The 54578-nt window shown below is 61.9% G+C and carries 58 protein-coding genes and 1 tRNA gene (2 of these 59 cut by a window edge); 26 read left to right on the top strand and 33 right to left on the bottom strand.

The features are described from left to right. Positions 1-175, top strand: partial view of a group III truncated hemoglobin gene (locus ACQ7C1_RS09935; RefSeq protein ID WP_097599541.1) — the 3' portion only. Its footprint begins 293 nt before the window's first position; 175 of the gene's 468 nt are visible here — the last part of the coding sequence; the start codon falls outside the window, past its left edge; the stop codon is at positions 173-175. Here the strand turns inward: ACQ7C1_RS09935 and ACQ7C1_RS09930 are convergent, their stop codons facing one another. From ACQ7C1_RS09930 to ACQ7C1_RS09920, 3 genes are all read right to left on the bottom strand, one after another. Beyond that, on the bottom strand, positions 176-1069 hold the full coding sequence (locus tag ACQ7C1_RS09930; protein WP_430958157.1) for an EamA family transporter: 894 nt from the start codon (positions 1067-1069) through the stop codon (positions 176-178). A gap of 98 nt (positions 1070-1167) precedes the next feature. After that, positions 1168-1719 carry a recombination regulator RecX gene (recX, locus tag ACQ7C1_RS09925; protein WP_430958275.1) on the bottom strand — a complete coding sequence of 184 codons (552 nt, stop codon included), beginning with the start codon at positions 1717-1719 and terminating at the stop codon, positions 1168-1170. Positions 1720-1728: 9 nt separating this feature from the next. Further along, positions 1729-2754, bottom strand: coding sequence for a histone deacetylase family protein (locus tag ACQ7C1_RS09920; protein WP_430958156.1), 1026 nt, complete (start codon positions 2752-2754; stop codon positions 1729-1731). A gap of 134 nt (positions 2755-2888) precedes the next feature. Here ACQ7C1_RS09920 and ACQ7C1_RS09915 point away from each other — a divergent pair, with 134 nt between their 5' ends. Continuing rightward, positions 2889-3500, top strand: a complete 612-nt coding sequence (locus ACQ7C1_RS09915) for an HAD-IA family hydrolase (protein ID WP_430958155.1) — start codon at positions 2889-2891, stop codon at positions 3498-3500. Between the two features lie 15 nt (positions 3501-3515). Here ACQ7C1_RS09915 and ACQ7C1_RS09910 read toward each other — a convergent pair whose 3' ends face one another. Both ACQ7C1_RS09910 and ACQ7C1_RS09905 read right to left on the bottom strand, forming a co-directional pair. Then, positions 3516-4034, bottom strand: a complete 519-nt coding sequence (locus ACQ7C1_RS09910) for a GNAT family N-acetyltransferase (protein WP_430958154.1) — start codon at positions 4032-4034, stop codon at positions 3516-3518. Positions 4035-4058: 24 nt separating this feature from the next. Next, positions 4059-4628 (bottom strand): helix-turn-helix domain-containing protein, encoded by a 570-nt coding sequence (locus ACQ7C1_RS09905; RefSeq protein WP_085776616.1) that lies wholly within the window; start codon positions 4626-4628, stop codon positions 4059-4061. Between the two features lie 138 nt (positions 4629-4766). On the opposite strand from ACQ7C1_RS09905, the gene tenA reads away from it, so the two are divergent. The 3 genes from tenA to ACQ7C1_RS09890 all read left to right on the top strand — a co-directional run bounded on the left by tenA (position 4767) and on the right by ACQ7C1_RS09890 (position 7664). Beyond that, positions 4767-5465 carry a thiaminase II gene (gene tenA, locus ACQ7C1_RS09900; RefSeq protein ID WP_430958153.1) on the top strand — a complete coding sequence of 233 codons (699 nt, stop codon included), beginning with the start codon at positions 4767-4769 and terminating at the stop codon, positions 5463-5465. A gap of 77 nt (positions 5466-5542) precedes the next feature. Further along, a complete protein-coding gene (lepA, locus tag ACQ7C1_RS09895; protein WP_085776615.1) occupies positions 5543-7375 on the top strand; it encodes a translation elongation factor 4 in 1833 nt (610 codons plus the stop codon). 58 nt (positions 7376-7433) lie between these two features. After that, a complete protein-coding gene (locus ACQ7C1_RS09890; RefSeq protein WP_430958152.1) occupies positions 7434-7664 on the top strand; it encodes a type II toxin-antitoxin system CcdA family antitoxin in 231 nt (76 codons plus the stop codon). Between the two features lie 136 nt (positions 7665-7800). Here ACQ7C1_RS09890 and ACQ7C1_RS09885 read toward each other — a convergent pair whose 3' ends face one another. The 3 genes from ACQ7C1_RS09885 to ACQ7C1_RS09875 form a co-directional block, all read right to left on the bottom strand. After that, the gene (locus tag ACQ7C1_RS09885; protein WP_221113150.1) at positions 7801-8253 is read right to left on the bottom strand and encodes a GFA family protein; all 453 of its coding nucleotides are present in this window, start codon (positions 8251-8253) and stop codon (positions 7801-7803) included. Between the two features lie 73 nt (positions 8254-8326). After that, on the bottom strand, positions 8327-8884 hold the full coding sequence (locus ACQ7C1_RS09880; protein WP_430958151.1) for a sugar O-acetyltransferase: 558 nt from the start codon (positions 8882-8884) through the stop codon (positions 8327-8329). 11 nt (positions 8885-8895) lie between these two features. Next, complete coding sequence (locus ACQ7C1_RS09875; RefSeq protein WP_097599550.1) at positions 8896-9633, bottom strand: type 1 glutamine amidotransferase; 738 nt, start codon at positions 9631-9633, stop codon at positions 8896-8898. 125 nt (positions 9634-9758) lie between these two features. On the opposite strand from ACQ7C1_RS09875, the gene ACQ7C1_RS09870 reads away from it, so the two are divergent. Continuing rightward, a complete protein-coding gene (locus ACQ7C1_RS09870) occupies positions 9759-10052 on the top strand; it encodes a SelT/SelW/SelH family protein (protein WP_011423629.1) in 294 nt (97 codons plus the stop codon). 10 nt (positions 10053-10062) lie between these two features. Here ACQ7C1_RS09870 and ACQ7C1_RS09865 read toward each other — a convergent pair whose 3' ends face one another. Beyond that, positions 10063-10470 carry a BA14K family protein gene (locus ACQ7C1_RS09865; protein WP_430958150.1) on the bottom strand — a complete coding sequence of 136 codons (408 nt, stop codon included), beginning with the start codon at positions 10468-10470 and terminating at the stop codon, positions 10063-10065. Positions 10471-10638: 168 nt separating this feature from the next. Between ACQ7C1_RS09865 and ACQ7C1_RS09860 the strand changes: the two genes are divergently transcribed. Then, a tRNA-Leu gene (locus tag ACQ7C1_RS09860) sits at positions 10639-10723 on the top strand. Between the two features lie 131 nt (positions 10724-10854). On the opposite strand, the gene ACQ7C1_RS09855 is transcribed toward ACQ7C1_RS09860, so the two are convergent. The 3 genes from ACQ7C1_RS09855 to ACQ7C1_RS09845 form a co-directional block, all read right to left on the bottom strand. Then, positions 10855-11145 (bottom strand): DUF982 domain-containing protein, encoded by a 291-nt coding sequence (locus tag ACQ7C1_RS09855; RefSeq protein ID WP_097599552.1) that lies wholly within the window; start codon positions 11143-11145, stop codon positions 10855-10857. A gap of 260 nt (positions 11146-11405) precedes the next feature. Next, complete coding sequence (locus ACQ7C1_RS09850; protein WP_221114642.1) at positions 11406-11738, bottom strand: hypothetical protein; 333 nt, start codon at positions 11736-11738, stop codon at positions 11406-11408. A gap of 61 nt (positions 11739-11799) precedes the next feature. Continuing rightward, the gene (locus ACQ7C1_RS09845; RefSeq protein ID WP_430958149.1) at positions 11800-13446 is read right to left on the bottom strand and encodes a GumC family protein; all 1647 of its coding nucleotides are present in this window, start codon (positions 13444-13446) and stop codon (positions 11800-11802) included. Between the two features lie 135 nt (positions 13447-13581). Here ACQ7C1_RS09845 and ACQ7C1_RS09840 point away from each other — a divergent pair, with 135 nt between their 5' ends. The 11 genes from ACQ7C1_RS09840 (at position 13582) to ACQ7C1_RS09790 (ending at position 28313) form a co-directional block, all read left to right on the top strand. After that, on the top strand, positions 13582-14631 hold the full coding sequence (locus tag ACQ7C1_RS09840; RefSeq protein ID WP_221127886.1) for a glycoside hydrolase family 5 protein: 1050 nt from the start codon (positions 13582-13584) through the stop codon (positions 14629-14631). 2 nt (positions 14632-14633) lie between these two features. After that, a complete protein-coding gene (locus tag ACQ7C1_RS09835; RefSeq protein ID WP_221127885.1) occupies positions 14634-15914 on the top strand; it encodes a hypothetical protein in 1281 nt (426 codons plus the stop codon). Between the two features lie 55 nt (positions 15915-15969). Beyond that, entirely contained in the window at positions 15970-16986 is a 1017-nt protein-coding gene (locus ACQ7C1_RS09830; RefSeq protein ID WP_430958148.1) for an acyltransferase family protein, read from the top strand. Positions 16987-17294: 308 nt separating this feature from the next. Beyond that, on the top strand, positions 17295-18179 hold the full coding sequence (purU, locus tag ACQ7C1_RS09825) for a formyltetrahydrofolate deformylase (protein WP_183700708.1): 885 nt from the start codon (positions 17295-17297) through the stop codon (positions 18177-18179). Positions 18180-18298: 119 nt separating this feature from the next. After that, the gene (locus tag ACQ7C1_RS09820) at positions 18299-21238 is read left to right on the top strand and encodes an aminotransferase (protein ID WP_430958147.1); all 2940 of its coding nucleotides are present in this window, start codon (positions 18299-18301) and stop codon (positions 21236-21238) included. A gap of 522 nt (positions 21239-21760) precedes the next feature. Further along, positions 21761-21955 (top strand): hypothetical protein, encoded by a 195-nt coding sequence (locus ACQ7C1_RS09815; RefSeq protein WP_003544544.1) that lies wholly within the window; start codon positions 21761-21763, stop codon positions 21953-21955. Between the two features lie 126 nt (positions 21956-22081). Further along, positions 22082-23077, top strand: coding sequence for a P1 family peptidase (locus ACQ7C1_RS09810; RefSeq protein WP_430958146.1), 996 nt, complete (start codon positions 22082-22084; stop codon positions 23075-23077). Positions 23078-23187: 110 nt separating this feature from the next. After that, positions 23188-24717 (top strand): ABC transporter substrate-binding protein, encoded by a 1530-nt coding sequence (locus ACQ7C1_RS09805; RefSeq protein WP_430958145.1) that lies wholly within the window; start codon positions 23188-23190, stop codon positions 24715-24717. A 390-nt stretch (positions 24718-25107) separates the two neighbouring features. After that, positions 25108-26055, top strand: a complete 948-nt coding sequence (locus ACQ7C1_RS09800; RefSeq protein WP_430958144.1) for an ABC transporter permease — start codon at positions 25108-25110, stop codon at positions 26053-26055. 3 nt (positions 26056-26058) lie between these two features. Continuing rightward, on the top strand, positions 26059-26922 hold the full coding sequence (locus ACQ7C1_RS09795) for an ABC transporter permease (RefSeq protein WP_430958143.1): 864 nt from the start codon (positions 26059-26061) through the stop codon (positions 26920-26922). Continuing rightward, the gene (locus ACQ7C1_RS09790; protein ID WP_430958142.1) at positions 26922-28313 is read left to right on the top strand and encodes an amidase; all 1392 of its coding nucleotides are present in this window, start codon (positions 26922-26924) and stop codon (positions 28311-28313) included. The genes ACQ7C1_RS09795 and ACQ7C1_RS09790 overlap by 1 nt, the downstream gene beginning before the upstream one ends. Here ACQ7C1_RS09790 and ACQ7C1_RS09785 read toward each other — a convergent pair. The 3 genes from ACQ7C1_RS09785 to ACQ7C1_RS09775 form a co-directional block, all read right to left on the bottom strand. After that, positions 28310-29167: an NlpC/P60 family protein gene (locus ACQ7C1_RS09785; RefSeq protein WP_430958141.1), complete on the bottom strand. Its 858-nt coding sequence runs from the start codon at positions 29165-29167 to the stop codon at positions 28310-28312. The two genes, ACQ7C1_RS09790 and ACQ7C1_RS09785, sit on opposite strands and share 4 nt — an antisense overlap. A gap of 23 nt (positions 29168-29190) precedes the next feature. Then, complete coding sequence (locus ACQ7C1_RS09780; RefSeq protein ID WP_011423607.1) at positions 29191-29541, bottom strand: MarR family transcriptional regulator; 351 nt, start codon at positions 29539-29541, stop codon at positions 29191-29193. 172 nt (positions 29542-29713) lie between these two features. Further along, positions 29714-31105 carry a leucyl aminopeptidase family protein gene (locus tag ACQ7C1_RS09775; RefSeq protein ID WP_430958139.1) on the bottom strand — a complete coding sequence of 464 codons (1392 nt, stop codon included), beginning with the start codon at positions 31103-31105 and terminating at the stop codon, positions 29714-29716. A 141-nt stretch (positions 31106-31246) separates the two neighbouring features. Here ACQ7C1_RS09775 and ACQ7C1_RS09770 point away from each other — a divergent pair, with 141 nt between their 5' ends. Then, positions 31247-32086, top strand: coding sequence for a tetratricopeptide repeat protein (locus tag ACQ7C1_RS09770; RefSeq protein ID WP_430958138.1), 840 nt, complete (start codon positions 31247-31249; stop codon positions 32084-32086). Positions 32087-32127: 41 nt separating this feature from the next. Here ACQ7C1_RS09770 and ACQ7C1_RS09765 read toward each other — a convergent pair whose 3' ends face one another. From ACQ7C1_RS09765 to ACQ7C1_RS09720, 10 genes are all read right to left on the bottom strand, one after another. Further along, positions 32128-32760, bottom strand: a complete 633-nt coding sequence (locus ACQ7C1_RS09765) for a LysE family translocator (RefSeq protein WP_430958137.1) — start codon at positions 32758-32760, stop codon at positions 32128-32130. 117 nt (positions 32761-32877) lie between these two features. Next, entirely contained in the window at positions 32878-33864 is a 987-nt protein-coding gene (locus tag ACQ7C1_RS09760; RefSeq protein WP_430958136.1) for a type II secretion system F family protein, read from the bottom strand. A gap of 15 nt (positions 33865-33879) precedes the next feature. Then, positions 33880-34887, bottom strand: a complete 1008-nt coding sequence (locus tag ACQ7C1_RS09755; RefSeq protein ID WP_430958135.1) for a type II secretion system F family protein — start codon at positions 34885-34887, stop codon at positions 33880-33882. 4 nt (positions 34888-34891) lie between these two features. Then, on the bottom strand, positions 34892-36370 hold the full coding sequence (locus tag ACQ7C1_RS09750; RefSeq protein ID WP_430958134.1) for a CpaF family protein: 1479 nt from the start codon (positions 36368-36370) through the stop codon (positions 34892-34894). A gap of 30 nt (positions 36371-36400) precedes the next feature. Beyond that, the gene (locus ACQ7C1_RS09745; protein WP_430958133.1) at positions 36401-37678 is read right to left on the bottom strand and encodes an AAA family ATPase; all 1278 of its coding nucleotides are present in this window, start codon (positions 37676-37678) and stop codon (positions 36401-36403) included. Positions 37679-37692: 14 nt separating this feature from the next. Then, positions 37693-38451: a CpaD family pilus assembly protein gene (locus ACQ7C1_RS09740; protein ID WP_430958132.1), complete on the bottom strand. Its 759-nt coding sequence runs from the start codon at positions 38449-38451 to the stop codon at positions 37693-37695. Further along, complete coding sequence (locus ACQ7C1_RS09735) at positions 38448-39944, bottom strand: type II and III secretion system protein family protein (RefSeq protein ID WP_430958131.1); 1497 nt, start codon at positions 39942-39944, stop codon at positions 38448-38450. The genes ACQ7C1_RS09740 and ACQ7C1_RS09735 overlap by 4 nt, the downstream gene beginning before the upstream one ends. A 12-nt stretch (positions 39945-39956) precedes the next feature. Next, on the bottom strand, positions 39957-40772 hold the full coding sequence (gene cpaB, locus ACQ7C1_RS09730) for a Flp pilus assembly protein CpaB (RefSeq protein WP_430958130.1): 816 nt from the start codon (positions 40770-40772) through the stop codon (positions 39957-39959). Positions 40773-40882: 110 nt separating this feature from the next. Continuing rightward, positions 40883-41395: an A24 family peptidase gene (locus ACQ7C1_RS09725; protein ID WP_430958129.1), complete on the bottom strand. Its 513-nt coding sequence runs from the start codon at positions 41393-41395 to the stop codon at positions 40883-40885. Positions 41396-41518: 123 nt separating this feature from the next. After that, on the bottom strand, positions 41519-41704 hold the full coding sequence (locus tag ACQ7C1_RS09720; RefSeq protein ID WP_085857806.1) for a Flp family type IVb pilin: 186 nt from the start codon (positions 41702-41704) through the stop codon (positions 41519-41521). Between the two features lie 378 nt (positions 41705-42082). Between ACQ7C1_RS09720 and ACQ7C1_RS09715 the strand changes: the two genes are divergently transcribed. The 7 genes from ACQ7C1_RS09715 to ACQ7C1_RS09685 all read left to right on the top strand — a co-directional run bounded on the left by ACQ7C1_RS09715 (position 42083) and on the right by ACQ7C1_RS09685 (position 47541). Next, positions 42083-42493, top strand: a complete 411-nt coding sequence (locus ACQ7C1_RS09715; protein ID WP_020920118.1) for a pilus assembly protein N-terminal domain-containing protein — start codon at positions 42083-42085, stop codon at positions 42491-42493. A 113-nt stretch (positions 42494-42606) separates the two neighbouring features. Further along, the gene (locus tag ACQ7C1_RS09710; protein ID WP_430958128.1) at positions 42607-43242 is read left to right on the top strand and encodes a TadE/TadG family type IV pilus assembly protein; all 636 of its coding nucleotides are present in this window, start codon (positions 42607-42609) and stop codon (positions 43240-43242) included. After that, on the top strand, positions 43242-43823 hold the full coding sequence (locus tag ACQ7C1_RS09705; RefSeq protein ID WP_430958127.1) for a TadE/TadG family type IV pilus assembly protein: 582 nt from the start codon (positions 43242-43244) through the stop codon (positions 43821-43823). Before ACQ7C1_RS09710 ends, ACQ7C1_RS09705 begins: the two co-directional genes overlap by 1 nt. A 103-nt stretch (positions 43824-43926) precedes the next feature. Continuing rightward, positions 43927-45147: a phosphopentomutase gene (locus ACQ7C1_RS09700; protein WP_430958126.1), complete on the top strand. Its 1221-nt coding sequence runs from the start codon at positions 43927-43929 to the stop codon at positions 45145-45147. Further along, positions 45144-46112 carry an adenosine deaminase gene (locus ACQ7C1_RS09695; RefSeq protein ID WP_430958125.1) on the top strand — a complete coding sequence of 323 codons (969 nt, stop codon included), beginning with the start codon at positions 45144-45146 and terminating at the stop codon, positions 46110-46112. Before ACQ7C1_RS09700 ends, ACQ7C1_RS09695 begins: the two co-directional genes overlap by 4 nt. Positions 46113-46214: 102 nt before the next feature. After that, positions 46215-46844 (top strand): uracil phosphoribosyltransferase, encoded by a 630-nt coding sequence (gene upp / locus ACQ7C1_RS09690; RefSeq protein WP_020920114.1) that lies wholly within the window; start codon positions 46215-46217, stop codon positions 46842-46844. A 127-nt stretch (positions 46845-46971) separates the two neighbouring features. Continuing rightward, positions 46972-47541 carry a TIGR02281 family clan AA aspartic protease gene (locus ACQ7C1_RS09685; protein WP_430958124.1) on the top strand — a complete coding sequence of 190 codons (570 nt, stop codon included), beginning with the start codon at positions 46972-46974 and terminating at the stop codon, positions 47539-47541. Between the two features lie 6 nt (positions 47542-47547). Here the strand turns inward: ACQ7C1_RS09685 and deoA are convergent, their stop codons facing one another. The 8 genes from deoA to ACQ7C1_RS09645 form a co-directional block, all read right to left on the bottom strand. After that, a complete protein-coding gene (gene deoA, locus ACQ7C1_RS09680; RefSeq protein ID WP_430958123.1) occupies positions 47548-48855 on the bottom strand; it encodes a thymidine phosphorylase in 1308 nt (435 codons plus the stop codon). Position 48856: 1 nt separating this feature from the next. Then, on the bottom strand, positions 48857-49633 hold the full coding sequence (deoC, locus tag ACQ7C1_RS09675; RefSeq protein WP_221114621.1) for a deoxyribose-phosphate aldolase: 777 nt from the start codon (positions 49631-49633) through the stop codon (positions 48857-48859). Beyond that, positions 49626-50432 carry a purine-nucleoside phosphorylase gene (locus ACQ7C1_RS09670; protein WP_221114620.1) on the bottom strand — a complete coding sequence of 269 codons (807 nt, stop codon included), beginning with the start codon at positions 50430-50432 and terminating at the stop codon, positions 49626-49628. The genes deoC and ACQ7C1_RS09670 overlap by 8 nt, the downstream gene beginning before the upstream one ends. Then, complete coding sequence (locus ACQ7C1_RS09665) at positions 50429-50818, bottom strand: cytidine deaminase (protein ID WP_064800281.1); 390 nt, start codon at positions 50816-50818, stop codon at positions 50429-50431. The genes ACQ7C1_RS09670 and ACQ7C1_RS09665 overlap by 4 nt, the downstream gene beginning before the upstream one ends. 2 nt (positions 50819-50820) lie before the next feature. Beyond that, entirely contained in the window at positions 50821-51792 is a 972-nt protein-coding gene (locus ACQ7C1_RS09660; protein WP_183700761.1) for an ABC transporter permease, read from the bottom strand. Between the two features lie 10 nt (positions 51793-51802). Further along, complete coding sequence (locus ACQ7C1_RS09655; protein ID WP_085776576.1) at positions 51803-52906, bottom strand: ABC transporter permease; 1104 nt, start codon at positions 52904-52906, stop codon at positions 51803-51805. A gap of 7 nt (positions 52907-52913) precedes the next feature. Next, positions 52914-54425, bottom strand: a complete 1512-nt coding sequence (locus tag ACQ7C1_RS09650) for an ABC transporter ATP-binding protein (RefSeq protein WP_183700763.1) — start codon at positions 54423-54425, stop codon at positions 52914-52916. A gap of 83 nt (positions 54426-54508) precedes the next feature. Continuing rightward, positions 54509-54578, bottom strand: the 3' end of a protein-coding gene (locus ACQ7C1_RS09645) for a BMP family lipoprotein (protein WP_088390641.1). 923 nt of this gene lie beyond the right edge of the window; 70 of the gene's 993 nt are visible here — the last part of the coding sequence; its start codon lies beyond the right edge, outside the window; it ends in the stop codon at positions 54509-54511.

Genomic DNA, 54578 nt, shown 5'->3' with positions numbered 1-54578 from the left:
GCCCGATCTTTTTCCGAAGTGGCTGTCGCTGTTCGCCGCAACGCTTGACGAGATCGCCCCCTCGTCGGAAGCCAAGGTCTGGTTCATGGCGACCGCCGAGCGGATTGCCAAAAGCCTGACGCTGTCGCTGTTCTACAATCCCGCTCTCGACGATCCGGCGAAAAAGGCGGGCTGATCACTGCCGAGCGGAAAAGGTCGCGCCGGCACTTGCGGCGACCACCAAGGCAGTTCCGGCCATCTGCAGCAGCGTCATCGGCTGGGCCAGAATGACGAAACCGGCGAGTGCCGCGATGGCCGGCTCGAGGCTCATGAGAATGCCGAAAGATGCCGTCGGCATGCGCCGCAAGGCGATCAACTCCAGCGTGTAGGGAAGCAGCGGCACGAGAACGGCAAGGCCGACCATTTCAACAAGGCCGTAAGCATCGAGCTTCGGGATGGCGCCGGCGATGCCGAAGGGTGTCGCGACAAGAGCGGCGGCCATCAGCGATATGGAAAGCCCCTCCAGCCCCTTGAAGCTCGCGCCGATCCTTTTTGTCAGGACGATATAGATCGCCCACCCGGTTCCGGCGCCGAGTGCAAAAAGAATGCCCTCGATATTGCCGACCCAGCCCTCACCGTCATGAGCAAGCGCCAGAACGCCAAATGCTGCAATGAGAGGCCAGAGGAGACGCCGGCTGAGGCCATAGCCGATGGTCGCAACGGAAAGCGGGCCGAGAAAATCGATCGCTACGGCAAGACCGAGAGGAATGCGCTCGATCGCCGCGAAGAAGCTCATGGTCATCAGCGCTGTCGCCGCGCCGAGGACCAGAGCGCTCGTCCATTGCGCCCTTGTGTAGCTGAAGACGCGCGGCCGCACGACAAGGGCGAGAATGATGGCCGCAAAAGCCAGGCGCAGCCAAGAGGCGCCGGCCGGCCCATAGGTTGAGATGGCTGAGGATGAGAGTGCGGCGCCGAACTGGATCGACGACATGGATAGGAGACACATTAGCCCGCCAGTCGCCACCCCGCCAAATGCTGTTGACGCCTCTGCGGTCAGCGTGCCCGCGCCGGCATTTGCTCTTTCTTCCATACCCGTCCCCTCGCCGATTGTGCGCTGTTCTTACGAAGACGGTCTGCGAGCGACAAATTCAAACTTCTGATCCGGCCAGTAAAAGGCCTTATGCACGATCAGAGACGGCAGGCCAGGATGACCTCTTCGGCATCCTCCAAACTCATGTCGAACACCTTCCTGCCGATGTCGAAGCTGAAGCCGTTGCGGGCGAAGGCCGAAAGCTCTTTGGCCTTTCGCTTTTCGTCAAGCTCGACGCGGCGGAAGGGGCCGAAGGCGCGTTTGCGGGCAAATATCGCAGCAGCATAGAGATCGTCAGCCTCCTCAAGGGCGGCCTCCACCTTATCACCAGCGACGCCCTTGGCCGCAGGTTTCCGGGCGATGGCGCGCTTCGATTTGCCGCCGCGTAGCTGGGAACGCGTGCTGATCTCGGCATAGGCGCCATCATCGAGCGCCTTGTTGTCATAGGCGAACCTGACGGCGAAATCGGCAAGGGCCTTGAGTTGCGCCGCACCGATATCCTCGAACTTCTCTTTCGCCTTGCGGGTAATCGCGTCAAACAGCTGCTTTTCGGTCATCATCCGCCGCTCCAAGCGATAGATGGCGGAGTTGCGGGCCCAGCTCAGCATGCGAGGCGTCGGAATGTCGGATGGAACGATCTCGTCGGTCATATCAAGCAATCAGGCTTCCAGGCCCTTGAGGACATTGGCGACGTTGAGGCCAATTTCCGGCACGCCGTAACCGCCCTCCATGCAGGTGACGACAGGCAGGCCGGCGGCGGAGATCATCTCTCCCATGCGAATGAAGTCTTCCGACCTCAGCTGGAAAAAGGAGATCGGGTCGCGCTCGAAGGTATCGACGCCGAGCGCCACAACGATCGCCTCGGCGCCGAAAGCCTTGATGCGGGCGAGCGCATCGGCAAGGGCCGAAGACCAGACCTGCCAGGGCGTGTGCGGCGGCATCGGATAGTTGCGGTTGCTGCCCGTACCCTGCCCTTCTCCTTCCTCGTCGGCATGGCCGAGGAAATAGGGAAAGGCAAACATCGGATCGCCATGCAGCGAGGCGGTGAAGACATCGCCTCTGTGATAGAAGAGGTCCTGCGTGCCGTTGCCGTGATGGAAATCGACATCGAGCACGGCGACCTTCTTCGCGCCGTGATCGATGAGCCGCTGGGCCGCGACGCCTGAGTTGTTGATGAAGCAATAGCCGCCGAAAAGGTCGATGCCGGCATGATGGCCGGGCGGACGGCAAAGCGCAAAGGCGAACCGGTTGCCGGCATTCAGCCAATCCGCTCCGGTGATGGCGCAACGCATGGAGGCGATCGCCGCTTCATAAGAGCCCTTGGTGATGGAGGTGTCGGCGGCATTGGCATAATGGCCGATCGCGCCGACGATATTGTCGGGCACGCGATGGCTGGTGCGGCGGACCGGGAAGGAATTGGCGATCGCTTCGCCATCGAAACCGGCCGCCACCCAGCGATCCCAGACGGTGGCGAGAAAATCGAGATAGGCGGGGTCATGCACCTTTCGGGCCGCTTCCAGCCCATGCGTGTCCGGCGCTGCGACATCGGCAAAACCCGCTTCCTTGACCGCCGCCAGGATCCACTCGGCCCGAAACGGCGCCTCGAAAGGCGTCACCAGCTGGCCGGCATAGAGCTCGGTCCTGGCGTCACGCAGCTTATGGTCTTCGGAATAGATGACGCGCATTTCGGATCCGTCCTTGATTGGAATTCGAGATTTACATGGGTCGGCCGCGACAAAAAAGCCGGCGCGGCGCCCTTGATCGCCAAAGTGAATGACTTCACCCTTCGCGATGTTTTGAGTCCGAAGGAAACTGCCGCATGAAAGTGCTGATGGTCGATGTCGACGGCGTGCTCATCCATGGCCGCCCGGCCGACGGACTGCCCCACTTCACCTATCTCGAGCGCGATCTCGGCCTGCGACCCGATCTGCTGCAGCAGGAGTTTTTCCAGGTTCACTGGGGCGCCATCATCATCGGCCGCGAAGCACTGGAGCCAACGCTCGCCGGCGTGCTCGCAAAGATCGCGCCCCATCTCAGCGCCGCGGCGCTGATCGACTACTGGTTCGAAAATGATTCCCGGCTCGACCGCAATCTGCTGGCGGATCTCGCCGCTCTCAGGCGAAGCGGTATCACTCTCTTCCTGGCGACCAACCAGGAGCACAGGCGGGCGCATTATCTGATGGGAGAGCTGGGCCTTTGCGCCCACTTCGACGACATCATCTATTCGGCAGCACTCGGACACAGCAAGCCTTCGCCCGACTTCTTCCGAATGGCGACCGAACGTGCCGGGGTCATGGCCGCGGAGATCGCCTTCATCGATGATATCGCGGCGAATGTCGAAACGGCGCGGCAGTTTGGCTGGAACGCGGCGCAATGGACGGCGGGGACGACATTGGCCGGGGCGCTTCCCATGTTTGCAAGGTGGGCATGAGCGGCACTGGTGCAATCAGGCGAGCCGCTTGTAGAACAAGGTGGTGTCGCAAAAGCCGCCTTCCGGCCACAGAGCATAATCGGGGATGACGCCGACCCGCTGCCAGCCCAGGCGGGGATAGATCGCCTCGGCATCGCTGCCGGTTGCCGTGTCGAGCACGAGCAGGGTTTTACCGCGAGCGGCCGCTTCGCGTTCGGCAGCTTCCATCAACAGGCGTGCGAGACCCTTGCCGCGAGCGGAGCGATGCACCAGGAGCTTTTTCAGGTCGCCGCGATGCGGCTGGTTCGGCATCTGCGCGGCACCCACCTGCACCGTGCCGACGATCCGGCCATCGAGTTTGGCGACCAGCAGTAGACTGCTGCCGGCGGCGACTGCATCTGCAACGTCCAGCCAATATGGCTCGGCATCTTCCGGTCCATAGGGCTGCATGAAGCCGACGGAAGCGCCGTCCGTGACGCAATCGGCCAGTACCTCCGAGAGGGCCGGAATTGCAGCGCGGGCCTCCTCGGCAGAAAGGATGCGAATGTCAGGCATGGTCTTCTCCTGAAATGAAGGTCTTCATCGGCCGCCGCGATCGAGCACGACGCAATAGCGCGCCGGGGCATTGCCGGGATTATGGAAGGAATGGCCCTCGCCGACGGGCATGAACAGGCAGTCGCCTGGACGCAGCCGGTAGACCGTCTCACCCGCAGTCATCTCCAGCTCGCCATCGAAGAGCCAGACATGCTGCGTCATGTCATGGGATGCCGCATGCGGTGGGAAGCTGACGCGGGCGCCGGGTGGAAATTCGACTTCGACGATATCGACGGCGGAGCCGGTGCCGGGCGCCGATACCGCGCGCCTGAGATAACCGGTTTCCGGATCGCGCCAGACCTGCTGTTCCTGCCGCCGCGCCAGCGGCGAGGCTTGCTGCCCCTCCTCTGCAAAGAAGGCTGAGAGCGACAGGCCGAGCGCGGCGCAAACCCTTGCCAGCAGCGAGGCGGTCGGGCTCGCCTCCGCCCGCTCTATGCGCGAAATCATCGCGCGGCTGACGCCAGACGCCTCGGAAAGCTCATCCAGCGTCAGGCCCTTTTCCAGCCGCAAGGTGCGAATGCGGCTGCCGATCGCCTGTTCGAGTTCCTGTTCCATCGCCGATCCAAGATTCTACTATAAGAGAAATACCTTATCTCATCATGGAATCAAGCGTCTTTTTGATGCGTCGTCGCGCTTGCCTTCACCGCCGTGCCGCCGATATATGGCAGCGGCGCTTGGAGAGAGGAGGACATCATGGACGGCAGCTTGCAGAACATCGAAATCACAGGAAACTTCACGGCCGCCGCCTGGGACCGGATCAAGCCTCTCATGGCCGAGATCGAGCGATTGCCGCTCCTGGAACGGCTTTCGGACGGCACGCTGCCGCCGGAGGTTTTCCGTCACTACATCCTGCAGGACGCAATCTATCTGAAGCATTATGCCCGGTGCCTCGCCATCGTCGCGGCAAAGGCGCCCGACAATGCGCAGGTGCTGCGCTTCCTCGGTTCGGCGCAGAAGGCGATCACCGTCGAGCAGGGCCTGCATGCAGGCTTCCTCTCGCAATTCGGCATTTCGAGCTCAGATGTGACGGCCGCAGAGCCCTCGCCTTCCTGCTTCGCCTATACGAATTTCCTTCTGGCGACCGCCTATCATAGGTCCTATGCTGTTGCGCTTTCGGCCATCCTGCCCTGCTTCTGGATCTATATGCATGTCGGCGAAGGCATCAAAGGCAGACCCGCGATCGAAGGCAATGTTTATCAGGCCTGGATCAACACCTATGGCGATCCGCAATTCGCCGCCGGCGCCCGCGAAGTGATCGCACTGACCGATATCGCCGCCCGCGCCGCATCGGAGACGGAGCGCGCCGAAATGATGGACGTTTTCGTGCGCGCCTCCCAATATGAATGGATGTTCTGGGATTCGGCCTGGCGACTGGAGAGCTGGCCGGTCTGAGGCACGCCGGGCAGACCCGCAAAATAGCGTAAACTCCCGATTAATTACCGCTTTGCGGCAGGGGGCGGCGCTGCTATATGGCGCGCATGAGCACCAATTCGACCACTCCGCTGTCCCATATCCGCAACTTCTCGATCGTGGCCCATATCGACCACGGCAAATCGACGCTGGCCGACCGCCTGATCCAGACGACGGGCGGACTTGCCGAGCGCGAAATGTCCGAGCAGGTGCTCGACAATATGGAGATCGAGCGCGAACGCGGCATCACCATCAAGGCCCAGACCGTGCGCCTGCACTATCAGGCAAACAATGGCGAGAAATACATTCTCAACCTGATCGACACGCCCGGCCACGTCGATTTCGCCTATGAAGTCTCGCGGTCGCTGTCGGCCTGTGAGGGCTCGCTGCTGGTCGTCGACGCCAGCCAGGGCGTGGAAGCGCAGACGCTCGCCAATGTCTACCAGGCGATCGACAACAACCACGAGCTCGTGACCGTGCTCAACAAGATCGACCTGCCGGCCGCAGAGCCCGACCGCATCAAGGAACAGATCGAGGAAGTGATCGGCATCGACGCTTCCGAGGCCGTGCTGATTTCGGCCAAGACCGGCCTCGGCATTCCCGACGTGCTGGAAGCGATCGTCCACAAGCTGCCGGCGCCGAAGAGCCCGGGCGGCGAGAAGGCGCCGCTGAAGGCGCTGCTGGTCGACAGCTGGTACGACACCTATCTCGGCGTCATGGTTCTCGTGCGCGTCATCGACGGCGTGCTGACCAAGGGCCAGACGATCCGCATGATGGGCACCGACGCGAAATACCAGGTTGAACGGGTCGGCGTGCTGACGCCGAAGATGGTCAATGTCGACAGCCTCGGCCCCGGCGAGATCGGCTTCATCACCGCCTCGATCAAGGAAGTGGCCGATACACGCGTCGGCGATACGATCACCGAAGACAAGCGCCCGACGGCGGAAGCCCTGCCGGGCTTCAAGCCGGCGCAGCCGGTCGTCTTCTGCGGCCTCTTCCCTGTCGATGCCGCCGATTTCGAAGACTTGCGCGCGGCCATGGGCAAGCTTCGCCTCAACGACGCGTCCTTCTCCTTCGAAATGGAATCGTCGGCAGCCCTCGGCTTCGGCTTCCGCTGCGGCTTCCTCGGCCTGCTGCATCTCGAAATCATCCAGGAGCGCCTGGAGCGCGAGTTCGACCTCGACCTCATCGCAACAGCGCCTTCCGTCGTCTATCAGCTGACGATGACCGACGGCAGCGAGCGCGAACTGCACAATCCGGCCGACATGCCCGATGTCGTCAAGATTGCCGAAATCCGCGAGCCGTGGATCAAGGCGACAATCATGACGCCGGACGATTATCTCGGCGGCATCCTGAAACTCTGCCAGGACCGCCGCGGCATCCAGACCGAGCTGACCTATGTCGGCACCCGGGCGATGGTGACCTATGAACTGCCGCTGAACGAAGTCGTCTTCGACTTCTACGACCGGCTGAAATCGATCTCCAAGGGCTATGCATCCTTCGATTATCACCTCGAAGGCTACCGTGCAGGCAACCTCGTGAAGATGTCGATCCTCGTCAATGGCGAGCCGGTCGATGCACTCTCGATGCTTGTGCATCGCATGGCAGCTGAAAAGCGCGGCCGCGACATGTGCGAGCGGCTGAAGGAGCTTATTCCGAAGCACATGTTCAAGATCCCAATCCAGGCGGCGATCGGCGGCAACGTGATTGCCCGCGAAACCATCTCGGCGCTGCGCAAGGACGTGACGGCCAAGTGCTATGGCGGCGACGCCACTCGCAAGCGCAAACTGCTCGACAAGCAGAAGGAAGGCAAGAAGCGCATGCGCCAGTTCGGCAAGGTGGAGATTCCGCAAGAAGCCTTCATCGCCGCGCTGAAGATGGGCGACGAATAACGCTTCTCAATCATATCTTATGCGCATATGATTTGCGCATAAGACCGAGGAGAGCGTTATGACTCAGCAGGCGAGAAAAGCAGCGAACCTGTCTCTGAATGAAGGCCTAGTCGCTCAGGCTCGCGAGCTCAAGATCAACATATCCAGGGCGGCGGAAGAAGGTATCGCGAAAGCGATAAAGGCGGAACGCGAGCGGCTGTGGCGGATCGAGAACGCCGAGGCGATCCGGCTCGAAAACGAATATGTCGAAAAACACGGCCTGCCGCTCGCCGAGTACCGTCAGTTTTAGAGCGGTTCAGTTTTTGATTGAAGCGCAGAACCGCTCTGTCCCGACCTCGGAAATTGGAGAAGCCGTCACAGATCTATCGGGCAAAAGCGATGTCATCATCGGCGCCATGGACTTTCTCTTCCAAGGCTTCTGAGCCTTATCCCCTGCTCATATACTCCTTCACCAACCCCTCATAGGCGTCCATCTCGGGTAGCGCTTCGTAACTATACACCGCGCCGGTCTCGGCAAACGACAGCTTCTCGCTCGTCCATGTCTCGATGAATGGCGTGAACCAGCTCGGGTCGTCGAGCATGGTGACGCGCAGATTGACGAACCAGTCCATGCCTTCCGGCCGGGTGAACATCCAGCTCATGCAGTGCGGGCAGAAATAATGCCTGGTGGCGCCGTGCAGGCCGCCGATAACAGGCTCGCCCTTGGTAACCTCGAAACCTTCGCTGGGGATGGCGGCACTCAGCGAATAGGCGCTCGCCGTCATCTTCTGGCAGCCTGTGCAATGGCAGGCCATGGCCAGCAGCGGCGGAGCGCTGATCTTCAAGCGCACCCGGCCGCAGCGGCAGCCGCCTTGCATGGGCAAATTCGGTGATGTCATGATATTTCTCCCCTTCCGTCCTCTGATCTAGAGGAGGCGGCGTCATTGTCGAGGGAGCGCACCGGTGCAAATCTCAAAAGCGGTTTATCGGACGCGCGGGATTGCCGACCACCGTTGCGCCCGCCGGCACATCCTTGGTGACGACGGCGCCCGCACCCACGATCGCACCATCGCCGATCGTCACGCCGCCGAGGATGATGGCGCCGCCGCCGACCCAAACATCGCTGCCGATTGCGACCGGTCGGGCGATCTCGATTCCCCTACTGCGAAGTGCCGAATCCTTGTGATGCTCGGCGCAATAGATCTGCACGCCCGGTCCGAACATGGTGCGGTCGCCGATCGTCACGCTGCCGGAATCGAGGATCGCGCAGCCGGCGTTGACATAGACGCGCTCGCCGAGAGTGATATTGATGCCGTAGGAACAGTGAAACGGCACTTCGATAAAGATATCGGGGGCGGCTCGTGCAAAAAGCGCCCTGAGGGCGGGGGCTGCGGCGCCGCGCTCGTCCGGCGGCAGCGTATTGTGGGCGTGGACGGCGAGCCGCGCCTGCCGGCGAAGGTGATCGAGTTCGTCATCCAGGCAGCAATACCACTCACCCGCCGCCATCTTCTCGCGTTCGCTTGCCGTCATCGCATCGCTCTTCAAGCCGGGACCTGCGACCGCATCTCGACCTCTTGCCGTTCGATCTGCCCGACCCAGGCGCGGGCGATGGCAAGGCCGGCGGCATCGGCGCCACCAGCATGCCGCGCAGCCAGTTCGGCATAGCTTTGCAGCCAACCAGGCGCGATGCGTTCTATCGTGTCAGGGAATTCCGCCTTCCACTGCTCGACCACCCTTCTGTCGGCCTCGAAATGAAACTGCGTGCCGTAGACGGCGCGGCCGATACGGAAGGCCTGGTTCTCGGCGACAAGGCTGGTCGCGAGACGAACGGCGCCTTTCGGCAGGGAAAAGGTATCGGCATGCCACTCGAAGATGGTGAATTCGCCGCCAAGCGCCGAGAGCAGCGGATCGGAGCGGCCTTCATCAGTGACGCCGATGCTGTGCCAGCCGAATTCGCGGGCGGCTCCGAGATGGTTGTCGGCGCCATAGGCGCGGGCAAGAATCTGGCTGCCGAGGCAGATGCCGAGCACGGCCTTGCCGGCGTCGCCGAAGCGGCGCGCGAGCCGGGCGAGCTCCGGCAGATAAGGATGCGTCTCGTCATCCAGCGCGCTCTGCTCGCCGCCGAGAACCACCAGCGCGTCATGACCGGATATGTCCGGCGGTAGGATGCCATCCCGCCAGACCCGGAACCACTCGATCTCAGCACCCGCCTCGTCGAGCGCCGTGGCAAGCGCGCCGAGGCCGGTGTTGCGCATATTTTCGACGACTGCGACTCGCATAGGTTCTCCCCGGTGGTCGGCAGTTAGAAACCATGCCGAAGAACGGCGCGCAAGATGCTTGCGCCTGCGCGATTGCGTCTGCACGCCGCAAGCGCTTAAATCACGCCAAACGAAAGGAAAACGCCATGACCGAAAAAGCCCGCGTCTCGATCCTCTACTGCACCCAGTGCAACTGGCTGCTGCGCGCCGCCTGGATGGCGCAGGAGCTGCTGAGCACCTTTTCCGACAGTCTCGGCGAGGTGGCGCTGATCCCCGGCACCGGCGGCAATTTCGAAATCCGCGTCAATGGGGATCTCATCTGGGAGCGTAAGCGCGACGGCGGCTTTCCCGGGCCGAAGGAGCTGAAGCAACGCGTCCGCGACATCATCGAGCCCGGCCGCGATCTCGGCCATGTCGACCGCGTCTCGCACGAAAGCTGACCAAGCACGCTCAGCGATAGGGCGAGCGGCAGACCCTGTAGACGCCTTCATAGGTGAGGAAGTGATCCGTCCTCGGATTGTAGGAACGGTATTCATTGGTACACCAAGCGATGTGCTTGTTCAGATCCCGTGCCGGCTGCACCTGGCGTACCGGCGGCGGCTCATAGGTCAGCTGCGGCCGTCCCGCCGCGCCCGGCAGGTAATAGGTCGGCCCCGCGCCGCGCGGACGGTAATTCGGCTGGACATAAGCCGGGCGATGCCATTGCTGCGGCCCAAAACCGAAGCAGCCGCGAAAATCGCAGAGCGTCGATCCCGTATTGACCGGCCCGAGACCCGGCTTCGGCGAATCAGCGCCGGCTATGAGAGGCGCGAAAACGGCAAAAAGGCCGGCGAGCAGAAGCGTGCGAGCAGCAGGCATGAGGCATTCCTTTCGAGACTCCCTTTATATAGGGCGCCCGGACCGGAGCGCTATGGCTCCCCTCCGGCCGCTCCCTCGCATGTGATCGGTTGTTTTTTGCAGACTGTCAGGAAAACTTCAAAAACCCAGTTGACAGTCACGAGCCACCCCCTTACATCGCTCTCCGTCGCCCAGATGGCGGAATTGGTAGACGCGCAGGTTTCAGGTACCTGTGCCGCGAGGCGTGGAGGTTCGAGTCCTCTTCTGGGCACCATTTCCTTTTGATCGCTGCCAAGATCAAACATTCAAATCTTTCCAAAATTGCGCACTTGGCCCTGTTGACGGAGGCCATCGACCTGCTTGTCTGGATACCGGTTCCAAGAGTCGGCGCAGGTTGAAGGCCTGTCACGCCGCCATGTGTGATGTCGTCTTGCCGCTACCCGATACGACTGACAAAGCGGTAATGCCGGCTTCCCTGGCGGCGCGAAGAAGCAATTCCCTCAATTCCTCCATCCCGGCCTCTCCCGCGACGGCATCATCGCAAGCCTTCACGGCCGCGACATATTCCTCTCCATCGTCGAATGGCCAATCGATTATCAGCACTTCGGCTGCGTCTCGGAGCGTCTTGACCACCCTACGCTGACCGCCAAGAAAGAGGACAAGAGGTGCAAAATTCGGTGATGCGTTCCATTGCATGACACTTTCTCCCCAAAGGTTAGAATATTAGTAATGAAGCAAGAAGCATGCCGGGGAGCGGAAGGCGCGTTCGTTGCCCGATAGAGCAGCGCTTCATGAATGATTTGGGCAAAAGATGAATGAGCGGTGCGGACGCGGTTCCATCGTTCAGCGCATGGCATGCGGAAAACTCCGCCGCGTCTTGCAGCATCCCGCAAGGCTCCGGCGGCCAACTCTCAGCCTGCAACTGACCATCATCGCACCGCCGCTTGGTACGATTCTCACCGCACCGGCTGGTAATGGCCGCGGAGCGGAACCTTTTCGCCCATGGTAACGAAGCCGTCGCGGTCGCAGACATACATCAGCGTCGGCATGCCGCCGGAGCGGAAGATTTCGTCATAGCGGCGGCGGATCTGGACGGTCTCGGTGCGGCAATTATAGGATTCCTCTTCCTTCTTGTCCGGCTGCGCCTTGACGCCGGGAAGGCCCTTGTAGGGATAGAGGGGTTGAACAGTCGAATCCACGGATTTCGTCCAGTCGACAGCGAAGGCTGACGCCGGGGCGAGGCCGGAAAGGACGCCGAGCGATATCAGAAGCATCATCAACAGCCGCATGGGAATTCTCCTGCCGGCGACAAACCGCTTCTTCCGCATGTAGGAAAATCGACGGCCCGCATCAAGCCGCTGCGGCGGGCGATTTCCTGAAATAGCCTCTGATGATGGGGTGACCGAAAAGACCGGCGAGGATGGCAAAGGCAGCGCCCAGGAAGAACCCGGCGAGGAAGCCGCCGATGATGCCGGCGACCATCAGGATCTTCTTTCCAGGGCCATCGGCCTTGACCGGCGGCTCGGCCGGCGAGATGACGCGGATGTTGCTCTGGCTGAGGTTCTGCTCCTCGCTCGTCTGGCTCGAGCGCTTGAGCACCGTCTCGTAAATATCGCGCGCCGCCGTTGCCTTGCGCTGCAATTCGTTCAGCTCCACCTGCTTGTCCGAGGTCGTCGCCTGCAGCGCCTTCTGAACGGCGAGTTCCTTGGCGACGCTGTCCTCGGCGGCCTTGGCCTGCTCGTATTCGCCCTTTGCCGAGGTGGCGAGGCGCTGCAATTCGCCCCTGATTTCGCCCGCTATGCTCTGCAGCGAGGAGCGCGCCGCCTGCAGGCGCGGATGACGCGTGCCCATCTGGCTTTCAAGGCTGCCGACGGCGGCGGCCTGGGCGGCATATTGCTGACGCAAGCTGACGAGCGGCGATGTGACGCCGCCTTCCGCCTGGTTGCCGGCAACGATGTCTTCGACGCGCAGATTGGCGACGGCATCGGCGCGGGCCTTCGCCTGGATGGTCTTTTCCTGCGCCGTTACCAAGAGCGTGTTCAGCGAGACGAGGCGCTGGTCGGAGATCAGGTTGCCTTCGGTCGCGGCCATGTCGTTGTCGGCCCGGAAAGTTTCGACCGCCTGCTCGGCCTCCAGCACCTTCTGGCGCAGATCGGCAAGGCGTCCGTCCAGCGTCGAGGAGGTGTTTTCGTAGAGGCCGTTCGAGGCGCTGTTTTCCTCCTCGGTAAAGGAGGTGACCACCTGGTTGGCAAGCTTCGCGGATTTCTCGGGGTCGTTCGTCGTCGCGGCGAGCGAAACGACATAGGTGCCGGTCTGGCGGGTGATGACAAGCGCCTTCTGCAGGGCGCCGATCACGGCCGCGCCATCCGTCCTGCCGCCGTTGAATTCCGGATCCCGGTCGAGCTTCATCGCCTCGACGACGCGGCGCAGCACATTGCCCGAGGTCAGGATCTGCACCTGGCTGTCGATCAGCGCCGAGATCATCTCCGGCGATGGGCCCGAAGATTGCGCGCCGGCCTCGGCCAGCCCGATCTGGCGCGGATCGAAATAAAGGCTGCTGACGGCGGTGAATTTCTGGCCGATCAACGGCGCCACCACGCCGCCCCCGACGGCTCCAAAAAGGGCCAGCACAAACACCACCAGCCTGCGGCTCCAGATCGCCGTGATGCTGGAGCGGAGGTCGAGAAGCGCGGCGGCGGGCGCGGATGTGTTCTGCAGCGGCACATTGGCCACAGCCGGTTCTGGGGCCGCAGGCGGTTCTAGGGCCGCAGGCCGTACGGCGGCAGCGGCGGACGGCAGCTCGGATCGACGGATGTCTGCAACCCGTGCCGACGGCGGCACGAAAGGCGGTGGGGCTGGCTTGAGCTCGGGACGGGCGAAATCATCCGGACGAATAACGGGACTGCGCGGGCGCACGCCTTCCGACGCAGTCGGAGACGGCTCGTAACTACGCCAGCCGGGCAGCCGGCTTACCCTGTTCCTGTCATATTGACTCATACGCGCACTCGTGTCCCGCCCAGCGTGAAAGACTGAAGCCGAGGTGCTGCGACTTTAGAAATTCTTAGCTAACGGACCGTTAAGATAGGCGCAGCGACGTCGATGTTGCGATTTGCCGTGATTGCGAGGATAGCTATGAGGACGACACGACATCTGGCGGCGCTGCTGCTTGCGGCCGCCCTTATGCCGTCGCCGGCCTTTGCGGCCGGCGCGCCGTGTTATCGCGGCGTCAATCTTTCCGGCGGCGAATATGGCGAGCGCGGCGCCATCTACGGTACGAACTACATCTATCCGAGCGAGCAGACGATCCGCTATTTCGCCGAAAAGGGCATGACGATCATTCGGCTGCCCTTCCGCTGGGAGCGGCTGCAGCCGGCGCTCGGCGGGCGGCTGGACGAGGACGAACTCAAGCGGATCAAGGATACGGTCGGCCTGATCCGAAAGCGGGCCATGGCCGTTCTGCTCGACCCACATAATTTCGGCTATTACGATAAGGCGCAGATCGGCACCGCGCCGGCGACGGACGCTGCTTTCGCCGACTTCTGGGCAAGGCTCGCGGTCGAATTCGCCAATCAGGACGGCATTCTCTTCGGCCTGATGAACGAGCCGCACGACATCAAGGCCACCGACTGGCTCGATGCCGCCAACGCGGCGATCCGCGCCATCCGCGCCGTCGGCGCTCGCAACCTTATCCTGGTGCCGGGCACCGCCTGGAGCGGCGCTCACAGCTGGGAAGAGGATGTGATCGGCGGTGCCAACGGTACTGTCATGCTCGGCGTGCGCGACCCGCTCGATTTCTACGCTTATGAGGTCCATCAATATCTCGACGTCGATTCGTCGGGAACCCATGCTAATTGCGAAGGCGCCGCCACCGCGGTCGAGGCCATCACCGGCGTCACCGCCTGGCTGAAGCGGAACCATAAACGCGGTTTTCTTGGCGAATTCGGCGGTTCCGCCGACAAGGACTGCATGAGCGGCCTGACCAAGATCTACGCGACCATGTCCGGCAATAGCGATGTCTGGCTCGGCTGGTCCTATTGGGCGGCGGGCGAATGGTGGCCGGCGGACGAACCTTTCAACGTTCAGCCGGGCAAGGGCCCTGAGCGACCGCAGATGCGGCTTCTCGCCGCGTCGGCGAAAGCGGACGCCGGCGCCTGCACCGCCGTCAAGCCTGCGGGGAATTGAACGTGGCGACAGTCGATCAGAAGGCAGCGACTTTCACGGTGTCGGGCAACCGCCTCGACGCGGCCGGGGGCGCGTCTCGCGTCGATCATGCGGTGCTCTGGCTCGGCCTGTTTTCGATGCTCTATAACGGCATTCTTGCCTTCATCAACCACAACATCATGCCTCTGTCGATGACGCATGTCGCCGCCAGCGAAGGCCTGATTCTGGCAAGCGCGATCATCTACATCCTTCATAAGGGGATCTACGAGACGGATCTGCCGGGCTTCCTGTTCCTGCTGTTCACGCTTGTCGTGACCATCTATGTCAGCGTGCTCAACCGCATGCCGTTCGTCGATCATTTCCGCAACGTGCTGATCATCTTCTGCTTTACCGGCCTCGGCGGCTGGAGCAACGAGAGAACGATGAAGCTGGCCTTCCGCTGGGCAAGCCTTGCGGTGCTGATCTTCCTGATTTTCGAGATCATCAGCGTGCCCTTCTATGTCAGCATCGTGCATCCGTCCGATTATTTCGCCAATACGCGCGGGCTGCTGCCGCTGAGCTACAACACGACAGGCCTGTTCCAGAACGCTCTCGGCTTTCCCGAGCGCTTTTCCTTCGGCATTATCGACCATCGCTCGTCGTCGATTTTTCTCGAACAAGTGTCGCTTGCCAATTTTTGCGGCGTGATCGCTATCTACCTGATTTCCATGTGGGAAAGACTGGGGCGCTGGGACCGGCTGCTCTTCATCAGCACGGCGGTGCTGATCCTGGTGACGAACGATACGCGCACAATGCTGATCTTCTGTTTTGCCTGTATCGTCGGCTATTTCGTCTTTCCGAAGATCCCGAGGAATTTCAATCTGGCGCTAATGCCGCTGATCGTTGCAGCGGGGTTCGTCGTCTATACCCTCAAACCCAATGCGACGGGCGACAATTTCACCGGCCGCATCAACCTGACGATGAAGAAGATCATGGAGCTCGATCCTCTCGCCGTGCTCGGGCTTTCGGTCGACAGGGTCGCCGAGTTCGCTGACAGCGGCTACGTCTACCTGATCTACGCGGCGACGATCTTCGGCGTCGTCGCGCTCTGGCTATTCGTCTGCCTCTTCCCAGCCGGCCGTACGGCGGCGCAGCGGCGATGCGCCCATTCACTTTCTCTTTTCATTTTTCTGAATATGATGATCGGGGGGACCGCCGTTTTCTCGATGAAGATTGCCGGCCTCTTGTGGTTCGTCGTCGGATATATGCGCTTCCACGACAGCCCGCGCATCCGGCAGGGTCGTGCGGCAGATGTACTGAGTTGACCGTAGCGGCACGGTGGAAACCGGCGTCCGCGAGCCCGAGGAGCAAGACGCTTCGATGCTTGTCCAGCTTCAATATCTGCGCGCTGTTGCGGCGCTGATGGTCGTTTATTTCCATGCGATATTGCAGCTTGCCAAGGTCAATCCCGCCGTCGACGCCACGGCTTTTCTTTATGGCGAAACCGGCGTCGACATCTTCTTCGTGCTGAGCGGTTTCGTGATGTGGCTGACGACGAGCGGGCGCGCGATGAGCCCCAGCGATTTCGCCCGCCGCCGCATCAGGAGGATCATCCCGCTCTATTGGCTGGCAACCTTGTTTTCGGCGGCCGTGGCGCTGGTGGCGCCTTCACTGCTGAAATCCACGGTGTTCGACCTTCCGCATCTCATCGCCTCGCTGATGTTTCTGCCATGGGCCAATGCCGCCGATCCAAGCACGATCATCCCTGTCGTCGTGCCGGGCTGGACGCTGAATTACGAAATGTTCTTCTATTTTGTGTTTGCGTTGCTGCTGCCGCTCTCGGAAGCCCGCCGGATTCCAGCGATGTTCGCCGTCTTTGCCGTGATCCTGATTGCCTGCCGGCTGCTGCCGGAAACGACGGCCACCCGGTTCTACGGTCAGCCGATCATGCTGGAGTTCCTCGCCGGCGTCGTGCTCGGCTGTCTTTACGGGCAGAAGGTCGTTCTGCCGAACCGCTGGGCATGGGCGGCACTGGCCACGGGATTTGTGTTCCTCTTCGTCAACGAAGCGCTGATGCCGCCGGAGAGCCGGTTCTACGCCTGGGGAATCCCGGCGATCTTCATCATCTACGGCGCAGTTTCCATCGACTTTTCGCGGCTGCCGGTTCTGGCATGGCTGAACTATCTCGGCGACTGCTCCTACAGCATCTACATCACCCACGCCTTCACACTCGCTTTCCTGAGGGTGGCTTCGGACCGCCTGCCGATCGGCATCCTGCAGCAGCCGCTGCTCTTCGTGGTCCTGGCGCTGGTGCTTTCGTCGATCGGCGGCGCAATCGTCCATGAAATCACCACGCCGCGCCGGAAAGTGGCGGCCGTGAGCCGTCCGCCGGCCTAACCCATCGGATTCACTTCCCGTCCTTCACATCCTTGGTTTCCCGCCTCTCGATGTCGCAAATTGCTCATCAGCTTTCAGCGACATGCTTTAACTTCCCTCACTGAAGGCGAGAATACACATCCGGGCGGCGGTGGCGGCACAGCGTTTTGGGCAACTTCCCCTAAGCTGATGTGGCGATGAGAGAACTTGCAGGAACGTGATGGTTTATCTTGCAATTTGTCGCATAAATGAAAGTGCGCCGGCCTATTCGCGGCACGGGCTTTGATCTAAGCACGGGCTGCGGCCTCCAAGAGGGAAGAGGGAGAGACATGAAAAGCTATGTATTGACGGTATCCTGCAAGTCGACGCGCGGCATCGTCGCAGCGATTTCGAGCTATCTGGCCGAGAAGGGCTGCAACATCATCGACTCCAGCCAGTTCGACGATCTCGATACCGGCAGGTTCTTCATGCGCGTCAGCTTCATTTCCGAGGAAGGACTTTCCGGTTCCGCGATCAGCGCCGATTTTGCCGCCGTCGCTGCGCCCTTCGAGATGGAATACGACTTCCACGACAGCGAGAGCCGCATGAAGGTGCTGCTGATGGTGTCGCGCTTCGGCCATTGCCTCAACGACCTGCTCTACCGCTGGAAGATCGGCGCGCTGCCGATCGACATCGTCGGCGTCGTCTCCAACCATTTCGACTACCAGAAGGTTGTGGTCAATCACGACATCCCCTTCCACCACATCAAGGTGACCAAGGAGAACAAGCCGCAGGCCGAAGCCCAGCTCGTCGACCTCGTCGAGCAGACCGGCACCGAACTGATCGTGCTTGCCCGCTACATGCAGGTTCTCTCCGACCAGCTCTGCAAGCAGATGTCGGGCAAGATCATCAACATCCACCACTCCTTCCTGCCGAGCTTCAAGGGCGCCAACCCCTACAAGCAGGCCTATCAGCGCGGCGTCAAGCTGATCGGCGCGACCGCCCATTACGTCACCGCCGACCTCGACGAAGGCCCGATCATCGAGCAGGACACCGCCCGCATCACCCATGCGCAGTCGCCCGACGACTATGTCTCGATCGGCCGCGACGTCGAAAGCCAGGTGCTGGCGCGCGCCATTCACGCCCATATCCATCACCGCACCTTCATCAACGGCAACCGCACCGTCGTCTTCCCGGCCAGCCCCGGAAGCTACGCCTCCGAACGCATGGGGTGAGTCGGCCGAGGCCGCGCATCTCTTTTGCTGGCGGACAACAATCTCCCGTTGCCTGCCAGCGGCAAGTATTTGATTATCGCGCTTAAGGGGTAATCGAATCATGCTGCGGGAGGGGTGTCATGACCGACGAGGCGCTTGTTGATCGCATGACGCTGCCGCGTCCCGACGTTACCGTTGCCGACGCGGAAGAAATCCTTCTTGCCCATTATAGCCTATCCGGCATTCTCTCCGAACTCGGCAGCCAGCAGGATCGGAACTACCGCCTCGACAGTGATCGCGGTCGATACGTCCTGAAGATCTGCCACGCCGCCTACGAGGCCCGCGAGCTCGAGGCGCAGAATGCCGCGCTCCATCATCTCAAGAGCCGGCAGGACGCGCCACGTGTTCCGAAGGTGATCGCCACGAATGACGGGCGGGAAATTGTCGTCCTTACGGTGCGCGGGCGGGACTATCAGGTCCGGCTGCTGGAATATCTGGAAGGCCAGGGACTGACGGAGATGAGATATGTGGCGCCGGCGTCCGTCGCGGCGCTTGGCGCGCTCTGCGCGAGACTGGCGCAGGCGCTTGCCGATTTCGACCATCCCGGCCTCGACCGTAGCCTGCAGTGGGATTTGCGACGCGCCGGCCCTGTCGCCGTACAGCTGCTATCCGCGATCACCGACAGCGCTGCCCGCGACCGGATCGCGAAAACCATGGTGATGGCCGTTCGCCGCATCCAGCCCTTGGCGCCGTCGCTTCGGCTTCAGGCCGTCCATCACGACGTCACCGGCGACAATGTCGTCGGCCATCGCGACGCCCGTGGCCACACGATCCCTGATGGCGTGATCGATTTCGGCGACATCATCCGCGGCTGGCTAGTCGGCGATCTTGCCGTCACCTGCGCTTCGCTGCTGCATCAGGCGAATGGCGATCCCTTTCATATCCTGCCCGCCGTCACCGCCTATCAGACGATCTATCCGCTGACCGACGAAGAACTGAAAGCACTGTGGCCGTTGATCGTCGCACGCGCGGTCATTCTCGTCGCCAGCAGCGAACAGCAGATGTCGATCGATCCCGATAACGATTATGTCCGCAGCAATCTCGACCGCGAGCGGGCGATCTTCGATACGGCATTGTCGGTTCCTTTCGAACTCATGGAAGCTGCGATCCTCAAGGCCGCAGGCGCTGATGTCGCCGCCCCGTCGGCATCAGAATGGCTTCCCTTGCTGCCCGATATCGACCCCACCACGATCGCCTATGTCGACCTTGGCGTAGGAAGTGCGCATTTTTCCGCAGGCAACTGGCTGGACGCCGACATGGACTGGCGGCTGCTTGCCCGGGCTGCAACCGAAAACGGGACGGCGGCGACGCGCTATGGTGAATATCGGCTTTCCCGCGCTGCCCTCGGAAACACGAGGGCACAGGCGACCTTCGCCCTGCATGTCGACATCTGCCTTGCTGCAGGAAGCGCGGTCGCGGCGCCCTTTGCCGGCCGCATCGGCTGGAAGGACCACCATCTGACACTGACGGACGACAGCATGACCTTGCACCTCGATGGGCTCGACCCTTTGATCGAGGGTGGGGTCGAGGATGGCGCCGTGCTTGCCGCCGGCGATCCGCTCGGTTCGGTTTTCGGAGAGACTTCGTCGCTCGGTGGCCTGCGCCTCCAGCTCTGCAGCGTCGTGGGCCTCGAACCGCCGCTCTTTGCCAGGCCGCGCGAGGCAGCCGCCTGGTCGGTGCTGTGCCCTTCGCCTTCATCCCTTCTCAGCCCGGGAGCGGATGCGGCGCAACCGGAGACCGCCGAACTGCTCGTCAGGCGGCAGGCTCATCTCGCCGGCGCCCAGAAGAACTATTATGCCGCGCCGCCGCAGATCGAGCGCGGCTGGAGGGAACATCTGTTCGATGTCGAGGGCCGCGCCTATCTCGACATGGTCAACAATGTCACGATTGTCGGCCACGGCCATCCCAGACTGGCGGCGGCAATCAACGCCCAATGGCTGCGGCTCAATACGAATTCACGCTTCCACTATGCGGCGATTGCGGAGTTTTCCGAGCGTCTCGCGGCGCTCGCGCCTGATGGCCTCGACGCGGTCTTCCTCGTCAACAGCGGCTCCGAGGCGAACGATCTGGCGATTCAGCTGGCACAGGCCCATAGCGGCGCCCGCAACATGCTCTGCCTGCTCGAGGCCTATCATGGCTGGTCGGCGGCGAGCGACGCCGTCTCCACTTCGATCGCCGACAATCCGCTGGCGCTGACCACCCGACCGGATTGGGTGCATGCGGCCGTTTCGCCGAATACCTATCGCGGCGCGTTTCGCGGACCCGACACGGCGGCGAGCTACCTGGCCGCCGTCAAGCCGATACTCGAGACGATCGACGCCGGCGGCGAAGGCCTTGCGGGCTTCATCTGCGAATCGGTCTACGGCAATGCCGGCGGCATTCCGTTGCCGGAAGGGTACCTGAAGGAGATCTACGCCGAGGTGCGCGCCCGCGGCGGGCTCTGCATCGCCGACGAGGTGCAGGTCGGTTACGGCAGGCTCGGCCATTATTTCTGGGGTTTCGAACAGCAAGGGGTCGTGCCCGATATCATCACTATCGCCAAGGGCATGGGCAATGGCCATCCGCTCGGCGCCGTCATCACCAGACGGGAGATTGCGCGGTCGCTGGAGAAGCAAGGGCCTTTCTTCTCCTCCACCGGCGGCAGCCCGGTCAGCTGCGTCGCCGGCATCACGGTGCTCGATATCATGGCTGAGGAGAAGCTGCAGGAAAATGTCCGCACGGTCGGCGATCATCTGAAAGCGCGGCTTGCCGCGCTGATCGATCGGCACGCGATCGCCGGCGCCGTCCACGGCATGGGTCTCTATCTCGGCCTGGAATTCGTCCGCGACAGAACGACGCTTGAGCCGGCGACGGAAGAGACGGCGGCGATCTGCGACCGGCTTCTCGAGCTCGGTATCGTCATGCAGCCGACCGGCGATCACCAAAATGTGCTGAAGATCAAGCCGCCGCTCTGCCTCAGTATCGAAAGCGCGGATTTCTTCGCAGACATGCTGGAAAAGGTGCTCCAGGAAGGCTGGTGATCCATGCTTTCGGACGTTAACCAAATCGGTCATTTCGAGGCATCTCGATTTTTAACGATGAGGCCCATTGCCGGAATCAGACAGACTTCCTATTTCTGCTGCGGCGATCGAAAGAGTTTCGATTCTGTCATGCGAATTTTACGAAGAGCTGATATGTTTCCTTCTGTAAGTTCGGGCCAGGATGGAATGAATTTTTTCGGATCGTCGATATTTTGACACGTTTCGGAATATGTTTCCGACAGGCTGTCGAGTAATCTCTACTAAGTTAGTAGATATTGAAGACAGCAATCACCGGCCCCGGGGCTCTTCCGGGACCATCGAGCGCAACGCCAACGAAAGGAACGAGACATGATAGACATCGAAATTCTCGCCACTCTCCTTGGGCGATCTGTGCTTGGCAATGACCGTCCGGGCGCCCTCTCCCGCCCGAACTGTCGAATGTGACGTTCGTCCTCCTTTCAACGGTACCAGACAAGTCAATTCGCCATGGCTGCGCATGCCCGCGCGGCAGGAGTTCTATCTATGAAGAAGCAAGTTATCGAATATGCAGGCGTTCCCGTCGGCATCGTTATCCCCGACGAAGATCGGCTGAAGTTCATCGCCGTGAAATTCCATGTCCACGACCTCGATGAGCAGCGGTTCGGTTCACCCGACGAGGTGCGGCTGGCCATCCACGACCTGATGACCCGCCGTCATCCGAAGCCGCTTCATGCCTGACGGCATGCGGCCGCTACCGACTTTCGCGGCTTTTCCGATGTGACCGGTCCTGCCAGAAGGGCCGGTCTTGTTTTTTGAGGGCAATTGCAGTCCTATCGGCCGTATCAGCGCCACCAGGATCAGCCCTTGCCCGATCTTCTCAATCTGCTCACCGACATCGAAGGCGTTTCCGTCGGCCATGCGACCGACCTCGTGCTGGGATCCGGCGTCACGGTCATCGTCTTCGACGAGCCGGCGGTTGCCTCCGGCGCGGTGCTCGGCGGCGCGCCGGGCGGACGTGACACCGGCCTGCTCGACCCGTCGATGACCATCAGTGCCGTCGATGCCTTCGTGCTCTCGGGCGGCTCGGCCTTCGGGCTCGACGCGGCCGGCGGCGTGCAGGCCGGCTTGCGCGAAGCCGGCCGCGGCTTTGCAGTCGGGCCAGTCAGGATTCCGATTGTGCCGCAAGCGATCCTGATGGACCTGCTGAACGGGGGCGACAAGGATTGGGGCCTTCACTCCCCCTATCGTGAGATGGGTTATGCGGCATTGAAGGCCGCGACCAAGGGTGAATTTGCGCTCGGCACCGCCGGCGCCGGCACAGGGGCGACGACGGCCACTTTCAAGGGCGGGCTCGGCTCGGCCAGTGCCGTCAGCAGCGCCGGTCACCGCATCGGTGCGATCGTCGCCGTCAATGCGCTCGGTTCGGCAACGATCGCCGACGGGCCGCATTTCTGGGCGGCACCCTTCGAGAAAGACGGCGAGTTCGGCGGGCTCGGCATGCCTGCGACGACCGATCACCGGATGCGGCTCAAGGGAATGAGCACGCCGGCAACGACGATCGGCGCTGTCGTTACCGACGCGCAGCTGACGAAGGCGGAAGCGCATCGGCTTTCACTTGCCGGTCATGACGGCCTTGCCCGGGCGCTGCTGCCGGCACATCTGCCGCTCGACGGCGATACCGTCTTTGCCGCTTCGACCGCCAGACATTCCAGAAACGACATGGCAAGCCTGGTGGAACTTTGCCACCTCGCCACGATCGTGATGGCGCGGGCAATCGCGCGCGGCGTCTATATGGCAAGCGCCCTTCCGGCCGAAGGCGGACAAACAGCATGGCGAGACCGCTATGCTGAACGCCATTGATTGAATAGGGTCGCAACCTGATAGAATGGCGGAGACACGTGAATGCAGATCCTGGCGCTGATGTATTTTCGACGAGCTGGTGAGAACCGAATGATGTGCCGGGGGATATGATGAACAAGATTTCGTTTGCGTCTTCGGGGCGCTTCATCAAGCGGCTTTCCCTCGGTGCTGCGTTGTCGGCCGGTCTCGTAGTGACGGCAATGACACCGGCTGAAGCGGCCAAGACCGCCCTCAATCTCGGCATGAGCGTCGAACCAACCGGCCTCGACCCGACGATCGCCGCACCGGTCGCGATCGGCCAGGTCACCTGGCAGAATGTGTTCGAGGGGCTGGTGACGATTGATCAGACCGGCAAGGTCCAGCCGCAGCTGGCGAAAAGCTGGGAAATCTCGGCCGATGGCCTGATCTATACCTTCAAGCTGCGGACCGGCGTCAAATTTCATGACGGCGAAGCATTCGATGCCGCTGCCGCCAAGTTTTCGCTGGACCGCGCCCGCAGGGCGGATTCGGTAAACCCGCAGAAGCGCTTCTTCGCCTCGATCGCCTCGATAGAGACGCCAGACGCCGAAACGCTGGTGCTGCATCTCTCGGCGCCGACCGGCAGCCTGATCTATTGGCTCGGCTGGCCGGCATCCGTCATGGTCGCCCCGAAGACGGCCGACAACGACAAAGTGACGCCGATCGGCACCGGTCCCTTCAAATTCGCCAGCTGGACGAAGGGCGACAGGGTCGAACTCGTCAGGAATGGCGACTACTGGAACGAGGATGCGTTTGCCAAGCTCGAGAAGGTGACCTTCCGCTTCATCGCCGATCCGCAGGCGCAGGCGGCCGCGCTGAAATCCGGCGATCTCGACGCCTTTCCGGAATTTGCCGCGCCCGAGCTGATGAGTTCCTTCGATGGCGACACCAGACTCATCACCAAGGTCGGCAATACCGAACTCAAGGTCGTCGCCGGCATGAACAATGCGAAGAAGCCCTTCGACGACAAGCGCGTCCGCCAGGCGCTGATGATGGCGATCGACCGCCAGACGGTGATTGAGGGGGCGTGGTCCGGCCTCGGCACGCCGATCGGCAGCCACTACACGCCGAACGATCCGGGCTACAAGGACATGACCGGCGTGCTGCCCTATGATGTCGAAAAGGCAAAGGCGCTGCTTACTGAGGCCGGCTACCCCAATGGCTTCACCTTCACGATCAAATCGCCGCAGATGGCCTATGCGCCGCGCAGCGCCCAGGTGATGCAGGCGATGTTTGCCGAGATCGGCGTGACAATGAACATCGAGCCGACGGAATTCCCGGCGAAATGGGTTCAGGACGTGATGAAGGATCGCAATTTCGACATGACGATCGTCGCCCATGCCGAACCGCTCGACATCGACATCTATGCGCGCGATCCTTATTATTTCAATTATAAGAACCCGGCCTTCGACGCGCTGATGAAGAAGGTCCAGGAGACCGCCGATCCTGCCGCGCAGAATGCAATCTATGGCGAGGCGCAGAAGATTCTGGCCGAAGACGTGCCGGCGCTCTACCTTTTCGTCATGCCGAAACTCGGTGTCTGGGACAGGAAGTTGAAGGGGCTATGGGAGAACGAGCCGATTCCCTCCAATGTGCTTTCCGGTGTTTCCTGGGACGAGTGAGCGGTAAGCTCGGTAGGGGTGCGATGAGGTGATGGCCTTGGAGAGATCCGATATACATTTGGCCGATATGGCACGCAGCCCTCTCCCTCCCTCACCAGGCCAGTTCAGTCCGGGCCGGCATTGTTTGGTTTTGTTGACGTATGGTATTCCTGCCATGGGCATCTGCGCGCTGATTGCCTCCTCCCGCCAGCCTCACGCTCCGTCACGCTCGGGCTTGACCCGAGCATCCACACCACATCCATCAACAGCAGTGGCATGGATCCCAGGCTCAAGGTCTGGGACGGAAAGTGAGGTTGGCGTTCTCGCCAAACTTGCCGCCGGCGCGTCGGGTGCTCCGCGTGAGGGCAAAAGGGGCGTGCCGCGTCCCACCGCAGTCGTTCTCGACCCCATATGATCACCCTCCTCGCCCGCCGCTTCACCGGCCTCATCCTCACACTTCTCATCGTCTCGCTGCTGGTCTTCGCCCTCATGGATCTTCTGCCCGGCGACCCCGCCTCGATCATGCTCGGCACCTCGGCAAGCCCGGAGACGCTGGCGGCGTTGCGCCACCAGCTCGGCCTCGACCAGCCGCTCATCCTGCGTTACGGCCAATGGCTCGCCGGCGTGCTATCGGGCAATCTCGGCCAATCCTACACCTACGGCGTCCCGGTCGCCGGATTGATCGTCGAGCGGCTGGCGGTGACGCTGCCGCTGGCGCTGATGGCAATCGTGCTGTCGGTGGCGATTGCCCTGCCGCTCGGCGCGCTGGCGGCTTCGCGCCGCGGCAGTGTCTTCGCCATCATCGCAACGCTCTTTTCGCAGATCAGCATCGCCGTGCCCGCCTTCTGGGTGGCGCTGCTCATGATCATCCTGTTTTCGACGCTGCTCGGACTGATGCCGGCGGGCGGCTTTCCTGGCTGGCACGAGGGGTTTCTGCCGGCATTGCAGGCGCTCGTCATGCCGACCGTCGCGCTGGCGATGCCGCAGGCGGGGGTGTTGACGCGCGTCGCACGTTCGGCGGTGATCGAGGCGATGCATGAGGATTTTGCCCGCACCGCGGTGGCCAAGGGGCTGTCGAGCAGTGCGGTGCTGTGGCGGCATATCGTGCCGAATGCGCTGATCCCGATTCTGACGATGATCGGGTTGCAATTCACCTTTCTGGTCGCCGGCGCGGTGCTGGTGGAAAACGTCTTCAACCTGCCGGGGCTCGGGCGGCTTGCGCTTCAGGCACTCTCCCAGCGCGACGTCATCGTCATGCAGGATGTCGTGCTGTTCTTCGCAGGCTTGGTCATCGTGGTGAATTTCGTCGTCGATCTCTCCTATCTGGCGATCGACCCCAGGATGAGAAAGGCGGCCTGAAACATGACCCAGATCGTATCCCCCGCCATTGCGTGCCGCCGAAGAACTGCCAGACTTAGCCGGCGAATGAACCTCATCGCGGGCACTGTCATCATTGGCTTGCTGGTCGCCGTTGCGGTGCTGTCGCTCGTCTGGACGCCGCTGCCGCCGGCGAAGATGCAGATCATCCATAAACTGCAGCCGCCGTTTGCCTTCGGCTTGCTCGGCACGGATCAGTTCGGCCGCGACGTGGCATCGATGCTGATGGCCGGATGCTGGAACTCCCTGTCGATCGCCATCACCGCGGTTGCGATCGGCGGGACGCTCGGCTCGATATCAGGCATTTCCGCAGCGGCGATCCGCGGTCCAGCCGAAGCGCTGCTGATGCGCATCTGCGACGTCATCTTCGCCTTGCCGCCGATCCTGTCGGCCATGGTGCTCGGCGCCTTTCTCGGGCCGGGGCGGTTCACCGCAATCACCGCGATCGCCGTCTTCATGATTCCGGTCTTTGCACGGGTGACGCTGGCGACCTCGCTGCAGGCCTGGAGCCGCGATTATGTGACTGCGGCACGCGCGATCGGCAATACGCGCCTGACCATTTCGCTGCGCCATGTGCTGCCGAACATCATCAGCCAGATCATCGTGCATGGGACAATCCAGCTCGGACTGGCGATCCTGACCGAGGCCGGCCTCAGCTTTCTCGGGCTCGGCATGGCGCCGCCGGCGCCGACATGGGGCCGAATGCTTGCGGATGCGCAAACCTATCTGGCATTGGCCCCCTGGCTGGCAGTCCTGCCCGGCCTTGCCATCGCGCTCACCGTGCTCGGCTTCAACATGCTCGGCGACGGCTTGCGCGATCTTCTCGATCCACGCGAGGCGAGCCGCTGATGGCCGAAACCGACCTTACCATCCGTGAACTCAGGCTACGCTTCGCCGATAAGAGCCTCTCGCCGCTCGAATACTGGCATTCCCTCGAAGACCATATCGCCGCCTGGGAGCCGTCGATCTCAGCACTCTACCTCTACGACCCGGAGGCGGCGCGCGTGCAGGCGAAAGCTTCGACGGAGCGCTGGGCGAAGGGACGAACGCTCGGCACGCTCGACGGCATCCCGGCAACGCTGAAAGAACTGATCGCGACGAAGGGCCAGCCGGTGCCCCTCGGCACGAAGGCAATGGAACTGAAGCCGGCGGAGGCTGACGCGCCGGCTGCCGCTCGGTTGCGCGAGGATGGCGCGGTGATCTTCGCCAAAACCACCTGCCCGGATTACGGCATGCTCTCCTCCGGCCTGTCGAGCTTCCACCCTCTCAGTCGCAATCCCTGGGACGTGACGCAGAATCCCGGCGGATCGAGCGCCGGCGCCGCGGCCGCGGCGGCGGCCGGTTACGGGCCGCTGCACATCGGCACGGATATCGGCGGTTCGGTGCGGCTTCCTGCCGGTTGGACCGGCATCTTCGGCTTCAAGCCGAGCCACGGGCGCATTCCGGCCGATCCCTATTATGTCGGGCGCTGTCTCGGCCCGATGACGCGCACTGTCGAGGACGCCGCTTTTTCCATGGCGACATTGTCACGGCCCGACTGGCGCGACGGGACCAGCCTGCCGCCCAACGATTTCGACTGGATGGATTTCGTTGTCGACATGTCAGGCATGAAAATCGGCCTGATGCTCGATGCCGGCTGCGGGTTTGCTGTCGATGATGAGATCAGGGTCGCGGTCGAATCGGCAGCGAAACGTTTCGAGAAAGCCGGCGCGACCATCATCTCCGTTCAACCGGTGCTAACGCGCGCGATGCTTGACGGGCTCGACACGTTCTGGCGCGCCCGCCTGTGGAGCGATATCGCAGAGCTCAACGAAGAGCGGCGCGATAGCATCCTACCCTATATCAGAGATTGGGCGAAGGCCGGCGCCGATATTAGCGGCGTCGATGCAGTCAGAGGCTTCAATCAGACGATCGAAATGCGCAGGAGCTGCGGACGGCTGTTCACCACGGTCGACGCCCTGCTTTCGCCGACCAACCCCATCATCTCCTATCCGGCCGAGTGGGCATCGCCGACCAATGATCCGACGAGGCCGTTCGAACATATCGCCTTCACCGTACCGTGGAACATGTCGGAGCAGCCGGCCGCGTCGATCAATTGCGGCTTCTCCGGGTCGGGCATGCCGATCGGGCTGCAGATCGTCGGGCCGCGTTTCGACGACATGCGGGTGCTGAGACTGTCGAAAGCTTTCGAGGATTGGACCGGCGGCGTGAGCGTCTGGCCGCAGCGGCCGATCACTTAGCCAAACGGGCGGCGATAGCCCGTCGGCCGTTGGTACAGCGAGCCGATGCGCTCGACGGCCGCCTCGAAATTCTCACGCGCCACCGTCATGCTATGGCCGTTGGCGTGGAGAATGGTTTGGGGATCTTCGAATATCGCGACATGGCCTTTCCAGAACACCAGGTCGCCGCGGCGGATTTCGGAGCGGTCGATCGGTTCGCCGAGTCCGGCCGCCTGCATGTCGGTGTCACGCGGCGCCAGTCTGCCCACCATCAGCATCGCCAGCTGGATGAGGCCGGAGCAATCGATGCCAAGGCCGGATCGGCCGCCCCAGAGATAGGGCGTCTCGAGGAAACGGGCGGCGATCGCGACATAATCGGCACCGTCGAGAGCGCCGATCGGCTGCACGTGCCTGGCGAAGATTGCCGTGCCGTCCGGCAGCACGACGTAGCGGTTGCCGCGCACTTCTGCCTCGCCGGTGATGTGAACGCGGCTTCCCATTGACAGAATGGCCTGGTGCGGCTTGCGCAGCTCCGGCTCCGGATAGAGGAAGGTGCGCTGGACGGTGACGATGTGGGTCGGCGCCGGCCCGGTTTGCGAGAGCGCCTCTGCCTTGAGATAACCGACATAGCCGTCGGAGGCAGCTTTTACCCAGCACCAGCCGTCGGCACGATCGAAAACGGTCACCTCCTCGCCGAGGAGCAGTTCCGTATCGATGCCGCGGGCAAGTTCCGGCTCAGGGCGCAGGGCAGCGACGGGAACGGCAACACGCGCTGCGGCGCCTTCCTCGAAGCGCGATGCCTCCACCTTGCCCTTGAGCCCCGCTTCCGCGAGATCCGGCCGATAGGCATGCAGGCGGCGGTCGAGCATCGTCATTTTGTTCCTTTCAGATCGCCCTTTTAGATCGGTAGGCGCCGGCCCTGATCCCGGACGAGATCGCCGAGCTTTTCCAGGTAAAGCGCACCGCCGACGGTACGTTTGATGATCACATTACGACGGTCGGCATCGTCGCGCACGCGATCAACCAGGCCCATCTCGCCCATCGTATCCAAGGCGCGGGTAATGACCGGCTTGGTGACGTTGAGCGTGGCGGCAAGCCCGCGCACCGTGTGGGGCGGCGGCACGAGGTAAATATGCAGGAGGATCGCCATCTGGCGCAATGTCAAATCGCGGTCGTCATGACGAACCTGGTCGAGCGCCACGCCATGCCAGAGCCCCAGCGCCTGCGAGGCGGTCAGTTCGATCGGCACGGCCCCTCCGGAAATCGTTACGCTAGCGTTTCATTTTCCGGCAGTTGTCGTGGACATGCAAGTGGTGGCGGGAACTGCCGTCCGGCAGGGTGAATAAAATTTTAACGATCGGCCGCCAGGCGCAGTGCGCAACAGAGTCGTGCAAATGCGCCTTAGCATTATCCAGGAGGCGTCAGCGCAGGCTGGTGCGAATATGGTGAAAGAGCGCGCGGATCGCCTGTGCCTCGCCGCCGCCGGGCGAATGTGGCCGTTCGGACGGAGCCCAACCGTAAATATCGAAATGCGCCCAGCTCTTGGTCTTGCTGACGAAGCGCTTGAGGAAAAGCGCGGCGGTGATCGACCCCGCCATGCCGCCGGCCGGGGCATTGGTCAGGTCGGCGAATTTGGCGCGGACATCTTTTTCGTAGCCGGCATAGAGCGGCAGGCGCCAGATCGGATCATCCGTCTCCAGGCTTGCTTCGGTCAGGTCATGGGCCAGATTGGCATCATCGGTGAAGAAGGGCGGAAGATCCGGACCGAGGGCAACGCGGGCAGCCCCCGTCAGCGTCGCCATGTCGATCAAAAGTTCGGGCTCTTCCTCGTCGGCATAGGCAAGCGCATCGGCCAGGATCAACCGGCCTTCCGCGTCGGTATTGTCGATCTGGACGGTCAGGCCCTTTCGGCTGCGGTAAATGTCACCGGGGCGGAAGGCATTGGAGGAGATGGCGTTTTCGACGACCGGTACGATGACGCGCAGATCGACCTTCAGCTTGGCGTCCATGATCATCAGGGCGAGCCCCATGACATTCGCCGCGCCGCCCATGTCCTTCTTCATCAGCAGCATCGAGGCGGCAGGCTTGATGTCGAGACCGCCGGTATCGAAGCAGACGCCCTTGCCGACGAGCGTCACCTTGCGATGACCCTTCTTGCCCCAGCGCAGCTCAAGAAGACGCGGCGCATCGGCGCTGGCACGGCCAACGGTGTGAACCAGCGGGAAATTCTGCTCGAGCAGTTCATCGCCCGTGATGACCGATAGTTCCGCCTTGTAATGTCCGGCCAGGGCGCGGAAAGCGGCCTCGAGCTGGTCCGGTCCCATGTCGTTCGTCGGTGTATTGATGAGGTCGCGGGCAAGAAAGACGCCGGCGAGCTGGCGCTTGATATCGGCCCCGTCGGCATCGCGGGGGATCATCAAGGTCGCTGCCGACGACTTTTCCGATTTGTAGCGATCGAAACGGTAGCTGCCGAGCCCGAAGCCGAGGGCGAGGCGATTTGCCGTCAGCGGCGCGGTCTCGATGTGCCAGTCGCCGGCGGGCAGCGCACGGGCCAGCCTGCCGGTGATGTAGGGCTGTTCCGACGGGTTGGTGCCGAGGCCGAAAAGCGCGCCGCCGAGCTGGCCGTCGGAAGTCGGGATCAGCAAGAGCGAGCCGCTTTCGGCCTTGTAGCCTGCCTTACGCGCCCAATCGAGCGCAATCGGATCGATCGTGCCGGTCTCGATATGGGCAGGGGTGACGGCAAAGATCGGCAGCGTCGAGCCGCCCTTCGTGTTGAAGGGAGTCGGTCTTTCGATGAACTGATAGGGGGCCATGATTGTCCTTCGGCGGTCGTCAGGAATCGCTCCTTAACGGTCTGTTAGGGTTAACAGACTATTGCTGGAGCGAAGATTGCGTCAAACCTTTCCCTGTTCCGCTTCGAGGTCAGGCGCCGATTTCGGAATCAGGAACGCAACATGCCTGCCTCGCGCATCACCATATCCACCAACCGTATCCTGCGGGACGCAGCAGCTTCGCTGATCATCCTCGCGCTTGCCGGCTGCTCGACGACGGCCAAGGACCGGATGACGACGGGGTCGGTGCCGAAGCTTACCAAGCCGGTCGAAGAGATGGATGCGACCGAGCTGCGCTCGGCGACGGACCGGATCGGCCAGGCCTATGAAAAGAACCCGCGCGATCCCGTCAATGGCGTCAATTATGCCAATCTGCTGCGCATGAGCGGCCGCGACGCGCAGGCGCTCGCCGTCATGCAGCAGGTGGCGATCGCCAATCCGGGCGACCGCAATGTGCTGGCCGCCTATGGCAAGGCGCAGGCGGCGGCCGGGCAGTTCCAGCAGGCGCTCGACACGATCGGCCGCGCCCAGACACCCGATCGTCCCGACTGGAGGCTGATCTCGGCCGAAGGCGCAATCCTCGACCAGATGGGCCGGGCAAGCGAGGCCCGGCAGCGCTACCGTGACGCGCTCGACATTCAGCCGAATGAACCTTCCATCCTTTCCAACCTCGGCATGTCCTATGTGCTGACGGGCGATCTGCGCACGGCCGAAACCTATCTGCGCTCCGCCGCCGGCCAGCCGACCGCCGACAGCCGCGTCCGGCAGAATCTTGCCCTCGTCGTCGGCCTTCAAGGGCGTTTTGCAGAAGCCGAACAGATCGCGCGGCGGGAGCTTTCGCCGCAGCAGGCCGATGCCAACGTGGCCTATCTCAAGGGTATGCTCTCGCAGCAGAATTCCTGGCAGAAGCTCGCTGCCAAGGACAAGGCGCCGGGCGCAGCCGGTGACAGCAACACCAACTGACCTCGTCATTTTGCCGGACGACCAGGCCTTCTCCGCCTGATCTACCTGACGCTGAGGCCCGAAAGAATGAGCCGCAGACCAAGACCGCCCATCACCGCACTGGCGGCCCGGTCGATCCAGCCCTTGGCATGGAGATAGAGCCGCCGCGGGTGGCGGGCCGAAAAGGCGAGAGCCACGACCGAATACCACCCCGCCTCCACCGCGAAAACGCCGACCGGCAACGCGACGAGAAGATCGAGCGGCACCGTCCGCGGCAGAAGCGCCGCAAAAAGGCTGGCGTAGACGATGATGGTCTTCGGGTTGCTGAGCTGCGTCAGCAATGCGGTCATGAAGCTGCGAACGGGCGCGCGATGGCCATTGACGGCATCGGAGAGCTCGATCGGCTTTGCGGCGCCTCGCCAGATATTGACGGCGATGTAGAGGAGATAAGCACCGCCCGCCACCTTGAGCATCACATAGAGCCATTCGAATTGCGACAGCAATGCAGTCAGACCGGCGAGCGCCAGACCGGCGAAAACGACGCCGCCGGCGCCCATGCCGAATGCGGCCGCAAGTCCATCCAGCCGCGAACGCGAGATGGCGATCCTGGAGACGACGACGAAACTCGGGCCGGGGCTCATCGCGCCGACGACCAAGGCTGCCATGATGCTGATGAAAATGCCTGCGGAAGACATCGGAACCTCTCTTTCGGAATCGGATAGCGCTGGGGCGGTCACTTCCGTGCTTCCGACCCCATCCCGTTTACCAGCTATGCCAGCGCCGGTCACGCGGGTCGAAGTGGCCCCTGCGGTTCAGAACCTATCCGCCACCTGAATGCCGGCCGGGCCGAGAATGACCGCGATCAGCACCGGCAGGAAGAACAGGATCATCGGCACCGTCAGTTTCGGCGGCAGAGCGGCCGCCTTCTTTTCCGCCTCGTTCATCCGCTCGTCGCGTCCTTCCTGGGCGAGAACGCGCAGCGCCTGCGCAACCGGCGTGCCGTAGCGGTCCGCCTGGATCAGCGCCTGGGTCACCGAGCGCACCAGCTCGAGCTGCGTGCGCGCGGCGAGATTATCGAGCGCCACACGGCGATCCGGCAGGAAGGAGAGTTCGGCGGTGGTCAACACCATCTCCTCGGCAAGCGGCGGCGACTGCTCGCCGAGCTCCTCCGACACGCGACGCATCGCCGCCTCCATCGAGATGCCGGATTCGACGCAGATCAGCATCAGGTCCAGCGCATCCGGCCAGGCGCGCTTGATCGAGTACTGTCGCTTGCTCATGCGGTTGGAGATATAGATATTCGGCGCATAAAAGCCGAGATAGGCGATGCCGATGACGGCGAGCATACGCATGGGCATGCCGCGATCAGCAAGGCCGCCGAGACCGAAGACCCAGAAGGCGGCGAGCGCTAGGAAGAGAAATGGCAGCAGGAAGCGAGCGACGAGAAAGGTATTCAGCGCATTTTCCGAGCGAAAACCGGCGGCGCGCAGCTTGTTGACCGTGTTTTCGTCGACGAGCGCCTTACGCAGATTGAAGCGTTCGACAATCTGGCGGACCGAGCGGTTGTTCTGGTTCCTGAGCGAAGTCTTGCCGGCTCCAGGTTCCGTGTTCATACGGGCGCGTTCGCGGGCGCGGATCTGCTCGCGCTCGGTCGAGACCGCTTTCATGCGCTTGTTGAGATCTCCACGCTCGAAGAAGGGGACGGCGATCGTGTAAAAAGTCGCGAAGACGGCGATCGCGACGAAAACAGCGATCAGCATGCTCGGATTGGTCAGCGTTGGGGCAAGATCCTGCGACATGGTGCTTCTCTCCCGCTAGATGTCGAAATTGACCATGTTGCGCATGACGAGGATGCCGATAGACATCCAGACCGCCGAGGCGCCCATGATGAAATGGCCGCGCGGATCGGTGAAAAGAACGATCATGTAGTTCGGCGAGGTGAGGTAAACGAGGGTCGCGACGATAAAGGGCAGAGCACCGATGATGACGGCCGACGCCTTGGCTTCCATCGACAGTGCCGAGACCTTGGCCTTCATCTTCCTGCGCTCGCGCAGCACCTTTGACAGGTTGCCGATCGCTTCGGAGAGATTGCCGCCGGCCTGAGACTGGATGGCGATGACGATCGCGAAGAAGTTGACTTCCTGGAGCGGCATGTGAAGCGTCATGCGGGCGCAGGCGTCGGGAATGCTGAGGCCAACCTGCTGGGCCTCGATCACCCGGCGAAATTCGCTCTTGACCGGCTCAGTGCCTTCGGTCGCGATAAGGCGGATCGCATCGTTGAGCGGCAATCCCGATTTGATCGAACGGGTGATGACATCGAGCGCATTGGGCAACTCGTTGAGGAACTTGTTCTGGCGGCGCTTGATCAGGAAACCGATGACCCAGCGCGGCAGACCGAGTCCGGCCACGAAAGCAATGCCGATCATGACCATCCACGACGCGCCGATGATGTAAGCCATGAACAGCAGCACCGAAGCGAAAATGGCGCTGAAGAGATAGAACTGCGTCAGCGTGATCGTCAGGCCGGCCTGCACCAGCCGCGATTTCATCGACAGCGTCTTCTTGGTCTTTTCGTTCTGGCGCTTTTCTAGATCCTTCAGGTTGTCCTGCACCGATTTGCGCCGCTTCGACATCTCCTGCACCCGGTCGCGGGCAGCCTTGACCTTGGCGCGGTCGACCTCAGCCGATTTGACACGGTTGATGCGGCTTGCCGATTTCTTGTCGGCCTCGATCCTGGAAAACAACAGGGCATAGGCGACCGCCGCGGCGGATACAGCGGCTAGGACGACGATTGCCAGGACTAGCGGATCGAATCCGAACATCACCCTATTCCTTCGATTTCGCTTCCATCGCGTCGAGGGCAGCGGCCAGGCGCTTTTCCTCGTTGAAGTAACGAGCCCGATCCCAGAAATGCGGTTTGCCGACGCCGGTCGACATGTGCCGGCCGATCAGTCGGCCGCCCGCATCCTCGCCCTCGATCTCGTAGCGCATCAGATCCTGGGTGATGATGACGTCGCCTTCCATGCCGATCACCTCGGTAATCTGGGTGATGCGGCGCGAACCGTCACGCAGGCGTGCCGCCTGGATGATAACGTCGACGGAGGTTGAGATGATCTCGCGGACCGTCTTTGCCGGCAGCGAGAAGCCGCCCATGGCGATCATCGATTCGATACGGCTCAGGCATTCGCGCGGCGTGTTGGCGTGGATCGTGCCCATCGAGCCGTCGTGACCGGTGTTCATCGCCTGCAAGAGGTCGAAGACTTCAGGTCCGCGCACTTCGCCGACGATGATGCGTTCGGGACGCATGCGCAGGCAGTTCTTGACGAGATCGCGCATGGTGATCTCGCCCTCGCCTTCGATATTCGGCGGACGCGTTTCCAAACGCACGACATGCGGCTGCTGCAGCTGCAGTTCCGCCGTGTCCTCGCAGGTGATGACGCGCTCATCCCGGTCGATATAGTTGGTAAGGCAGTTCAGGAGGGTCGTTTTACCGGAGCCCGTGCCGCCCGAGATGATGACGTTGCAGCGCACGCGCCCGATGATCTGCAGCACGGTCGCGCCTTCCGGCGTGATCGCGCCGAAACGGACGAGCTGATCGAGCGTCAGCTTGTCCTTCTTGAACTTGCGGATGGTGAGCGCCGGCCCGTCGATCGACAGCGGCGGCGCGATGACGTTGACGCGCGAGCCATCGGGCAGGCGCGCGTCGCAGATCGGGCTCGATTCATCGACGCGACGGCCGACCTGGCTGACAATGCGCTGGCAGATGGACAGAAGCTGCGCATTGTCGCGGAAGCGGATTTCCGATTCGATCGTCTTGCCGCCGACTTCGATGAAGGTCTGGCCGGCGCCGTTGACCATGATGTCGGCGATGTCGTCGCGCGCCAGCAAGGGCTCCAGCGGACCGTAGCCCAGAACGTCATTGCAGATATCCTCGAGCAGTTCTTCCTGCTCGGAGATCGACATCGCAAAATTCTTGATGGTGATGATGTCGTTGACGATGTCGCGGATTTCCTCGCGCGCGCTCTCGCCATCGAGCTTGGAAAGCTGCGAGAGATCGATCGTGTCGATCAGCGCGGAAAATACCTGCTGTTTGGTATCATAATATTCGTCGGTGCGAACCGGCCGCTTGCGCTGCGGCGCCTGCATCGGCGGCGGCGTCACCTGCTGGCGCAAGGGTTCGCGCTGGGGTTCGACGAGGACGGCAGGAGAAGAAGCCACGGCGGCGGCGGCCGGGGCCGGCGGCGGAGGAGGAGCTATTGCGCCTCCGGCCTTTCCGAAACCTTCGTTTCCGCGTTTTCCAAACATGCCGCTTAATCCGATCTCTTCATTCTACATCTACTTCCGCTTCAGGAGGCCGAGCAGGCCGCCCTTCTTCGCCTTCTTGATGGCGACCCGGCCGGTGACGATATGCGATATCTGCGAAAAGGTTTCGGCCGTCGGCGACTTCGGATCGACTTCCGAGATCATCCGGCCGCTGTTGGCGGCGTTGCCGAAGAGGTTGATGTCAAAGGGAATGATCGCGATCGGATCGGCCTCCAGCGGCTCACAGAAATCCGACGGCGATATCTCCGGACGTTTCGGCATGCCGACCTGATTGAGGATCAGATGCGGCGGCTTGTCATTCGGCCGCATCTTGCGCAGCGCGTCCAGCATGTTTTTGGTGTTGCGCAGGTTGGCAAGGTCGGGAACCGCGGTGATGACCACCTCGTCGACACTCGCCAAAACCGTGCGCGTCCACTCCGACCACGCGTGCGGAACGTCGAGCACGGTGACGGGCGCGCTGCGCTGCAGGACATCGAGCACCGGCTGGAAAGCTTGGCCATCGAAATCATAAGCGCGGTCGAGCAGCGAGGGTGCGGCAAGCAGGGAAAGGTGCTCGGAGCATTTCGTCAGCAGGCGGTCGAGGAAGACCTCGTCGAGCCGATCGGGCGCAAAGACCGCTTCGGCAATGCCCTGTGTCGGATCCTGATCGAAGTCGATATTGGCCGTGCCATAGGGCAGGTCGAGATCGGCGAGGATCGTCTCGGTGGAGAAAAGATTGGAAATACCGAAGGCGCAATTATGCGCTATGGTCGAGGCGCCGGTGCCGCCTTTCGAGCCGATGAAGGCGATGCTGCGGCCGAGCGGCTCGGCTTCCGGATCGACGAAAATCGAGGCCATTGCCGCCAGAATGTCGGGCATGGCGACCGGCTGAACCATATATTCGGAAATGCCGTTGCGGATGAGTTCGCGATAGAGTCCAATATCATTGTAGTAGCCGACGATCACGACCTTGGTGCTGGGGTCGCAGACGGCGGCGAGCGGCGCAAGTTCGCCCAGCAGGCTTCCGGAATTGGCTTTGGTCTCGAGGATGATCAGGTTCGGCGTCGGAATGCCGGCAAACATATTGGCGGCAGCGGCTATGCCGCCGCTGGTGATGCGCATGCTCACCTTCGCCATGCGCCGATCATTGGCGCAGCGTTCCATGACATGCTGCAGGGGCTCGCTCTCGCAAAAAGCGTGAACGGAGATGCGCGGCAGCGGCCGCATAGTTTCCAGATCCGCCATGCGCACCGCCTCCTCGGCATGGCGAAGCTCGCTGGGGTTCCTGATTTCGTATTCGATCGCGCTCATCGTCCCGTTCCGCCTCAGAAGCTGCTGTCGCTGCCGGCGACATCCTCGATCGTCGATGTCGTCGTCCGGTATTCCTGGATGGCGTTGTTGCGTCGCTGCGCATCGATCGGGGTCATGCCGCGAGGCGCAACCAGGTCCTCGGGATTGGCGATCTGGGCGGCGAGGTTGTTTTGCGATGCACAGCCGAAATTATAATAATTCTGGTTGGCGAGATCGTTCGAGATATCCTTCGGCCACTGGCCGCATTGCGTGGTGACCGCGGTCGTGCCGGTAAAGCTCAGCCGGATCGGCGCGGCATCGCCGGCACCGGCAGCGGCATAGGAGGTATTGATGATCTTCGAGCTTGCGATCCCTCTCGCCGCCAGTTCGGCACGCACCTGGTTGCGCAGCTGATAGGCGGCCGCGGAATTGGGCGAACCTTCCGGCGACAGGACGTAAACCGGGCCCGAGGCGCGTGATATGTAGTTTGCAGCAAAGCCGCGGATGAGGTCGCGCTGGGCGATGGTCAGGCGGCGGTCGGTCGAGGCGACGGGTATATCCACCGTCTGCTCGGCCTCCGTGACGATGATCGGATGGCGGGCGCGGTAGTCGTCAGGAATTCCGCCTGTCGTCAGCTGGTCATGCGGACCGGCGCATCCGGACAGGATCGCCACCGACATGATCACCGTGGTGAAAAGCGCCCTGGAGTAACCGAGGCGGTGTGTCGTCGCATTGATATGGGCCATCGCCTGATCTCTGTTCTGTGCCATTGCTGCCGACCGTGCCCCGCTCATTTGTAGATGAACCCGATCGAGCCGTGGAACTGCGCGTCGGCGACGGGCGCCTCGCGGCGGCCATAGACCTTGTTCACACGGTTGAGGAAGAAGGTTGCGCCGTCATTCTCAGGGCTGAAATTGTCATCCGGCCGGTTGAGCTGATTGCGCGCCACCGGACGCACCAGGTAGGGGGTCGCGATGATGACGAGCTCGGTTTCCTGACGCTCGAAGCCCTTCTGGCGGAACAGCGTGCCGAGAAGCGGGATCTTCGAGACGCCGGGCGTGCCGCCCATCGTCTGGGAAACATTGTCGCGGATGAGGCCGGCCAGCGCGATCGAGCCGCCCGAGGGGAGTTCCACCGAGGTCTCCGCCGAACGGCGCTGATAGGTGGCGTTGCCGCTGCCGGCCACCGGCTCGGAGACGTTGGTCTTGATCTCCAGGCTGATGCGCCCGGACGACAGCACGACCGGTTTGAAAGCAAGATTGATACCGTAGTTGAAGGGAACGACAGTGACGTTGCCGTCGTTGTCGGTCGTCGAATACAGCTGCTGGCCGCCCGAATTGAAGGTCGCCGCCTGGCCGGATATCGCCGTCAACGTAGGCTCTGCAAGCGTCCTGACGACCTTGGCCTGCTCCAGGGCGTTAAGATAAGTCGAAATGTCGTATTTGCCGATCGAGCTCTTGAAGAGCGCCGCCAGGCCGCCGCCGACGGTGGCTGTGGCGCTGTCGGCGCTCGGAGCGCCAAGCTGAGCGACCGTCATGCCGGAGGAATTGGAGACGAGGTTGTCGAAGCCGAGCTGCTTCAGCACCTCGCGGCGAACCTCGGCGATCGTCACCTTGAGGGTGACCTGGTCCTCACCCTGGATCTGCAGCAGGTTGACGACCTGCGACGTCTGGCGGCCTTCGGCAAAGAGCGCCACCGAGCTGTCGCCGCCGGTGCCGGATGCCGTCTCGGTTCTTGTCGTCGCTTCGCCGCCCTTCAGGAAGACCTGCGCCAGATCGGCCGCCTGCGTCGCGTCCTGCGGCGTGCGCACGGTGCCGGTCAGCACGATATTGTCGGAGACGATTTCGACTTTGATGTTGGAGTCGGGAATGAAACGGCGGAGATTGGTTTCGAGGCCGGAGACATCGCGCTCGATCTCGATGTCGAGATTGACGACCTCCTGCCCGCCGGCGCCGAAGACAAAGATATTCGTCTGGCCGACCTTCTTGCCGAACAGGTAGATGCGCCGCGAAGTGCGGGTCACGGCATCAGCCATGGTCGGATCGGAGACCAGGATATCGTGGGCATCCTCCGGCAGATCGACGACGACTGCCTTGTTCAGTCCGAGCTTCAGCCGGCGATGGGCGTCGGGGCCAGTCTGCGAGATGCGGACAAGGCTTTCCGCGGCACGCGCCTCACTGACAGCGAGAAGCGGTCCGAAAGAGGCCGGCGCCATGCCGATCGCGCCGACTGCCAGCGAAAGGCAGCCTGTCAGGAGAAGCTTGGCGCGCCGCGTTGAATTACCCATTTGCACGTCCCTTTACTCCGCCTTCGGCGCTGCGCCGGCATCCGTCACGATGGAGCCCGACTTGATGACCTGAATGATCGCGCTGCCATTGTCGCCACTCAGCAGATAATCCGCCGCACTGGTGTCCTGCTCCTGCGCATCGGCGACGGAGCGCAGAGCGAGCGAAAGCCGGTCGGCCATCTGCTGGGCAACGGCGAGAACTTTCGTCTGGTCCGGGGTCAGCTCGAGCGTTGCGGTGGTGCCGACCACCGTCTTCGAGCCATCGTCCTTTTCCTGGATCTGCTGGTCGATGGCGAGAACACGCACATTGCTCAGCACGGTCTCGGTGATGAGCTTGTTGGCCTCGGTACCCTTGCGGACCATGATGACATCGACGCGATCGTTCGGCAGAATGAAACCGCCGGCGCCCGTTGCTACAGATATCTCGGTTGCGACGGCGCGTTTGCCGGCCGGCAACAGCGAGGACAGGATGCGGCTGCTGGAATCTGCGACCTTTTCGGGCCGAATCGGCTCGCCTTCGAAGATCGGCAGACGCACGACGGCGCCCTGCAGGTCCTTGATCGCATTCGGCTTGTCGGCTTCGGTGATGAAGCCTTGAACGACGCCGTCCTTCGGCCAGGCCATCCAATGCACCGTGTCATCGCCGAGTCTCGCTCCGACCGGCAAATTTTTGTTCGAGACGAGGATGTTGACGGTGGGTTCTTTCTCGATGACCGACTGCACCCGCGTGACGACGCCACCGCTGCCGGCCATGCGCATTGCCAGGAGCCCGGCTAGGCCGGCTGCCACCACGGCGACAGCGAGAATTATAAGGCGGGCCGGTTTCATCGATCATTCCTCAGGGCACGATATGTTCGCCCTGCAGAATGCTCAGGAATTGGTATAATTATAGTTAATGGAATGCTTACATTTTAAGTTAACGGGCATTTAAAATACGGTTATTTAAAGCTTTCCAGCGCAGCGATGAAGAGCGGCGAGGACGGGAAAGCCATGTAGCCGCCGATCGCGATGGCAATGCCGTAGGGGATCTTCTTGGCGAGCAGCAAAGAGTTCGGCACCGGCAGTCCGATCGCAAGGATGGTATTCGACTGTCCCCTCACCAGCAGAATGAGCAGAGTGATGAGGCCGCCGATAATGGCAACATCGGTCATCAGGAAAAGCAGGGATTCGTTCAGGCCGAACCAGAGCGCGGTGGCAGTCAACAGTTTTGCGTCTCCGCCGCCCATCACGTTGAAGGCAAAGAGAACGAAGCATGCGGTAAAGACGATCGCGCCGGCTGCAAGATGCATGCCGATTGCCTGCAGGCCGAGACCAAAAAACGGCGCCAGTACCAGGAAAGAGACAACTAGGATCAGAGAAATACGGTTCGGAATCGTCATGGTGAACAGATCCGAGAAGGCCGCCATGGCGAGGCAGAGTGGCAGTATTACAAAGACTGCAGCTGCGATCATGCGTATACCCGATCTTAACAGAATGCGAAAAGGCTCACGGCCATTCAGCGCGTGAGCCCGCTCAATAGACCAGCCAGGTCAGATCCGGCCAGAATCAGGAGGTGCCGCCTCGCGGCGCCTCGCTTAGTTGACCGCCGTGGTGGCGTCATCCATCTTGGTGCTCAGACCGTTGAACGTGTTGCCGATCTTCTCGCCGAGGGTCGTGGCACCGGCGATGAGCGCTACGGAAATGAGAGCTGCGATCAGGCCGTATTCGATTGCGGTCGCGCCGGATTCGTCCTTCAGAAAACGGCTAAAAAGCTTGGTCATGGGTACTCCTAACTCCAGTTGATGTTCAGCACGTCCGCCAACTGTTGCCGTTGATCGGATGACAGCAATCTAATGAATGGGCGTTTCTATCGGCTTAAGAAAAAGAGTTAACAGCATGTGAAAGCCGCCGGAGGCTCTTGTATGGTAAGCTTTACGCTATTCATTTCGCTCAACATTTAATGATTTTCAGAGGTTAACGAGGGGATTCATCCAGCAATAGCACAGGCGCCGTATCGAGCCGCAATGACGCCGACCGGATCTCGTGCCAAATCAGATCATCCCGTCTCACCGCGAAACAGCGTGGTGGGTTTAAAGCTTCATTCACCATTTTTTCCCATTCTATGCGCCTGTTGCGCTGTGATCGTGAAAGAGGACCAAATGTCATCGAGCGGCAAAACCATTTTCTTTGCCGGCATGATCGCCGTTTCCGGTATTTCGGGAGTTTCCTCGGCCGCAGACGATGACATGCTGCGCGTCTATATGGATCACGCGCGCGTCTTGAAGCTCGACCGCCCCGTCAGCAAGGTCATCGTCGGTAATGCCCAGGTCGCCGACGCGACCGTCGCCGATGCCAAGACCATCGTGCTGACAGGACGCAGCTTCGGCACCACCAATCTGGTCCTTCTGGACGCCGACGGCAATGCAATCCTGGACGAGCGCATCCTTGTATCGATAGACGAGGGCAACACGGTGCGCGTCTACCGGCAGACCGAGCGCTCCGTGCTGTCCTGCACACCCAATTGCGAGCAGCATGCGCAGCAAGCGGCCGCCGGCGCCACATCACCCTGACCGGCCCGGCTCGGATCTTCTGCCATTCGTTAAAATCGTCGTATCGGGCTGAAACGGAAAATCAACGAACGGACCCTAGTGTGGCAGGCAGAGATGTCGCTCGGGTCCAGGCAATGACGGTAGTTGATCAGAAGACGGATGGGGAGCGCGCCTTCGCGCCGGACCGTTTCTCCAAGTTTCGCGCTGTCGCCCGCTCGCGCGACGGCGCAGCGGCGATCGAATTTGCCTTGCTTGCCATCCCCTATTTCCTCGTGATCTTCGCGATCCTCGAAACCTTCATCGCCTTCGCCGCCGAGGAACTCGTCTCCAACGCCGTCGATACGATGAGCCGGCGGATGCGAACCGGGCAGATCACCTACAATCTCGGCCGTACGACTGATATGAGCCGGACGCAATTCCGCCAGGCGTTCTGCAACGAGATCTCGATCCTGATCAGTTGTTCGACAAGCGAAGCCGCAACGCCGAGCAAGCTTTACGTAGATGTGCAGACGTTCGCCACCTTCTCGGCCATTCCGACGACGATCCCCAAAGTTTCCAGTGACCGATATGCCGATATCAACACCGCCGCCTTCAAATATGCGCCTGGCGGCGCCGGCACGATCAACATGCTGCGCGCCTACTATCGATGGGAAATCATCACGGATCTGGTCCGGCCCTATATCACGACCATCCGTCCGTCCGACGGTTCGATGCCGACGCAATATCTGATTATCGCCACCTCCGCCTTCCAGAACGAGCAGTATCCATAATGGCGATGCGCAACCCGTTCTCCAGACTGGTACAGCAGGCGCGTCGGCTGGCGCGAGAGCGCAAGGGCGCCGGAGCGATCGAATTCGCAATCCTCTTTCCCGTGCTCATCATGCTCTACATCGGCGCTTTCGAGATCACGATCGGCCTCAGCGTCAGCAAGCGCGCTACACGGGCCGCTGGTTCGATTGCCGACCTCGTCACCCAGCAGCAATCCGTCACGAAGAGCGCGCTTGCGCAAATGCCATCGGTGGCAACCGGGATGTTCGTACCTTACAACACGACATCGCTGACACTGAAAATCACCGGAATTTCAATCGACGCCAGTGCCAATGCGAAAGTGCTCTGGTCCTGGGCCCAGGATGGCACGACGCCTTACGCCAAGAATGTGACTGTGAGCGACGTGCCGGCCGACATGAAGACGGCAAATAGCTTCCTTGTTCGGACCGAACTCAGCATCCCCTATAGGATGTTCCTGTTCGCGCCGAACTTCATGCCGGATGGGATGCGCACGATCACCATCGGCCGCAGTTTCTTCTACCGCCAGCGGCAAGGCGACTCGATACCCTGCGGCGACTGCTGACCCCTTCCCCATCTCGAATTTGCCAAGCCAGGCGCGGCGCTATATGCGTGGGCTTCAGCCTCCGACGGTCCGGAGGCCGGCGATCGGTCCTCTCGGGGGTAAAATGGCGCGCGCCTTTCTTTTCGTTCTCGATTCCTTCGGCGTCGGCGGGGCGCCTGACGCGGCAGCCTATGGCGACGAGGGCGCCGACACACTCGGCCATATTGCCGAATTCTGCGCGGCCGGTGCCGGAGACCGCGCCGGGCTGCGCAGCGGGCCGCTTTCCCTGCCGAACATGTCGGAACTTGGGCTTCTGCACATCGCCCGGGCGGCCTCCGGCCAATTTCCGGCCGGCATGCCCCTGCCGGAAAAGGTCTACGGCATTTATGGCGCGGCCAGCGAAATCTCCCGCGGCAAGGACACGCCATCGGGCCATTGGGAGATCGCGGGGACGCCTGTCAATTTCGATTGGGGATATTTTCCGACGGAAGGCGATGCCTTTCCCCCGGAACTGATCGAGGCATTATGCCGGGAGGGCGACATTCCCGGCATTCTCGGCAATTGCCACGCCTCGGGAACCGAAATCATCGCCAGGCTCGGCGAAGAACATATCCGCACCGGCAAGCCGATCTGCTATACGTCCTCGGATTCGGTCTTTCAGGTAGCGGCGCACGAAGCGCATTTCGGCCTGGACCGGCTGCTTGCCTTCTGCCGCACGGCTCGCGCCCTTCTCGATTCCTACAATATCGGCCGCGTCATCGCCCGGCCCTTCATCGGCCAATCCGCCTCCACCTTCCAGCGCACCGGAAACCGGCGCGACTTTTCCGTTCTGCCGCCGGAGCCGACGCTGCTCGACCGGCTGGTCGAGCACAACAGGCACGTACATGCCGTGGGAAAGATCGGCGACATCTTCGCCCATCAAGGCATTTCCAGGGTCATTAAGGCCACCGGCAACGAGGCGCTGATGGATGCGTCGCTCTCGGCAATCGACGAGGCCGAGGAGGGCGATCTCGTCTTCACCAATTTCGTCGATTTCGACATGATCTACGGCCATCGCCGCGACGTGCCCGGTTATGCGGCAGCACTCGAAGCCTTCGATGCGCGTCTGCCTGAGGTCCACAAAAAGCTGAAACCCGGCGATCTCGTCGTGCTGACCGCCGACCATGGCTGCGACCCCACTTGGCGCGGCACGGACCATACGCGCGAACGCGTTCCGGTCATCGCCTACGGCCCCGGCATGCGGTCGCGTTCCATCGGCGTTCGCCGCACCTATGCCGATATCGGCGAAAGCATTGCGCGCCATCTCGGCATCCCGAGCGGAGCGCATGGAAGGAGTTTTCTGTGACATTGCATTTGAAGAAGGTCGAGCTGCACTGCCATCTAGAAGGCGCGGCTCCGCCTGTGTTGACAGAGGCGCAGGCGCGGAAATACGGCGTCGACATCAGCAACGAGCTCCGCGACGGCGCCTATGTCTGGCACGATTTCGCCAGTTTTCTGGAATGTTACGACAAGGTGTCGGAGGTCTACAGGACGGAGGATGATTATGCGCTTCTGACCGAAACCTATCTCGACGAACTTGCCGGCATCAATACCATCTACAGCGAGCTCATCGTGTCGCCGGACCATGGCAAGCGCATCGGGCTCGGCGCAGATGCCTATATATCAGGCGTCTGTGAAGGCATCCGGCGGGCCAAGGCCAAAAGCGGCATCGAGGCCCGGCTGATCGTCACCGGGGAACGGCATTTCGGCCCCGAGAGCGTGATCGGAGCGGCCGAATATGCGGCAAAGGCAGGCAACCCTCTGATTACAGGCTTCAATCTCGCCGGCGAGGAGCGCATGGGCCGTGTGGCCGATTATATCAGAGCTTTCGACATCGCCCGCGATGCCGGCCTGGGATTGACCATCCATGCCGGCGAAGTCTGCGGCGCCTTCAGCGTTGCCGACGCGCTCGATGCCGTGCGGCCCGCGCGCATCGGCCATGGGGTGCGCGCCATCGAGGATACCGATCTGGTGAAGCGGCTTGCCGATCTCGGTACCGTGCTTGAAGTCTGCCCGGGCTCCAACATCGCACTCAGGGTCTTTCCCGACTTCACCTCGCATCCGCTGCGGCGCTTGAAGGAAGCGGGTGTGCGGGTGACGATCAGCTCCGACGACCCGCCGTTTTTCCATACATCGCTGAAGCGGGAATACGAGCTTGCCGCCGATGTTTTCGGATTCGCCGATGCAGAAATCAACGCCATGACGCGCACTGCAATCGAGGCTGCCTTCGTCGACGATGAGACGCGCAAGGCGCTGCTTGCCCGCCTTTAAGGCGAGAGGCTGGGGAAGACCGACGCAAATTCGGCTCCACTCTTGCGGTCGAGCCGATTTCCGTGAAAGAAACATTCGATAGAAAGAATGAAAGGCTTCCCCATGGACGGCGTCACGGTCATCGATCACCCGCTTGTGCAGCACAAGCTCACCATCATGCGGCGCAAGGAGACATCGACGGGAAGTTTCCGGCGCCTGCTGCGCGAAATCTCCACGCTGCTCTGTTACGAGGTCACCCGCGATCTCGAATTGACGATGGCGACGATCGAGACGCCGCTGCAAACGATGGACTCGCCGATCCTCGAGGGCAAGAAGCTGGTCTTCGCCTCGATCCTGCGCGCCGGCAACGGGCTGCTCGAAGGCATGCTCGATCTCGTGCCATCCGCCCGCGTCTCGCATATCGGCGTCTATCGCGATCACGAGACGCTGCAGCCGGTCGAATATTACTTCAAGGCGCCAGAGGACGTGGCCGAGCGCCTGATCATCGTCGTCGATCCTATGCTGGCGACCGGCAATTCCTCGATTGCGGCGATCGACAAGCTCAAGGAACGCGGCGCCCACAATATCCGCTTCCTCTGCCTTCTCGCCGCCCCGGAAGGCATCCGCAACTTCCGCGCTGCGCATCCGGATGTTCCGGTCTTCACCGCGGCGATCGACAGCCACCTCAACGAGAAGGGTTACATCATGCCGGGCCTTGGCGATGCCGGCGACCGCATGTACGGCACCAAATAATTTCAGCCTTCCTTTACCAAATCGAAAGGCTTTATGGCCCGGACGGTTCGCTCCGGGCCTTTTTGTTATCGATATTAGCAACTTATCAGGATTTGAGGCTTAGCAAGCTGGAAGCATGAGGCCCTGCATGAAGCGGGGTTTATACAGGAAGGATTTCTGTTTCATGCTCGTGCGTACCGTCATATTCGCCAGCATCGCCGCGGTGCTGGCCACACAGGTACCTTCTCTCGTTGGAAGCGTCAGCCAGCAACCTGCCGACGTTCTCTCCGCCAATTACGTATCTGCCGACGCCCGCCAGTCCGCGGCACCGGCGCCCGCTTCCGGCAATAGTACGATCCGCCTGCAGGCGGATGCGCAGGGCCACTATACCGGCAGCTTCAAGATCAACGGCAAGCCTGTGTTAGGGCTGATCGATACCGGCGCGACCTACGTCGCCCTCAACGAGACACTCGCCCGCCGGCTCGGCTATGCCGCAAACCAGCTCGACTTCCGCTATGGTGTCAACACGGCAAACGGCCAGACGAAGGCCGCGCATTTGACCCTCGATCGGGTCGAAATCGGCGGCATCCGCGTCCGGAATGTCGAGGCCTTCGTGCTCAGGGACGACGCGCTCACGACCACCCTGGTCGGCATGAGCTTTCTGCAGAAACTCGCCTCCTATTCCGTCGCCGACGGCTCGCTCAGCCTCAAGCAGTAAACCGCATCAGACCCGGCCTGCGATGACGGGGGCCAGTTCCGGCCTGTCGTCAGCAATCCGATAATGCACGGCAAGGGCCGCAGCAGCTTTTCCCGCCGCGGCTTCGTCGGCAGCGTGAACGACAGCGATCGGATCGCCCGCATTGACTCGGGTGCCAAGCGGCAGGAGGCCGGAGAAGCCGACACGGTGATCGATCCGATCTGCCGGATGCCGGCGGCCGCCGCCGAGATCGATGACGCTGATGCCGATACCGCGCGCGTCGCAGGCGGCAAGCCAGCCGGATCGGGCGGCCGGGACTTCTTTTTCGACCGGCGCCCTCGCCAGGTATCTATCCGAATTCTCGACGAGATCGGCCGGTCCGCCGAGCATGGATACCATACGCCCGAAGCTTTCGGCCGCCTCGCCCGATGACAGCGCTCGGCGCGCCATGCCATTGGCTTCTTCAGAGGAGGCGGCAATGCCCGATTTCACCAGCATCTCGGCGGCGAAGGCAAAAACCACGGTCTCGAGCCGCGTGCCGCTCTTCCTGCCCGCCAGGAACTCCAAACAGTTGCGCATCTCGACCCCATTGCCGGCGCAATCGGCGAGCGGCTCGTTCATGTCGGTGATCAGGGCGGAGGTCTTCACGCCCGCGCCATTGGCCACCTCGACCAGGGAACGCGCCAGCATCTCCGCCTGATGGCGGTCAGCCATGAAGGCGCCGTTGCCGAGCTTGACGTCGAGCACCAGCGTCTCAAGTCCGGCCGCGAGCTTCTTCGACAGGATGGAGGCAGTGATGAGCGGAATGGAGTCGACGGTGGCGGTCACATCGCGCACGGCATAAAGCCTGCCGTCGGCGGGCGCCAAGGTTCCGGTCTGGCCTATGATGGCGCATCCCGCCTCCTTCACCACCTTGCCGAAGAGCTCCGCATCAGGGGTGATCGCATAGCCGGGAATGGATTCGAGCTTATCCAGCGTGCCGCCGGTATGGCCGAGGCCGCGCCCTGAAATCATCGGGACGGCGAGGCCGCAGGCAGCGGCGATCGGCGCCAGCATCAGCGAGACATTATCGCCGACGCCACCGGTCGAATGTTTGTCGGCGATCGGACGGTCGATGCCCGCCCATTGCAGCCTGTCGCCGGAATTGGCCATCGCCAGCGTCAAGGCTACGATTTCCTCGCGTGACATGCCTTTGAACCAGACGGCCATGGCGAAGGCGCCGATCTGGCTTTCGGACAGCTGCCCGGCGGCAAGTGCCGCGATGAAGGAGCTGATATCGGCGGCGTCGAGTTCCTCGCCATCGCGTTTGCGCCGGATGATTTCCTGCGGAATCATCTCAATAGCTCGACGCCGCAGCCGGTGCCGGCTGCGCTCCGCTCAGAACGGCCAGTATGTCGTCGAGCAGGCCGGAAGCGCCGAAGCGGAAGGTCGAGGGCATGGCCCAGTCCGGCGCCATGATCGTTTCAGCAAGGCTGAGATAGAGCGCCGCATCCGCCACCGAGCCGATGCCGCCAGCCGGCTTGAAGCCGACCTTGCGTCCGCTCTCACGAATGGCCCGGATCATGATGTCGGCGGCTTCGAGCGTCGCGTTGACGGCGACCTTGCCGGTCGAGGTCTTGATGAAATCAGCGCCGGCTTCAATAGCGAGTTCGGAGGCGCGGCGGATCAAGGCAGCATCCTTTAACTCGCCGGTCTCGATGATCACCTTCAGCAGGACGGGGCCGGCGCATTCGGCGCGCACCGCCTTGACCATGTCTGTCACCGCCTTCTCATTGCCTGATATGAGCTTGCGGTAGGGGATGACCAAATCGATCTCATCGGCGCCATCGGCAATCGCCTCACGGGTTTCGGCGGCAACATCGGCCACTTCCATATCGCCTGCTGGGAAATTGACGACCGTTGCGATCCGCACGGCATGGCCGGCGCCGAGGATGTTGCGGGCATGGGCGACGAAACGCGGCCAGATGCAGATCGCGGCGCTGTTACCGTAGGGCGTCTGCGCGCGGGCGCAGAGCGTATCGATCTGCGCCTCGGTGCAATCGTCCTTCAGATTGGTGAGGTCGAGAAGGGAAAGGGCGACCGCCGCCGTTTCCCGGATTGAATGGCTATTCATTTTCGCTTTCTCCCGCAATCATCTCTTTCAATATGGCGGCGAGACGGGCGCCGCCGACGGGCGCCATGTCCTTGGTTTCTTCATGGCTGAGCTCATTGCCGGTCATGCCCGCTCCATAGTTGGTGATAACGGAAGCGGCCGCAACCCTCAGACCCAGCATTCTTGCGATGATCACCTCCGGCACCGTCGACATGCCGACGGCATCGGCGCCGAGGATGCGCGCCATGCGGATTTCGGCCGGCGTTTCGAAGCTCGGACCGGAAAACCACATATAGACGCCCTGCCCCAGCTCGATCTTGAGTTTTGCCGCCGCCTTCCGCATCGCCGCGGCGAGGCCGGCGTCATAGGCATTGGTCATGCCGACGAAGCGATGGTCGCTTTCCTCGCCGATCAGCGGGTTCATGCCGGAATAGTTGATGTGATCGGTAATCTGCATCACCGAACCGGGCGGCATATCGTCGCGCAGTGATCCGGCTGAATTGGTCAGGATCAGCGCCTCGACGCCGAGCGCCTTCAAGACCTCGATCGGCAGGCGCATGGCGTTGGCATCGCCCTTCTCATAATAATGCACGCGGCCGGAAAGCATGATGACCGGCTTTCCACCGAGGCGGCCGGCGACGACTTCGCCGGCGTGGCCGGAGACGGCGCTGACGGGAAAGCCCGGCAGATCGCGATAGGGAATACGGACGGCGCCTTCCAACTGGCCAACGAGGGAGCCGAGACCGGAGCCGAGCACGATACCGTGGCGCGGCTTGATCGCGCCGAGCAATGCGGCGAGCAGGTCGACCGTCGTCCTCATCCGAGTTCCGTCTCGAAGCTGAAGGGAAGAAGCTCTTCCATTGTCATGGTCTTCTTCACGCCCGCCTCATCGCAGAGATAGATCTTCGTGTCCTTGGCGGCGAATTCGGAGATCTTCTGGCGGCAGCCGCCGCAGGGCGGGCAGAGTGGCAGCTTCTCGGCGATCACGGCCATTTCGACGATCTTCCTGGCGCCACCCATGATCATGGCGCTGATCGCGGTCGGCTCGGCGCACCATCCTTGCGGGAAGGAGAGGTTTTCGATGTTTGCGCCGGTATAGACCTTGCCGTCCTCGGCGCGGATCGCCGCACCGACCGGGAATTTCGAATAGGGCGCATGAGCAAAGGCCATGGCGCCGCGAGCGGCCTCGAACAGGTCGTGGGACATGATCAACGCTCCTTCGTATAGGGCACGCCGCCGGCCTTCGGCGGGATTGCGACGCCGATAAAGCCGGCAAGCAGGATACAGGTGAGGATATAGGGCAGCGCCTGGAAAACCTGGACCGGCACTTCACCGACCAATGGTACCTGCTTGCCCTGCATGAAGTTCGCCAAAGCATCGAGGAAGCCGAAGAGCAGGCAGGCGAACATCACCGGCACCGGCTTCCACTTGGCGAAGACCAGCGCCGCCAGCGCGATATACCCCTTGCCGGCCGACATGTCCTTGATGAAGGCGGCGGACTGGGCGATCGCAAGATAGGTGCCGGAAAAGCCGCAGAGGATGCCGGCGCACATGACGGCGCGGTAGCGCAGCCAGGCAACCGAAATGCCTGCCGTATCGACTGCGCCCGGATTTTCGCCGACGGCACGCAGCCTGAGTCCGAAACGCGTGCGGTAAAGGACCCACCAGGAGAAAGGCACGGCGAGGAAGGCAAGATAGGTGAGGATATTGTTGCCCGATATCACGCTTGCATAGAGCGGACCGATGATCGGTATGTCGTGGACGGCATTGGCGCCCGGCAGGATGATCGGCGCGAAGCGGGCCTCAGGCGCCAGCTGCGGCGTGCGGCCGCCCTGGCCGAACCAGGCTTGGCCGAGCACGATGGTAATGCCGGCGATGAAGAAGTTGATCGCCACGCCCGAGACGATCTGGTTGCCGCGATTGGTGATCGAGGCAAAGCCATGCACCAGGCTGAGTGCCACAGAGCAGATGACGCCGGCGCCGAGGCCCGCCCAGGCCGAACCGGTAAGGTAGGCCACACAGGCGGCGGCGAAGGCCGAGCCCAGCATCTTGCCTTCCAGGCCGATATCGAAGATGCCGGCGCGCTCCGAAAACAGTCCTGCGAGCGCGGTAAAGATCAGCGGAATAGACAGCCTGACCGTCGAGCTCAGGACGTTGATGAAGATGTCGTAGTAATCCATCGTCCGCTCCTCAGGCCCGTTTGAATTGCTGGTAAATGTGCACCATTGCTGGCCGGAACATGTATTCCAGCGCGCCGGCGAAGAGGATCACCAGTCCCTGAATGACCAGGATCATTTCGCGGGTGATATTCGGCATCTCGAAAGAGATCCAGTCGCCGCCCTGGTAAAGGGTGCCGAAAAGGATTGCGGAAAAGATGATGCCGAGCGGATGGTTGCGGCCCATCAGCGACACTGCAATGCCGACGAAGCCGGCGCCACCGACGAATTCAACCTGCAGACGGGCGGAAGAGCCCATGACGGGATTGAGCGCCATCATGCCGGCCAGCGCGCCTGAAATCAGCATGGCGATGATGACGATGCGTGCATAGGGTATGCCGGCATAGGCAGCGGCCGTCGAGCTCACGCCGAGTGTACGCATCTCAAAGCCGAGCTTAGTGCGCCAGATGAGGATCCAGACAAACCAGGCGGCAAGGAGGGCGATGATGAAGGAGACGTTGAAGGGCGCTGCACCCAATTTGGCTCCGAAGATGCTCATGATCCAGCCAAGCTTCGGAAGCTGCCCACCCTCGAGGAAGGTACGGGTTTCCGGCGCCATCTTGCCCGGCACGATCAGCACGTGCACCAGCAGATAGACCATGAGAGCGGCTGCGATGTAATTGAACATGATCGTCGTGATAACGATATGGCTGCCGCGTTTGGCCTGCAGGAAAGCGGGAATGAAGGCCCAGGCCGCACCGAATATCCCGGCGCCGACAATGGCGATCGGCATCGTCACATACCAGGGCACGTAATTGTCGAGCGCAAGCGCTACCAGCGCACAGCCGAGACCGCCAATATAGGCCTGACCTTCAGAGCCGATGTTAAAGAGACCGGCGTGGATGGCAACTGCTACGGAAAGGCCAGTGAAGATGAAACTCGTTGCATAGTAGAGTGTGAAGCCTATGCCTTCGCCGCTGCCGAAGGCACCCTCGATCAGCAGCGAAAGAGCGGCAAGCGGGCTTTCGCCGATCAGCCAGACGACGAAACCCGAGATCAAGAAGGCAACGACGAGGTTTAAAAGCGGGATCAGACCGTAATTGATCCATCTCGGAAGCGGAACGGAAGCAGTGCTCATAAAGGCCTCACGCGGCAATGCCGGCCATCATCAGGCCGAGGGTCTGTTCACCGGCATCGGGCGTCTTCTCACCGACGACATGGCCGGCGAACATGACAAGGATACGGTCGGAAAGGGCGCGGATCTCATCGAGCTCGACGGAGACGAGCAGGATCGCCTTGCCCGCGTCGCGCATCTCGATGATCCGGCGGTGAATGAATTCGATGGCGCCGATATCGACGCCGCGCGTCGGCTGGCCGATGATCAGCATCTTCGGATCGCGTTCGATTTCGCGCGCGACGACGATCTTCTGCTGGTTGCCGCCGGAGAAATTGGCCGTCTTCAGCCGCGGATTCGGCGGGCGGATGTCGTATTTTTCGATCTTCTCCATCGCGTCCTGGCGGATCGCGTCGAGATCGAGCAGCGGCCCTTTGCTGTAGCCCGGACGGCGGTGATAGCCGAGGACGGAGTTTTCATATTCCTCGAATTTCAGCACCAGTCCCATATGGTGCCGGTCCTCGGGAATATGGGCAAGCCCGAGGTCGCGCAGGCGGGCGGGATCGGCCTTGTCGATCGTCTGGCCGTCGAGAAGGATTTCGCCGGAGACGGGCTTCCGGATACCGGCGATCGCCTCCAGCAATTCGGACTGACCGTTGCCGGCGACACCGGCGATGCCGACGATCTCGCCGGCACGCACCTCGAAGGAGACATTATCGACCATGGTGACGCCGCGATTGTCCTTGACCGTAAGGTTGCGGACAGAGAGCACGGCGGCGCCTGGATTGGCTTCGCCCTTCTGCACGCGCAGCAGCACGCGACGGCCGACCATCAATTCGGCAAGCTCCTCCACCGTCGTTTCCGCAGTCTTGCGGGTGGCGACCATCTCGCCGCGGCGCATGACGGAGACCGTATCGGTGATCGCCATAATCTCGCGCAGCTTATGGGTGATGAGGATGATCGTCTTGCCTTGGTCGCGCAGCACCTTGAGGATGCGGAAGAGGTGGTCGGCTTCAGCCGGCGTCAGCACCCCTGTAGGTTCGTCGAGGATCAGGATCTCGGCGCCGCGATACATGGCTTTCAGGATTTCGACGCGCTGCTGCAGGCCGACCGGGAGCTCTTCGATCAGTGCGTCCGGATCGACCTCGAGGCCGTATTCGGTTTCCAGCCGCTTGAGCTCGGCGCGGGCCGATGCGACGCCTCTCGCCAGCAGCGATCCGCCTTCGGCGCCGAGCATGACGTTCTCGAGCACCGTGAAATTATCGACCAGCATGAAATGCTGGTGCACCATGCCGATGCCGGCGGCGATCGCCGCCTGGCTGTCACGGATGGTGACCGGATTGCCGTTGACGCGGATCTCGCCGCTGTCGGCGTGGTAGAAACCATAGATGATCGACATCAACGTCGATTTGCCGGCGCCGTTTTCACCGATGATGCCGTGGATCGTTCCCTTGGCAACGGTGAGATTGATGTCCTTGTTGGCATGGACGGCACCGAATTTCTTATCGATGCCGACAAGCTCGATAGCGGGCTTATCTGTCACTGCAGGCTCCAAATAAGAAAAGGGCGTATGGCGAAAATCCCCTCCGCCATACGCCCGATCTCGATATTACATCAGGGCGCTGATCACTTCGGGCAAGCGTTGTCCGATGTGTAATCGTGAACCTTGACGGTTCCGGCGATGATATCGGCCTTG

This window comes from Rhizobium sp. Nf11,1 (assembly GCF_050587665.1).
In the GTDB taxonomy this organism is placed as follows: Bacteria; Pseudomonadota; Alphaproteobacteria; order Rhizobiales; family Rhizobiaceae; genus Rhizobium.
The sequence above is the reverse complement of the archived record's forward strand: the minus strand, read 5'-3'. Positions and strand labels throughout refer to the sequence as shown.

What these genes read in the sequence shown, in the direction of transcription:
- ACQ7C1_RS09930 (WP_430958157.1), bottom strand. Translation starts at nt 1,069, where the DNA reads ATGGAAGAAAGAGCAAATGCCGGCGCGGGCACGCTGACCGCAGAGGCG.
- recX (WP_430958275.1), bottom strand. Translation starts at nt 1,719, where the DNA reads ATGACCGACGAGATCGTTCCATCCGACATTCCGACGCCTCGCATGCTG.
- ACQ7C1_RS09920 (WP_430958156.1), bottom strand. Translation starts at nt 2,754, where the DNA reads ATGCGCGTCATCTATTCCGAAGACCATAAGCTGCGTGACGCCAGGACC.
- ACQ7C1_RS09915 (WP_430958155.1), top strand. Translation starts at nt 2,889, where the DNA reads ATGAAAGTGCTGATGGTCGATGTCGACGGCGTGCTCATCCATGGCCGC.
- ACQ7C1_RS09910 (WP_430958154.1), bottom strand. Translation starts at nt 4,034, where the DNA reads ATGCCTGACATTCGCATCCTTTCTGCCGAGGAGGCCCGCGCTGCAATT.
- ACQ7C1_RS09905 (WP_085776616.1), bottom strand. Translation starts at nt 4,628, where the DNA reads ATGGAACAGGAACTCGAACAGGCGATCGGCAGCCGCATTCGCACCTTG.
- tenA (WP_430958153.1), top strand. Translation starts at nt 4,767, where the DNA reads ATGGACGGCAGCTTGCAGAACATCGAAATCACAGGAAACTTCACGGCC.
- lepA (WP_085776615.1), top strand. Translation starts at nt 5,543, where the DNA reads ATGGCGCGCATGAGCACCAATTCGACCACTCCGCTGTCCCATATCCGC.
- ACQ7C1_RS09890 (WP_430958152.1), top strand. Translation starts at nt 7,434, where the DNA reads ATGACTCAGCAGGCGAGAAAAGCAGCGAACCTGTCTCTGAATGAAGGC.
- ACQ7C1_RS09885 (WP_221113150.1), bottom strand. Translation starts at nt 8,253, where the DNA reads ATGACATCACCGAATTTGCCCATGCAAGGCGGCTGCCGCTGCGGCCGG.
- ACQ7C1_RS09880 (WP_430958151.1), bottom strand. Translation starts at nt 8,884, where the DNA reads ATGACGGCAAGCGAACGCGAGAAGATGGCGGCGGGTGAGTGGTATTGC.
- ACQ7C1_RS09875 (WP_097599550.1), bottom strand. Translation starts at nt 9,633, where the DNA reads ATGCGAGTCGCAGTCGTCGAAAATATGCGCAACACCGGCCTCGGCGCG.
- ACQ7C1_RS09870 (WP_011423629.1), top strand. Translation starts at nt 9,759, where the DNA reads ATGACCGAAAAAGCCCGCGTCTCGATCCTCTACTGCACCCAGTGCAAC.
- ACQ7C1_RS09865 (WP_430958150.1), bottom strand. Translation starts at nt 10,470, where the DNA reads ATGCCTGCTGCTCGCACGCTTCTGCTCGCCGGCCTTTTTGCCGTTTTC.
- ACQ7C1_RS09855 (WP_097599552.1), bottom strand. Translation starts at nt 11,145, where the DNA reads ATGCAATGGAACGCATCACCGAATTTTGCACCTCTTGTCCTCTTTCTT.
- ACQ7C1_RS09850 (WP_221114642.1), bottom strand. Translation starts at nt 11,738, where the DNA reads ATGCGGCTGTTGATGATGCTTCTGATATCGCTCGGCGTCCTTTCCGGC.
- ACQ7C1_RS09845 (WP_430958149.1), bottom strand. Translation starts at nt 13,446, where the DNA reads ATGAGTCAATATGACAGGAACAGGGTAAGCCGGCTGCCCGGCTGGCGT.
- ACQ7C1_RS09840 (WP_221127886.1), top strand. Translation starts at nt 13,582, where the DNA reads ATGAGGACGACACGACATCTGGCGGCGCTGCTGCTTGCGGCCGCCCTT.
- ACQ7C1_RS09830 (WP_430958148.1), top strand. Translation starts at nt 15,970, where the DNA reads ATGCTTGTCCAGCTTCAATATCTGCGCGCTGTTGCGGCGCTGATGGTC.
- purU (WP_183700708.1), top strand. Translation starts at nt 17,295, where the DNA reads ATGAAAAGCTATGTATTGACGGTATCCTGCAAGTCGACGCGCGGCATC.
- ACQ7C1_RS09820 (WP_430958147.1), top strand. Translation starts at nt 18,299, where the DNA reads ATGACCGACGAGGCGCTTGTTGATCGCATGACGCTGCCGCGTCCCGAC.
- ACQ7C1_RS09815 (WP_003544544.1), top strand. Translation starts at nt 21,761, where the DNA reads ATGAAGAAGCAAGTTATCGAATATGCAGGCGTTCCCGTCGGCATCGTT.
- ACQ7C1_RS09805 (WP_430958145.1), top strand. Translation starts at nt 23,188, where the DNA reads ATGAACAAGATTTCGTTTGCGTCTTCGGGGCGCTTCATCAAGCGGCTT.
- ACQ7C1_RS09800 (WP_430958144.1), top strand. Translation starts at nt 25,108, where the DNA reads ATGATCACCCTCCTCGCCCGCCGCTTCACCGGCCTCATCCTCACACTT.
- ACQ7C1_RS09795 (WP_430958143.1), top strand. Translation starts at nt 26,059, where the DNA reads ATGACCCAGATCGTATCCCCCGCCATTGCGTGCCGCCGAAGAACTGCC.
- ACQ7C1_RS09790 (WP_430958142.1), top strand. Translation starts at nt 26,922, where the DNA reads ATGGCCGAAACCGACCTTACCATCCGTGAACTCAGGCTACGCTTCGCC.
- ACQ7C1_RS09785 (WP_430958141.1), bottom strand. Translation starts at nt 29,167, where the DNA reads ATGACGATGCTCGACCGCCGCCTGCATGCCTATCGGCCGGATCTCGCG.
- ACQ7C1_RS09775 (WP_430958139.1), bottom strand. Translation starts at nt 31,105, where the DNA reads ATGGCCCCCTATCAGTTCATCGAAAGACCGACTCCCTTCAACACGAAG.
- ACQ7C1_RS09770 (WP_430958138.1), top strand. Translation starts at nt 31,247, where the DNA reads ATGCCTGCCTCGCGCATCACCATATCCACCAACCGTATCCTGCGGGAC.
- ACQ7C1_RS09765 (WP_430958137.1), bottom strand. Translation starts at nt 32,760, where the DNA reads ATGTCTTCCGCAGGCATTTTCATCAGCATCATGGCAGCCTTGGTCGTC.
- ACQ7C1_RS09760 (WP_430958136.1), bottom strand. Translation starts at nt 33,864, where the DNA reads ATGTCGCAGGATCTTGCCCCAACGCTGACCAATCCGAGCATGCTGATC.
- ACQ7C1_RS09755 (WP_430958135.1), bottom strand. Translation starts at nt 34,887, where the DNA reads ATGTTCGGATTCGATCCGCTAGTCCTGGCAATCGTCGTCCTAGCCGCT.
- ACQ7C1_RS09750 (WP_430958134.1), bottom strand. Translation starts at nt 36,370, where the DNA reads ATGTTTGGAAAACGCGGAAACGAAGGTTTCGGAAAGGCCGGAGGCGCA.
- ACQ7C1_RS09745 (WP_430958133.1), bottom strand. Translation starts at nt 37,678, where the DNA reads ATGAGCGCGATCGAATACGAAATCAGGAACCCCAGCGAGCTTCGCCAT.
- ACQ7C1_RS09740 (WP_430958132.1), bottom strand. Translation starts at nt 38,451, where the DNA reads ATGAGCGGGGCACGGTCGGCAGCAATGGCACAGAACAGAGATCAGGCG.
- ACQ7C1_RS09735 (WP_430958131.1), bottom strand. Translation starts at nt 39,944, where the DNA reads ATGGGTAATTCAACGCGGCGCGCCAAGCTTCTCCTGACAGGCTGCCTT.
- cpaB (WP_430958130.1), bottom strand. Translation starts at nt 40,772, where the DNA reads ATGAAACCGGCCCGCCTTATAATTCTCGCTGTCGCCGTGGTGGCAGCC.
- ACQ7C1_RS09725 (WP_430958129.1), bottom strand. Translation starts at nt 41,395, where the DNA reads ATGATCGCAGCTGCAGTCTTTGTAATACTGCCACTCTGCCTCGCCATG.
- ACQ7C1_RS09720 (WP_085857806.1), bottom strand. Translation starts at nt 41,704, where the DNA reads ATGACCAAGCTTTTTAGCCGTTTTCTGAAGGACGAATCCGGCGCGACC.
- ACQ7C1_RS09715 (WP_020920118.1), top strand. Translation starts at nt 42,083, where the DNA reads ATGTCATCGAGCGGCAAAACCATTTTCTTTGCCGGCATGATCGCCGTT.
- ACQ7C1_RS09710 (WP_430958128.1), top strand. Translation starts at nt 42,607, where the DNA reads ATGACGGTAGTTGATCAGAAGACGGATGGGGAGCGCGCCTTCGCGCCG.
- ACQ7C1_RS09705 (WP_430958127.1), top strand. Translation starts at nt 43,242, where the DNA reads ATGGCGATGCGCAACCCGTTCTCCAGACTGGTACAGCAGGCGCGTCGG.
- ACQ7C1_RS09700 (WP_430958126.1), top strand. Translation starts at nt 43,927, where the DNA reads ATGGCGCGCGCCTTTCTTTTCGTTCTCGATTCCTTCGGCGTCGGCGGG.
- upp (WP_020920114.1), top strand. Translation starts at nt 46,215, where the DNA reads ATGGACGGCGTCACGGTCATCGATCACCCGCTTGTGCAGCACAAGCTC.
- ACQ7C1_RS09685 (WP_430958124.1), top strand. Translation starts at nt 46,972, where the DNA reads ATGAAGCGGGGTTTATACAGGAAGGATTTCTGTTTCATGCTCGTGCGT.
- deoA (WP_430958123.1), bottom strand. Translation starts at nt 48,855, where the DNA reads ATGATTCCGCAGGAAATCATCCGGCGCAAACGCGATGGCGAGGAACTC.
- deoC (WP_221114621.1), bottom strand. Translation starts at nt 49,633, where the DNA reads ATGAATAGCCATTCAATCCGGGAAACGGCGGCGGTCGCCCTTTCCCTT.
- ACQ7C1_RS09670 (WP_221114620.1), bottom strand. Translation starts at nt 50,432, where the DNA reads ATGAGGACGACGGTCGACCTGCTCGCCGCATTGCTCGGCGCGATCAAG.
- ACQ7C1_RS09665 (WP_064800281.1), bottom strand. Translation starts at nt 50,818, where the DNA reads ATGTCCCACGACCTGTTCGAGGCCGCTCGCGGCGCCATGGCCTTTGCT.
- ACQ7C1_RS09660 (WP_183700761.1), bottom strand. Translation starts at nt 51,792, where the DNA reads ATGGATTACTACGACATCTTCATCAACGTCCTGAGCTCGACGGTCAGG.
- ACQ7C1_RS09655 (WP_085776576.1), bottom strand. Translation starts at nt 52,906, where the DNA reads ATGAGCACTGCTTCCGTTCCGCTTCCGAGATGGATCAATTACGGTCTG.